The organism is Sphingobium subterraneum (assembly GCF_014199435.1).
In the GTDB taxonomy this organism is placed as follows: domain Bacteria; phylum Pseudomonadota; class Alphaproteobacteria; order Sphingomonadales; family Sphingomonadaceae; genus Sphingobium; species Sphingobium subterraneum.
The window spans coordinates 169,734-225,595 of the sequence record NZ_JACIJP010000004.1; the positions used below are offsets into that span (position 1 = coordinate 169,734).

At 62.6% G+C, this 55,862-nt stretch carries 56 protein-coding genes (2 of these 56 cut by a window edge); 36 read left to right on the forward strand and 20 right to left on the reverse strand.

Features of this window, described 5'->3' with window-relative positions; genetic code table 11:
* Window positions 1–280, forward strand: partial view of an Hpt domain-containing protein gene (locus FHS92_RS12830; RefSeq protein WP_184081122.1) — the 3' portion only. The gene continues 140 nt to the left of window position 1, outside the view; 280 of the gene's 420 nt are visible here — the last part of the coding sequence; its start codon lies beyond the left edge, outside the window; its stop codon occupies window positions 278–280.
* On the opposite strand, the gene FHS92_RS12835 is transcribed toward FHS92_RS12830, so the two are convergent.
* Window positions 277–1,530 carry a DUF418 domain-containing protein gene (locus FHS92_RS12835; protein WP_184081123.1) on the reverse strand — a complete coding sequence of 418 codons (1,254 nt, stop codon included), beginning with the start codon at window positions 1,528–1,530 and terminating at the stop codon, window positions 277–279. The two genes, FHS92_RS12830 and FHS92_RS12835, sit on opposite strands and share 4 nt — an antisense overlap.
* Window positions 1,531–1,575: 45 nt before the next feature.
* On the opposite strand from FHS92_RS12835, the gene FHS92_RS12840 reads away from it, so the two are divergent.
* Window positions 1,576–2,343, forward strand: coding sequence for a malonyl-ACP O-methyltransferase (locus tag FHS92_RS12840; RefSeq protein WP_184081124.1), 768 nt, complete (start codon window positions 1,576–1,578; stop codon window positions 2,341–2,343).
* An 8-nt stretch (window positions 2,344–2,351) separates the two neighbouring features.
* On the forward strand, window positions 2,352–2,882 hold the full coding sequence (locus FHS92_RS12845) for a GNAT family N-acetyltransferase (RefSeq protein ID WP_184081125.1): 531 nt from the start codon (window positions 2,352–2,354) through the stop codon (window positions 2,880–2,882).
* Window positions 2,883–2,948: 66 nt separating this feature from the next.
* On the opposite strand, the gene purL is transcribed toward FHS92_RS12845, so the two are convergent.
* The gene (purL, locus tag FHS92_RS12850) at window positions 2,949–5,138 is read right to left on the reverse strand and encodes a phosphoribosylformylglycinamidine synthase subunit PurL (protein WP_184081126.1); all 2,190 of its coding nucleotides are present in this window, start codon (window positions 5,136–5,138) and stop codon (window positions 2,949–2,951) included.
* Between the two features lie 249 nt (window positions 5,139–5,387).
* Window positions 5,388–5,765: a hypothetical protein gene (locus FHS92_RS12855; protein WP_184081127.1), complete on the reverse strand. Its 378-nt coding sequence runs from the start codon at window positions 5,763–5,765 to the stop codon at window positions 5,388–5,390.
* Between the two features lie 200 nt (window positions 5,766–5,965).
* Here FHS92_RS12855 and FHS92_RS12860 point away from each other — a divergent pair, with 200 nt between their 5' ends.
* The 5 genes from FHS92_RS12860 to queA all read left to right on the forward strand — a co-directional run bounded on the left by FHS92_RS12860 (window position 5,966) and on the right by queA (window position 9,486).
* Window positions 5,966–6,208: an exodeoxyribonuclease VII small subunit gene (locus tag FHS92_RS12860; protein ID WP_184081128.1), complete on the forward strand. Its 243-nt coding sequence runs from the start codon at window positions 5,966–5,968 to the stop codon at window positions 6,206–6,208.
* Between the two features lie 55 nt (window positions 6,209–6,263).
* Window positions 6,264–7,121 carry a polyprenyl synthetase family protein gene (locus tag FHS92_RS12865; RefSeq protein ID WP_246351995.1) on the forward strand — a complete coding sequence of 286 codons (858 nt, stop codon included), beginning with the start codon at window positions 6,264–6,266 and terminating at the stop codon, window positions 7,119–7,121.
* Between the two features lie 5 nt (window positions 7,122–7,126).
* Window positions 7,127–7,636: a pantetheine-phosphate adenylyltransferase gene (gene coaD, locus FHS92_RS12870; protein ID WP_425506252.1), complete on the forward strand. Its 510-nt coding sequence runs from the start codon at window positions 7,127–7,129 to the stop codon at window positions 7,634–7,636.
* 106 nt (window positions 7,637–7,742) lie between these two features.
* A complete protein-coding gene (locus FHS92_RS12875) occupies window positions 7,743–8,420 on the forward strand; it encodes a peptidylprolyl isomerase (RefSeq protein ID WP_184081130.1) in 678 nt (225 codons plus the stop codon).
* Between the two features lie 34 nt (window positions 8,421–8,454).
* On the forward strand, window positions 8,455–9,486 hold the full coding sequence (gene queA, locus FHS92_RS12880) for a tRNA preQ1(34) S-adenosylmethionine ribosyltransferase-isomerase QueA (protein WP_184081131.1): 1,032 nt from the start codon (window positions 8,455–8,457) through the stop codon (window positions 9,484–9,486).
* 48 nt (window positions 9,487–9,534) lie between these two features.
* Here queA and FHS92_RS12885 read toward each other — a convergent pair whose 3' ends face one another.
* On the reverse strand, window positions 9,535–10,161 hold the full coding sequence (locus FHS92_RS12885; RefSeq protein ID WP_184081132.1) for a DUF3617 domain-containing protein: 627 nt from the start codon (window positions 10,159–10,161) through the stop codon (window positions 9,535–9,537).
* A gap of 110 nt (window positions 10,162–10,271) precedes the next feature.
* Between FHS92_RS12885 and uvrB the strand changes: the two genes are divergently transcribed.
* Complete coding sequence (gene uvrB / locus FHS92_RS12890; protein ID WP_184081277.1) at window positions 10,272–12,464, forward strand: excinuclease ABC subunit UvrB; 2,193 nt, start codon at window positions 10,272–10,274, stop codon at window positions 12,462–12,464.
* Window positions 12,465–12,605: 141 nt separating this feature from the next.
* Complete coding sequence (locus tag FHS92_RS12895; RefSeq protein WP_246351984.1) at window positions 12,606–13,151, forward strand: hypothetical protein; 546 nt, start codon at window positions 12,606–12,608, stop codon at window positions 13,149–13,151.
* Between the two features lie 394 nt (window positions 13,152–13,545).
* On the opposite strand, the gene FHS92_RS12900 is transcribed toward FHS92_RS12895, so the two are convergent.
* The 4 genes from FHS92_RS12900 to FHS92_RS12915 all read right to left on the reverse strand — a co-directional run bounded on the left by FHS92_RS12900 (window position 13,546) and on the right by FHS92_RS12915 (window position 16,600).
* Window positions 13,546–13,953, reverse strand: coding sequence for a BLUF domain-containing protein (locus tag FHS92_RS12900; RefSeq protein WP_184081134.1), 408 nt, complete (start codon window positions 13,951–13,953; stop codon window positions 13,546–13,548).
* A 166-nt stretch (window positions 13,954–14,119) separates the two neighbouring features.
* The gene (locus FHS92_RS12905; protein ID WP_184081135.1) at window positions 14,120–14,641 is read right to left on the reverse strand and encodes a thioredoxin family protein; all 522 of its coding nucleotides are present in this window, start codon (window positions 14,639–14,641) and stop codon (window positions 14,120–14,122) included.
* 138 nt (window positions 14,642–14,779) lie between these two features.
* Window positions 14,780–14,932, reverse strand: a complete 153-nt coding sequence (locus tag FHS92_RS12910) for a hypothetical protein (protein ID WP_184081136.1) — start codon at window positions 14,930–14,932, stop codon at window positions 14,780–14,782.
* 72 nt (window positions 14,933–15,004) lie between these two features.
* Window positions 15,005–16,600, reverse strand: coding sequence for an isocitrate lyase (locus FHS92_RS12915; protein WP_184081137.1), 1,596 nt, complete (start codon window positions 16,598–16,600; stop codon window positions 15,005–15,007).
* Between the two features lie 138 nt (window positions 16,601–16,738).
* On the opposite strand from FHS92_RS12915, the gene FHS92_RS12920 reads away from it, so the two are divergent.
* Both FHS92_RS12920 and FHS92_RS12925 read left to right on the forward strand, forming a co-directional pair.
* Window positions 16,739–18,154 (forward strand): helix-turn-helix domain-containing protein, encoded by a 1,416-nt coding sequence (locus FHS92_RS12920; RefSeq protein WP_184081138.1) that lies wholly within the window; start codon window positions 16,739–16,741, stop codon window positions 18,152–18,154.
* 186 nt (window positions 18,155–18,340) lie between these two features.
* The gene (locus FHS92_RS12925) at window positions 18,341–19,357 is read left to right on the forward strand and encodes a LacI family DNA-binding transcriptional regulator (RefSeq protein WP_184081139.1); all 1,017 of its coding nucleotides are present in this window, start codon (window positions 18,341–18,343) and stop codon (window positions 19,355–19,357) included.
* A 7-nt stretch (window positions 19,358–19,364) separates the two neighbouring features.
* Here FHS92_RS12925 and FHS92_RS12930 read toward each other — a convergent pair whose 3' ends face one another.
* The gene (locus tag FHS92_RS12930) at window positions 19,365–19,973 is read right to left on the reverse strand and encodes a TlpA family protein disulfide reductase (RefSeq protein WP_184081140.1); all 609 of its coding nucleotides are present in this window, start codon (window positions 19,971–19,973) and stop codon (window positions 19,365–19,367) included.
* A gap of 43 nt (window positions 19,974–20,016) precedes the next feature.
* Here FHS92_RS12930 and argH point away from each other — a divergent pair, with 43 nt between their 5' ends.
* Genes argH through FHS92_RS12955 form a run of 5 tightly spaced genes read left to right on the forward strand, consistent with a single transcriptional unit; the run spans window position 20,017 to window position 24,663 of the window.
* Complete coding sequence (argH, locus tag FHS92_RS12935) at window positions 20,017–21,390, forward strand: argininosuccinate lyase (RefSeq protein WP_184081141.1); 1,374 nt, start codon at window positions 20,017–20,019, stop codon at window positions 21,388–21,390.
* Window positions 21,390–21,650, forward strand: a complete 261-nt coding sequence (locus FHS92_RS12940) for a hypothetical protein (RefSeq protein ID WP_184081142.1) — start codon at window positions 21,390–21,392, stop codon at window positions 21,648–21,650. Before argH ends, FHS92_RS12940 begins: the two co-directional genes overlap by 1 nt.
* 9 nt (window positions 21,651–21,659) lie before the next feature.
* Window positions 21,660–22,925 (forward strand): diaminopimelate decarboxylase, encoded by a 1,266-nt coding sequence (gene lysA, locus FHS92_RS12945; RefSeq protein WP_184081143.1) that lies wholly within the window; start codon window positions 21,660–21,662, stop codon window positions 22,923–22,925.
* 3 nt (window positions 22,926–22,928) lie between these two features.
* A complete protein-coding gene (locus FHS92_RS12950; RefSeq protein WP_184081144.1) occupies window positions 22,929–23,705 on the forward strand; it encodes an NAD(P)-dependent oxidoreductase in 777 nt (258 codons plus the stop codon).
* Window position 23,706: 1 nt separating this feature from the next.
* Window positions 23,707–24,663, forward strand: coding sequence for a zinc transporter ZntB (locus FHS92_RS12955; RefSeq protein WP_184081145.1), 957 nt, complete (start codon window positions 23,707–23,709; stop codon window positions 24,661–24,663).
* 20 nt (window positions 24,664–24,683) lie between these two features.
* Here the strand turns inward: FHS92_RS12955 and FHS92_RS12960 are convergent, their stop codons facing one another.
* Both FHS92_RS12960 and FHS92_RS12965 read right to left on the reverse strand, forming a co-directional pair.
* Window positions 24,684–26,324 (reverse strand): ATP-binding protein, encoded by a 1,641-nt coding sequence (locus FHS92_RS12960; protein ID WP_184081146.1) that lies wholly within the window; start codon window positions 26,322–26,324, stop codon window positions 24,684–24,686.
* Window positions 26,325–26,329: 5 nt separating this feature from the next.
* Window positions 26,330–27,829, reverse strand: a complete 1,500-nt coding sequence (locus FHS92_RS12965) for an ATPase domain-containing protein (RefSeq protein WP_184081147.1) — start codon at window positions 27,827–27,829, stop codon at window positions 26,330–26,332.
* 217 nt (window positions 27,830–28,046) lie between these two features.
* Here FHS92_RS12965 and FHS92_RS12970 point away from each other — a divergent pair, with 217 nt between their 5' ends.
* The gene (locus tag FHS92_RS12970) at window positions 28,047–28,739 is read left to right on the forward strand and encodes a helix-turn-helix domain-containing protein (RefSeq protein WP_184081148.1); all 693 of its coding nucleotides are present in this window, start codon (window positions 28,047–28,049) and stop codon (window positions 28,737–28,739) included.
* Window positions 28,740–28,793: 54 nt separating this feature from the next.
* Here the strand turns inward: FHS92_RS12970 and FHS92_RS12975 are convergent, their stop codons facing one another.
* Window positions 28,794–29,465: an OmpW/AlkL family protein gene (locus FHS92_RS12975; protein ID WP_184081149.1), complete on the reverse strand. Its 672-nt coding sequence runs from the start codon at window positions 29,463–29,465 to the stop codon at window positions 28,794–28,796.
* 175 nt (window positions 29,466–29,640) lie between these two features.
* Between FHS92_RS12975 and ccoN the strand changes: the two genes are divergently transcribed.
* The 11 genes from ccoN to phoA all read left to right on the forward strand — a co-directional run bounded on the left by ccoN (window position 29,641) and on the right by phoA (window position 40,498).
* Window positions 29,641–31,293 (forward strand): cytochrome-c oxidase, cbb3-type subunit I, encoded by a 1,653-nt coding sequence (gene ccoN / locus FHS92_RS12980; protein WP_184081150.1) that lies wholly within the window; start codon window positions 29,641–29,643, stop codon window positions 31,291–31,293.
* 13 nt (window positions 31,294–31,306) lie between these two features.
* The gene (gene ccoO, locus FHS92_RS12985; RefSeq protein WP_184081151.1) at window positions 31,307–32,083 is read left to right on the forward strand and encodes a cytochrome-c oxidase, cbb3-type subunit II; all 777 of its coding nucleotides are present in this window, start codon (window positions 31,307–31,309) and stop codon (window positions 32,081–32,083) included.
* Window positions 32,080–32,238, forward strand: coding sequence for a cbb3-type cytochrome oxidase subunit 3 (locus FHS92_RS12990; protein WP_184081152.1), 159 nt, complete (start codon window positions 32,080–32,082; stop codon window positions 32,236–32,238). The genes ccoO and FHS92_RS12990 overlap by 4 nt, the downstream gene beginning before the upstream one ends.
* Window positions 32,231–33,187, forward strand: a complete 957-nt coding sequence (ccoP, locus tag FHS92_RS12995) for a cytochrome-c oxidase, cbb3-type subunit III (protein ID WP_184081153.1) — start codon at window positions 32,231–32,233, stop codon at window positions 33,185–33,187. The genes FHS92_RS12990 and ccoP overlap by 8 nt, the downstream gene beginning before the upstream one ends.
* Window positions 33,174–34,631, forward strand: coding sequence for a cytochrome c oxidase accessory protein CcoG (gene ccoG, locus FHS92_RS13000; protein ID WP_184081154.1), 1,458 nt, complete (start codon window positions 33,174–33,176; stop codon window positions 34,629–34,631). The genes ccoP and ccoG overlap by 14 nt, the downstream gene beginning before the upstream one ends.
* Complete coding sequence (locus tag FHS92_RS13005) at window positions 34,628–35,098, forward strand: FixH family protein (protein WP_184081155.1); 471 nt, start codon at window positions 34,628–34,630, stop codon at window positions 35,096–35,098. Before ccoG ends, FHS92_RS13005 begins: the two co-directional genes overlap by 4 nt.
* A complete protein-coding gene (locus FHS92_RS13010) occupies window positions 35,095–37,218 on the forward strand; it encodes a heavy metal translocating P-type ATPase (protein WP_184081156.1) in 2,124 nt (707 codons plus the stop codon). Before FHS92_RS13005 ends, FHS92_RS13010 begins: the two co-directional genes overlap by 4 nt.
* Window positions 37,215–37,370, forward strand: a complete 156-nt coding sequence (gene ccoS / locus FHS92_RS13015; protein WP_184081157.1) for a cbb3-type cytochrome oxidase assembly protein CcoS — start codon at window positions 37,215–37,217, stop codon at window positions 37,368–37,370. The genes FHS92_RS13010 and ccoS overlap by 4 nt, the downstream gene beginning before the upstream one ends.
* The gene (locus FHS92_RS13020) at window positions 37,367–37,603 is read left to right on the forward strand and encodes a hypothetical protein (protein ID WP_184081158.1); all 237 of its coding nucleotides are present in this window, start codon (window positions 37,367–37,369) and stop codon (window positions 37,601–37,603) included. Before ccoS ends, FHS92_RS13020 begins: the two co-directional genes overlap by 4 nt.
* 59 nt (window positions 37,604–37,662) lie before the next feature.
* Window positions 37,663–38,991, forward strand: a complete 1,329-nt coding sequence (locus FHS92_RS13025; RefSeq protein ID WP_184081159.1) for a radical SAM protein — start codon at window positions 37,663–37,665, stop codon at window positions 38,989–38,991.
* Window positions 38,992–39,097: 106 nt separating this feature from the next.
* Window positions 39,098–40,498: an alkaline phosphatase gene (phoA, locus tag FHS92_RS13030; RefSeq protein WP_184081160.1), complete on the forward strand. Its 1,401-nt coding sequence runs from the start codon at window positions 39,098–39,100 to the stop codon at window positions 40,496–40,498.
* Between the two features lie 40 nt (window positions 40,499–40,538).
* Here phoA and FHS92_RS13035 read toward each other — a convergent pair whose 3' ends face one another.
* Window positions 40,539–41,609: a glycosyltransferase gene (locus FHS92_RS13035; protein WP_184081161.1), complete on the reverse strand. Its 1,071-nt coding sequence runs from the start codon at window positions 41,607–41,609 to the stop codon at window positions 40,539–40,541.
* Window positions 41,606–42,457, reverse strand: a complete 852-nt coding sequence (locus tag FHS92_RS13040; protein WP_184081278.1) for a UDP-2,3-diacylglucosamine diphosphatase — start codon at window positions 42,455–42,457, stop codon at window positions 41,606–41,608. The genes FHS92_RS13035 and FHS92_RS13040 overlap by 4 nt, the downstream gene beginning before the upstream one ends.
* Before the next feature lie 250 nt (window positions 42,458–42,707).
* On the opposite strand from FHS92_RS13040, the gene FHS92_RS13045 reads away from it, so the two are divergent.
* Window positions 42,708–43,043, forward strand: coding sequence for a DUF2322 family protein (locus tag FHS92_RS13045; protein ID WP_343056738.1), 336 nt, complete (start codon window positions 42,708–42,710; stop codon window positions 43,041–43,043).
* 120 nt (window positions 43,044–43,163) lie between these two features.
* Entirely contained in the window at window positions 43,164–43,367 is a 204-nt protein-coding gene (locus tag FHS92_RS13050) for a DUF5818 domain-containing protein (RefSeq protein WP_184081163.1), read from the forward strand.
* Between the two features lie 55 nt (window positions 43,368–43,422).
* Here the strand turns inward: FHS92_RS13050 and FHS92_RS13055 are convergent, their stop codons facing one another.
* Window positions 43,423–43,959 (reverse strand): hypothetical protein, encoded by a 537-nt coding sequence (locus FHS92_RS13055; protein WP_184081164.1) that lies wholly within the window; start codon window positions 43,957–43,959, stop codon window positions 43,423–43,425.
* A 91-nt stretch (window positions 43,960–44,050) separates the two neighbouring features.
* Between FHS92_RS13055 and FHS92_RS13060 the strand changes: the two genes are divergently transcribed.
* Window positions 44,051–45,808, forward strand: a complete 1,758-nt coding sequence (locus FHS92_RS13060; RefSeq protein ID WP_184081165.1) for an FAD/NAD(P)-binding protein — start codon at window positions 44,051–44,053, stop codon at window positions 45,806–45,808.
* 98 nt (window positions 45,809–45,906) lie between these two features.
* Here FHS92_RS13060 and FHS92_RS13065 read toward each other — a convergent pair whose 3' ends face one another.
* On the reverse strand, window positions 45,907–46,680 hold the full coding sequence (locus tag FHS92_RS13065; protein ID WP_184081166.1) for an alpha/beta fold hydrolase: 774 nt from the start codon (window positions 46,678–46,680) through the stop codon (window positions 45,907–45,909).
* A gap of 663 nt (window positions 46,681–47,343) precedes the next feature.
* Between FHS92_RS13065 and FHS92_RS13070 the strand changes: the two genes are divergently transcribed.
* The 4 genes from FHS92_RS13070 to FHS92_RS13085 all read left to right on the forward strand — a co-directional run bounded on the left by FHS92_RS13070 (window position 47,344) and on the right by FHS92_RS13085 (window position 48,701).
* Entirely contained in the window at window positions 47,344–47,607 is a 264-nt protein-coding gene (locus tag FHS92_RS13070) for a DksA/TraR family C4-type zinc finger protein (protein WP_184081167.1), read from the forward strand.
* An 11-nt stretch (window positions 47,608–47,618) separates the two neighbouring features.
* Window positions 47,619–48,074 (forward strand): thioredoxin TrxC, encoded by a 456-nt coding sequence (trxC, locus tag FHS92_RS13075; protein ID WP_184081168.1) that lies wholly within the window; start codon window positions 47,619–47,621, stop codon window positions 48,072–48,074.
* Window positions 48,071–48,400 (forward strand): hypothetical protein, encoded by a 330-nt coding sequence (locus tag FHS92_RS13080; RefSeq protein WP_184081169.1) that lies wholly within the window; start codon window positions 48,071–48,073, stop codon window positions 48,398–48,400. The genes trxC and FHS92_RS13080 overlap by 4 nt, the downstream gene beginning before the upstream one ends.
* A gap of 73 nt (window positions 48,401–48,473) precedes the next feature.
* On the forward strand, window positions 48,474–48,701 hold the full coding sequence (locus tag FHS92_RS13085; RefSeq protein WP_184081170.1) for a DUF3072 domain-containing protein: 228 nt from the start codon (window positions 48,474–48,476) through the stop codon (window positions 48,699–48,701).
* 30 nt (window positions 48,702–48,731) lie between these two features.
* Here FHS92_RS13085 and FHS92_RS13090 read toward each other — a convergent pair whose 3' ends face one another.
* From FHS92_RS13090 to FHS92_RS13105, 4 genes are all read right to left on the reverse strand, one after another.
* Window positions 48,732–48,974 (reverse strand): cupin domain-containing protein, encoded by a 243-nt coding sequence (locus tag FHS92_RS13090; protein WP_184081171.1) that lies wholly within the window; start codon window positions 48,972–48,974, stop codon window positions 48,732–48,734.
* 83 nt (window positions 48,975–49,057) lie between these two features.
* Window positions 49,058–51,217 (reverse strand): PQQ-dependent dehydrogenase, methanol/ethanol family, encoded by a 2,160-nt coding sequence (locus FHS92_RS13095; RefSeq protein WP_221231044.1) that lies wholly within the window; start codon window positions 51,215–51,217, stop codon window positions 49,058–49,060.
* A gap of 515 nt (window positions 51,218–51,732) precedes the next feature.
* Complete coding sequence (locus FHS92_RS13100; RefSeq protein WP_184081172.1) at window positions 51,733–54,306, reverse strand: TonB-dependent receptor; 2,574 nt, start codon at window positions 54,304–54,306, stop codon at window positions 51,733–51,735.
* 766 nt (window positions 54,307–55,072) lie between these two features.
* Window positions 55,073–55,862, reverse strand: partial view of a YegS/Rv2252/BmrU family lipid kinase gene (locus FHS92_RS13105; protein ID WP_281377818.1) — the 3' portion only. Its footprint extends 122 nt past the window's final position; 790 of the gene's 912 nt are visible here — the last part of the coding sequence; its start codon lies beyond the right edge, outside the window; it ends in the stop codon at window positions 55,073–55,075.

A 55,862-nucleotide genomic window follows, 5' to 3' on the forward strand; every position in this document is an offset into this window, starting at 1 on the left:
CAACGCCGCCGCGCTGGTCATCCCGGCCCATACGCTGAAGGGGGAAGCGCGCCAGTTCGGGGCGCAGCGCCTTGCCGACATGGCCGAGCATATCGAGATGGTCGCGCGTCGCTGCGTCGAATATCATGAAGACCCCGAAGAACTGATCGAGTTCGTCGCGGAACTGCGCGACTGCTTCATGGCGACCGTGACAGCGCTGGAAGAGGACGCCAGCCCGCTCGTCACCCGCAAGGCGGGTGGAGCGCGCCGGGGATCGTCCATCAACTTCGGACGCGGCTAAGCGGCTTCGGCCGTCCGCCGCATCGGCAGCATCCGGCGCTGCGCCACGCTGCGCCACACCCACTCGACCGGTCCGAAGTGGAACGCGCGCAGCCACAGCGGCGACCACAGCAGCATCAGCGCCCATACGGCCCCAACCACCGCGTATAGCTCCGCGCGCCCGACCATTCCGAACAGCCCCAGGCCCCATCCGTAGAACAGGGCCGTCATCAGCAGGCTTGTGCCGAGATAGTTGCTGAGCGCGAGCCGCCCGACCGCGCCGATGCGCGCCAGTCCTGCCGAGGCGGAGTAGCGCACGGCGATCCACAGGATCAGCGCCGCCCACCCGACTGTCAGCGGAATGCGAAACGGGAACGACCAGGCGAACACCGCGCCGAAGGTCGTCACGGTATCGAATCCACTGGCAATCGCCCAGATCGCCAGGCCGATCATCGGCGGCAGTCCGATCAGGAAACAGTGGCGCGCCGTCTGCCAATATTGCTGCGCGGGCCATCCTCCCGTCAGAAAGCCGCCTTTCAGCATCGCCATTCCCAGCAGCATAAACCCGAACGTGTCGAGCATCAGATACTGGAAGCCCCCCAGCGCCCAGCCGACGATATGCTCCAACTTGTAGCCGGCAATCCCTGCGAAGCTTCCCCGCATCCGGGTGACCTCCTCAGCGATGGAGGGGCTGCCCGGTGCGCTCAGGCCTTCCAGCAGGGCGCTGTAATGGGTGATGCTGGCATGCGTCGCGCCGGGATGGCTGGCGGCATAATGCCCATGATGTGCGGCGATGGCTGGGATCATGACGATGACGAAATGGACGGCGAACGCCAGAAAGGCGAGCTTCACAAGCTCGATCGGCTGCTTGCCCGCGCACAGCATCGCGATCATCCCGACGACCGCGTACAGCGCCAATATGTCACCCCACCACAGCAACAGATAATGTGCGATCCCGATGAGGAACAACACGGTGGCCCGTGCCGCCTGCGCCTTGCGTCCGTCCCCACCAGTCATCTCCGCCCGGTCCATCACGATCAGCATGCTCGCACCGAACAGCATCGAAAACAGCCCGCGCATCTTGCCGTCGAACAACACGAAGCTCACCGCCCACGCCACGATATCGGCGACACTCGTTCCGCCCCAGGCGCGCGGATTGCCATAGGCCGCTTCGGGCAAGGCAAAGGCGATGATGTTCATCGTCAAGATGCCCATGACGGCAAAACCACGGGCAATATCGATGGCGGGCGTGCGGGCGGAGGCGGGGATCATCGGGAAAGGGTTCACCTGAGAAGAAAATGCGGTACGGGGCATGTCATGACCCCGCCGCGTATGCAACGGATTCGCGACGCCTTTGGTGCCGCCGCCGACCGATATGACCGCCACGCCGATGTGCAGCGGACCGTGGCCGACGTGCTCGCCGATCTCGCGCGCAACCAGCCGCTGCCCCCTGCGCCGCGCGTGCTCGAAATCGGTTGTGGCACGGGGCTGCTCACCCGGCGCATCCGCGACCTGTTTCCTGATGCGGACCTGACCGTGACCGACCTGTCGCCTGCTATGCTGGCGGTGACGGCCGCCGATCCCACTCTGGCCGCCCGATTCGAGGCGATGGATGGCGAAGCGCCAGGTTTCGAAGGGCCGTGGTTCGATCTCATCGTTTCCAGCCTCGCCTTCCAGTGGTTCTCCAACCTGCCTACCGCGCTCGCCCGGCTCTATGCGCTGCTTCGTCCCGGCGGCACGTTGCTGTTTTCCACCATGGCCCAGCGCAGCTTCGCCGAATGGCGCGCCGCCCACGAAGCCTGCGGCGTTCGCGCCGGGACGCCGGAATACCCGTCTATCGAGACCCTGCGCGCGATGCTGGACGCCCATGCCGATGCGTTCCTGTTCGAGGAAGACTATGTCCACGACTTCGGCGGCGCGCGGGGATTGCTCGCGCATCTGAAGGGCATCGGCGCGACCGTGCCGGTGGAGGGGCGCGCGCCGCTTGGTCCTGCAGCGCTGCGTCAGGTCATGCGCGCCTATGATGCCGCGGGCGGGCGCTGTACATATCATGTGGCCTATTGTCGGGTGACCAGGGTGGGGTAAGCACAGATATGCCATGTTTGATCCGCCGTGCCGGACCCGAAGACACCGTTGCGCTCGCCGCGCTGAAGCTCCGTACCTTTCGCGAGACCTTTGTCGAAGGCGATATGGATATGGGCTATGACCCGGACAATCTCGCGCATTTCGAGGCGGAATCTTATGGTGAGCCAGCGGTGGCCGCTCAGCTCGCGGATCCGCGTCGGGCGCAATGGGTGGCGGTTGCTGCGGACGGCACCTTGATGGGTTACGCTCACGCCGGCCCGTGCAAGCTTCCCCATCCGGACGCAGAACCCACGCACGGCGAGCTCTATCAGTTCTACGTCGCGCGAAAATGGCAGGGCGCGGGGGTGGGGCGCACGCTTCTCGATGCAGCGCTTGGCTGGCTGGCGGAAGAGATGCCGGGGCCGGTGTGGCTCGGGGTGTTCTCCGGCAATCATCGCGCACAAAAGGTCTATGCCGCGCGCGGTTTCGCCAAGGTGGGGGAATATGCGTTCAAGGTCGGCGAGCAATACGACCACGAATTCATTTTCAGGCGAGACTAGAGGCAGCATCCCGAAAAACACGCCGCTTCCATGACCGGGCGCATCCCTCGTCTTTGCGTTTCCGGATCAGCGATCCATCAGCGCCGGAAAAAAGCCCTCATGCGCCGACCGCAGATCGACAAGCGGCACGGATTTTCCGCCGCTGATGTCGATTGTCCCGCCGCGTGTCGTACCGATCCGCGTCATTGGGATACCCGCCGCCTGAATCTTTTCCGGTGTCGCGCTGGTGACGACATAACGCCCCTGATCCTCGCCGAACGCCGTGAAATGGTCGCCGATTTCTTCAAGGGTCGCGCCGATATTCCCGGCCAGCGCCATTTCCGCGACAGCGACCAGCAGGCCACCGTCGGACACGTCATGCACCGCGCTCACCAGACCCTTGGCGATCAGGTCGCGGACGAATTCCGCGTTGGCGCGCTCCTTCGTCAGATCGACCGGCGGGGGCGGGCCGTCCTCGCGGCCATGCACCACGCGCAGCCAGCTCGACTGGCCCAGATGTCCGTTGCTCTCACCGATGACGAAGATCGCCTCGCCTTCGGCCTTGAACGCGACGCTTGCGCTCTTCGACCAGTCGGCGAGCAGGCCGATCGCGCCGATGGCGGGCGTGGGCAAGATGGCCGATCCGCCCCCTGTTGCCTTACTCTCGTTGTAGAGCGACACATTGCCCGAGACGATCGGGAAGTCGAGCGCGATGCACGCCTCGCTCATCCCTTCGAGGCAGCCCACGAACTGCCCCATGATTTCGGGGCGCTGCGGATTGGCGAAGTTAAGGCAGTTGGTCACGGCGAGCGGCTTCGCTCCTACCGCCGACAGGTTGCGATAGGCCTCGGCAATCGCCTGCTTGCCGCCCTCATAGGGATCGGCATAGCAATAGCGCGGGTTGCAATCCGTGGTCATGGCCAGACCTTTCTGCGTGCCATGAACACGCACCACCGCTGCGTCGCCGCCGGGTGCCTGCACCGTGTCGGCGCCGACCTTGTGGTCATATTGTTCCCAGATCCAGCGGCGGCTGGCGATGTCGGGCGACCCCATCAGCGTCACCAGATCGGCGCCCAGATCGCTGGACGCGGGAACATCGGTCAGTGGAGCGCGCTTGGGAGTCGGTACATGCGGCCGATCATAAAGCGGCGCGTCGTCGGCCAGCGGGCCCAACGGAATGTCGCACACCGTCTCACCATGGTGGACAAGCACCATCCGCCCGGTGTCCGTCACTTCGCCGATCACCGCGAAATCCAGCTCCCACTTGTGGAAGATCGCCTCGGCAAAGGCCTCCTTGCCGGGCTTCAGGACCATCAGCATGCGTTCCTGCGATTCGGATAGCATCATTTCATAGGCGGTCATGCCCGTTTCGCGCTGCGGCACGGCATCCATGTTGAGCAGCAGGCCGACGCCGCCCTTGCTCGCCATTTCCACGCTGGAGGAAGTGAGGCCCGCCGCGCCCATATCCTGAATGGCGACGATCGCATCCGACGCCATCAGTTCGAGGCACGCCTCGATCAGCAGCTTCTCGGTAAAAGGATCGCCAACCTGCACGGTCGGGCGCTTTTCTTCGCTGTCCTCGCCGAAATCGGCGCTCGCCATGGTCGCGCCATGGATGCCGTCGCGCCCGGTCTTGGACCCGACATAGACGATCGGATTGCCAACGCCGCTCGCCGCCGAGTAGAAGATCTTGTCCGTTTCCGCGACGCCGACCGTCATCGCGTTGACGAGGATGTTGCCGTCATAGGCGGGGTGGAAGTTCACCTCGCCGCCTACTGTCGGCACGCCCACGCAATTGCCGTAGCCGCCGATGCCGCGCACCACGCCGCTGATCAGGTGGCGCATTTTCGGGTGGTCAGGCCGCCCGAAACGCAGCGCGTTGAGGTTCGCGATCGGTCGCGCGCCCATGGTGAACACGTCGCGCAGGATGCCGCCCACGCCCGTCGCCGCCCCCTGATAGGGTTCGATGTAGGATGGGTGGTTGTGGCTCTCCATCTTGAAGATTGCCGCCTGCCCGTCGCCGATGTCGACCACACCCGCATTTTCGCCCGGTCCGCAGATCACCTGCGGCCCGGTAGTGGGAAGCTTCTTCAAATGGATGCGCGAGGATTTGTAGCTGCAATGCTCGGACCACATGACCGAAAATATGCCCAGCTCCGTCAGGTTCGGCTCGCGCCCCAGCGCGGCGAGGATGCGGTCATATTCTTCCGGGGCGAGGCCATGTTCGGCAACGACCTGGGGCGTGATGGGGCTGGCGGCTGTAGCTGTGTCGGTCATGCGCCGACCCCTTAACGAATGCCGCGCGCGCTGAACAGGGTTGGGGTTACGAAAATGCGCAAATAAAATGGGCCGGACGATCGCGCGTCCGGCCCGTGTGGAGAGAAAAAAGACAGCGAGCGGTCAACATTCAGAAGATGATGAGCCGAAAATGGTGGTCTTTTGTGACCCGGAGCGCAGCGACCTTACAGGTCATGAGCACCGGAAGCGCAAAAGAGCGCCATTTGCAGGCCATCAGAGCTGAATGGTTCAGGCCTTGCAGGTTTGTGCGCTCTTGCCGGGCAACGTCGCGCTGATTTCCTTGCCGCTGCCCGATAGCGAATAGCCGCCTTCCGCCGTATAGGGCTTTCCGGCCTCTTCTGCGGTCAGCTTGGTCGGGGTGCCGTCCTTTTCGGTGCGCAGGTTGGCGGTCTTGTCGTCCGACATGAAGTCGACGAAAACCAGCGCGCCATCCTTGCAGCGATAGCTGTGGCTCTCCTTGACCATCGGCGGCAATTCGACCGGCGCGGCGTTGTTGAGTTCATCCGCCATCGGATCCGGGCGACCGCCGACGACTTCGGGTTCTTTCTGACCGCAAGCCGACAGGGCGAGCAATGCGGTGGCGAGCAGGGGAAGGGTGTGTTTCATAGCGGGCTTTCTATGTGCGGTTGCAGCATGAACCGTCAACGAAAAAGAGTGAAATCGCGACACTCTGCGAAGAACGCCGCAACGCCGAAGTCGGCTACAGGATAGCCGTTAATTTTAAACGAACCATGACTGTCGGTGACAGGGCATGCGATATCATGCGGGCTTGACCGCGGGGATCGCGAACGCCAAAGCTGTCGCCCATGTCGGAACCCGAACAGATGACGGCCCTGTCGTTCGAAGACGCCCTGCGCGAGCTGGAATCGATCGTGCACAGGCTGGAACGCGGTGATGTCGCGCTTGACGAATCCATCGCGCTCTATGCGCGGGGGGAGGCGCTGCGTGCCCAGTGCCAGAAGCGCCTTGCCGATGCCGAAGCGCGCATCCAGAAGCTCACGGTCGCGAACGGGGTGCCGACGGGCGCCGAACCTTTTGGTGCGGACTGACGCGCGGGTGGCTGCTGGCGGCGGTAAAGCGGTGCTGACGCAGGCAGCCAAGACGATGGCCGCGGCCATGGATGATGCGTTCGACGCGTTGCTCCCCGTCCCCGAAGATCCGCGTCGCAAGCTTTATGAAGCGATGCGCCATGCCGCGATTGGCGGCGGCAAGCGCCTGCGCCCTCTGCTCGTCCGTGCGACGGGCGATCTGTTTCATCTCGATGAGGACGCGCTGGTCCGCGTCGGCCTCGCTGTGGAATGCATCCATGTCTATTCGCTGATCCACGACGATCTGCCCGCGATGGACAACGACGATCTGCGGCGCGGCAAGCCGACCGTTCACCGCGCTTTTGATGAGGCGACGGCGATCCTCGCCGGGGACTGCCTGCACGATCTCGCGTTCGAGATCCTGGTCGACGAGCGCACGCACTCCGATCCCTTCGTCCGTTGTGAACTGGTACGCGCCTTGACCAAAGCGAGCGGGCCAGTCGGCATGGCGGGCGGCCAGATGATGGATCTGGAAGCGGAGCGCACCCCCTTCGACCTTCCGACTGTCACCCGGCTTCAGCAGCTCAAGACCGGGGCGATCATCGCCTTTTGCGTGGAGGCGCCCGCGATCATGGCGCATGTCCCGCTGGAAGCGCGCACGGGCCTCCACGGCTATGCCCGCGATATCGGCCTTGCGTTTCAGATTGCCGACGACCTGCTCGACGTAGAGGGCGACGAAGCGCTTGCGGGCAAGGCGCTCGGCAAGGACGCCGCCGCCGGGAAACAGACTTTCCTGTCGCTCCTCGGCGTCGCGCGCGCCAGGCATCAGGCGCAATTTCTGGTCGATCAGGCCAAGGCACATTTGCACGATTATGGCGACCGCGCGGCCCTGCTCCGCGCGATCGCCGATTTCGTGGTCGAAAGGGACCGATAACGCGCATGGCTATGACACGGACAGGGGTATATCCGGGCACCTTCGACCCGGTGACGCTGGGGCATATGGACATCATCCGCCGGGGCGCGAAGCTGGTCGACCGGCTGGTCATCGGGGTGACGACCAACCCCAGCAAGTCGCCGATGTTCACGCTCGACGAACGGCTGGCCATGGTGCGCCGCGAATGCGCCGGGATCGAGACGGACATCGAGGTGGTCGCCTTCGATTCGCTGCTGATGGACTTTGCCGACCGGCAGGGCGCGCAGATCATCATCCGCGGCCTGCGCGCGGTTGCCGATTTCGAATATGAATATCAGATGGCGGGCATGAACCAGCAGATCAACGCCAATGTCGAGACCGTCTTTCTGATGGCCGACGTGTCGCTGCAACCGATCGCCTCCCGCCTCGTCAAGGAAATCGCGCTGTTCGGTGGGCCGATTCAACGTTTCGTCAGCCCCACCGTCTGCGCGGAGGTTGTGGAGCGGGTGGAGAAGATCGGCCGCAAGGGATCATAAGCGCATGGCCGCGTCACGGCGGGCGGGGGTGCTCATCCCTCGTTCATTGACGCGGACCTAAAGCGCGCGCAAAGAGCAAGCTTTCTGCTGGGAGAACAGGATTATCATGGCTCCAAAATCGCTTATTGGCCGCATTCTTGTCGCGATCGGCGCGCTGTGCCTGTTTGTCGCCTTCACGCCGCTGCACGCGCAGGGCGGCAAGGCGCAGGAAGAAGAGTTCAAGAAAGCGGCGATGAGCGCACGCGCAGCCGAACAGGCCAAGGAACTGGCCAAGGCGCCCAAGGCCGCCACGCCGTCCGCCACCGTCCCGGTCGATCCCGCCAATGTGTGGGTTCTCACCCTGAGCAATGGCGGCACGGTGCGCATCCAGCTGCGCCCCGATGTCGCACCCGCCCATGTCGAGCGGATCAAGCTGCTCACCAGTCGCGGGTTTTACAATGGCCTGAAGTTCCATCGCGTGATCGAAGGTTTCATGGCGCAGGGCGGCGATCCCAAAAATGACGGTTCGGGCGGATCGACCGAGCCGGATCTGAAAGCCGAATTCAACGATCTGCCGCATGTGCGCGGCGTCGTGTCCATGGCCCGCGCGGCGGACGAGAACAGCGCCAACAGCCAGTTTTTCATCATGTTCCTGCCCCGGCTCCAGCTCGACCACAAATATACGGTGTTCGGCCGGGTGATCGAGGGCATGCCATATGTCGATGCGATCGAGCGGGGCGAGCCGCCCGCCAACCCGACCAGCATCGTGACCGCGCGGATGGAAGCGGCGACGCCCGCGTCCTGATCTGACTCACGGGCCGACGGTGGAAAATTAGCACGTGCGCGTCGACCTGTTCGATTTCGATCTGCCTTCTGAACGCATCGCCCTGCGTCCAGCCCAGCCGCGCGACGCTGCCCGGATGCTCGTCGTGCGTGGGCAGGCCATGGACGACCGCGTGGTGCGCGATCTTCCCGCCGACCTGCGCCCGGGCGACTGCCTCGTCTTCAACGACACCCGTGTTATCCCTGCCCAGCTCGAAGGGCGGCGCGGCGACGCGCGCATCGGGGCAACCCTGCACAAGCGCATCGACCTGCGCCGCTGGCAGGCGTTCGTCCGCAACGCCAAGCGGGTGCGCGACGGCGACCGGATCGATTTCGGCGCGGGCGTAACTGCGATCGCCGAGGGGCGGGACGACGACGGCGGCATGACCCTGTTCTTCGAAGGCGACGAGCCCGTCGAACTGCTGCTCGAACGCGCGGGCACCATGCCGCTGCCTCCTTATATCGCCGGAAAACGGCCGGCCGATGCGCAGGACCGCAGCGATTATCAGACGATGTTCGCGAAGCAGGATGGTGCCGTTGCGGCTCCCACGGCCGCGCTGCATTTTACGCCCGGCCTGATGGAGCGGCTGGCCTCTGCCGGTATCCTGACCGAGACGCTCACCCTCCATGTCGGCGCGGGCACCTTCTTGCCGGTCAAGGCCGACGACACCGGCGACCACCGCATGCACGCGGAATGGGGACAGATCAGCCCGGAAGCCGCCGCGCGTCTGAACGCTGTCAAAGCTGCTGGCGGCCGGATCATCGCGGTCGGCACCACCAGCCTGCGCCTGCTCGAAAGCGCGTGCGGAGAGGACGGCATCATCGAGCCCTTTGTAGATGAAACCCGCATTTTCATCACTCCGGGCTACCGCTTTCGCGCGATCGACGGGCTCATGACTAATTTCCACTTGCCCCGCTCGACGCTGTTCATGCTGGTCAGCGCGCTGATGGGGCTGGAAACGATGCAGGCAGCCTACGCCCACGCCATCGCGGAAGGCTACCGCTTCTACAGCTATGGCGACGCGAGTTTGCTACTGCCAGAGGGGTAGCGGCGAGACTCCGGCCTGTCCGCCGCCGTCAGCGCGTGATCCTATGCGTCAGGACGCATCGCCCTTGGCCGGGCATTCGCCGATGCGCTTGCCGGTGCCATGCGATTTCATGGCCATCTGCATGTCCTTGGCGGCGCCCATCATGCCGGATGTGCGCATCTCGGCGTTCATGTCATAGCTGGTCGAGCTATACGTTCCGTTGAGCGTCATGTTCATCGTGGCTGACCCGTCCTGGCCGCCGCTGCAGCTCATCTGTCCGCTGACCTTGCCGCCGCTCATCGAGAAATTGGCGTATTTGCACTTGTTGTCTTTCTGGCCCGCCATCATCTCTGCGGCCGGATTTTCCGCCTGTTGCGGCGTGATGCATTCCTTCACGACCGTCTTTTTGCCGACCATGCTCTGCATCGCACCGGCGGGCATGCCCTCGGGCGCGTTGGTGATCTGCACGTCGGTGATCTCGTGGGTCATCTCCCACTGTCCCGGTTGCAGCTTGACCTTGTTCATCTCGCCCGCGACCTGCGCCACGGACATGTTCGTGCTCCCCGCTGCAGCCTCGTTCCCCGACGGAGCGCCTACCTTGCCCGCATCGTCCGCCTTGCCGCAGGCGCCGAGCGCCAGCAGGGCGGCGGCGGACAAAAGCAGGGTCGTACCCCTGGCATGGCGGCGAGACATCATGGAAACCCCCTGAAACATTCGAACAAGGGCGCAAGGCTAACAGAAAACTTCGTCACCGATAATCGAAAAGTCGGTTGCTGGCGCGGCGGTGGCTCCCCATGTTGGGCAGCATGGCCATCCAGATCCGCACGAGTCTCGCCGAACCGGAAACGGACGAGCATTTCGTCCCCCACCGCCCCGCGCGCCCGGACAAGACCGAGGGCGGCAGGCCGTTTCGCATTGTATCGGATTATGAGCCAGCGGGTGACCAGCCCGCGGCCATTGCCGAACTGGTCGAGGCGACGCGCGGCAACGAGCGGGACCAGGTGCTGCTCGGCGTCACCGGATCGGGCAAGACTTTCACGATGGCGAAGGTGATTGAGGCGGTGCAGCGCCCAGCGCTCGTCCTCGCGCCCAACAAGATCCTCGCCGCGCAGCTCTATGGCGAGTTCAAGAGCTTCTTTCCGGACAACGCGGTCGAATATTTCGTCAGTTACTACGACTATTACCAGCCCGAAGCCTATGTCCCGCGCTCCGACACCTATATCGAGAAGGAGTCGAGCGTAAACGAGGCGATCGACCGGATGCGCCATTCCGCCACCCGCGCGCTTCTGGAGCGGGACGATGTGCTGATCGTCGCCTCGGTCTCCTGCCTCTACGGCATCGGCTCAGTTGAAACCTACTCCGCGATGACCTTTGCCCTCAAGAAAGGCGAGGTGCAGGACCAGCGCGAGATCATCCGTAAGCTCGTCGCGCTCCAGTACAAGCGCAACGACGCCGCCTTCGCGCGAGGCAATTTCCGCGTGAAGGGCGACAATCTCGAAATCTTCCCGAGCCATTATGAGGATACCGCCTGGCGCGTCTCCTTCTTCGGCGATGAAATCGAGGAGATCAGCGAGTTTGATCCGCTGACTGGCAAGAAGGTCGCCAGCCTCGATTATGTGAAAGTCTTTCCCAACAGCCACCACGTCACGCCCGGCCCGACCCTGAAGCAGGCGATGGAGGCGATCCGTTTTGAACTGGCGGAACGCCTCAAGGAATTGCAGGCAGAGGGCAAATTGCTTGAAGCGCAGCGGCTCGAACAGCGCACCCATTTCGATCTGGAGATGATCGCGGCCACCGGAAGCTGCGCGGGGATCGAGAATTACTCCCGCTTCCTCACCGGCCGCATGCCCGGCGAGCCGCCGCCGACGCTGTTCGAATATCTCCCGGAAAACGCGCTGCTGTTCGTGGACGAAAGCCACCAGACCGTGCCGCAGATCGGCGCGATGGCGCGCGGCGACCACCGGCGCAAGGTCACGCTCGCCGAATATGGCTTCCGCCTGCCCAGTTGCATCGACAACCGCCCACTGCGCTTCAACGAGTGGGATGCGATGCGCCCACAGACCGTCAGCGTCTCCGCCACTCCCGGCAAGTGGGAGCTGGAGCAGACCGGCGGCGTCTTTACCGAACAGGTCATCCGCCCGACGGGCCTCATCGATCCACCGGTCGAGATCAAACCGGTCGAGGATCAGGTCGACGACCTCATCAACGAGGCAAGGCTGACGGCCGCCGCCGGGTATCGCACGCTTGTGACGACCCTCACCAAGCGCATGGCCGAGGATCTGACCGAATTCATGCACGAAGCGGGCCTAAAGGTCCGCTACATGCACTCAGACGTGGAAACGCTGGAGCGCATTGAGCTGATCCGCGACCTGCGGCTGGGCGTCTATGATGTGCTCGTCGGCATCAACCTGCTGCGCGAGGGTCTGGATATTCCCGAATGTGGCCTTGTGGGCATATTGGACGCGGACAAGGAAGGTTTCCTGCGATCGGAAACTTCGCTCATCCAGACCATCGGCCGCGCCGCGCGCAACGTCGACGGGCGCGTGATCCTCTACGCCGATCGCATCACCGGCAGCATGGAGCGCGCGCTCGCGGAAACCGGACGCCGCCGCGAAAAGCAGGAGGAATATAACCGCGAGCACGGCATCACGCCCACCACGATCAAACGCAACATCGGCGACATCATCGCCCATGTGTCCAATCAGGACAGCGTGCTGGTCGAAATCGATGAGCACACGCCGCATCGCGTTGGCCACAATCTGCGCGCGCATATCGAGGATCTGGAAAAGAAAATGCGCACCTCCGCCGCTGACCTCGAATTCGAGGAAGCCGCCCGCCTGCGCGACGAGATCAAGGCGCTCGAAGCCGAAGAGCTGGGCCTGCCCACCGACGAGCGCCAGCGTTTGCGGGTAACCGCCCCGCGCGGCCGCGCGACCGAAGGCAAGCCAGGGACACGCAAGCTGCGCTTCGGCAAAGAGCAGCGGAAGTGGGGAAAGTAGAGGCGCGTAGGGAAGCGCTATTGTCATTCTCCAAATACTGCGTGGCCGCATAACGCCGCGCGCCGCCTGATTGGGGCGATCGGGCGGGTTGCCCTTGTTCCTAGCCGGTTGGCCGGTCATAAGTCGGCAATGACCCTGTCCTTGCACCGCACTGCCGCCACCATCCTCGTCACCACCGCGCTGGCGAGCTGCGTCGCGCCGCCTGTTGCTCCCCCCGCACCGCCACCGCCGGTTGCGCAGCCCGCTGCGCCGCCTCCGCCGCCGCCGCCGCGGAGCGCGGACTGGCGGGAATGGCCGGTGACGCCAGGCAACTGGACCTATAAAGCGGCGACAGGTGGAAGCATTGCGAGCTTCGGGCAGGAACCGGGGACGGCGTTGCTGTCCCTGCGCTGCGATCTCGCGACGCGGCGCGTGTTCGTGTCGCGCGCCGTTCCCGCACCCTCGGCGACGCCCGGCGGACCCATGGTCGTGCGCACCAGTTTCGGGACAGCGTCCTGGCCTACCGAAACGGCGGCGCAAGGGCAGGGGCCTGCCATGATCATCGCCGCGCGCGCCTCGTCCGACACGGTGCTCGATCAGATGATTTTCAGCCGGGGCCGTTTTGCGGTGGAGGTTTCCGGTGCGCAGCCGCTGGTGGTTCCCGCCTGGGCGGAAGCGGCGCGGGTGATCGAGGATTGCCGGAGCTGAACCGGACCGGCGCGCGGACGCAGAAGTATGATTCGAAAAAAGAAAAATACAAGTCTTGATTGAACGGCGCGTTTGACTCACAGTGCAGGTGTGGCCGGGTACAGGGCTCTCGCTCTCCCTCGGCGACGCAGGCTTCAACAGCGCGAAAGGAGGTGATCCGATGTCTCATGGTTCAGCAATGAGGTCGGTCAAGTCCGTTCGGGGAATGCGCCGCTAAACGACGCTCCGCGTCGTCTCCTACTGCGGTCGTTCAAGCCAGTGGCAGCGGGCCGCAATCCGGAAGAGCGCGAACATCATTTCCCGAAAGTGGGGCAGCCACTAGGCCGCTGACCATGTACGAAGGGCCGTCGGTGCGTCGCGATGCGCTGGCGGCCCCTCTCGTTGTCAGGTGTCTTCACGCCGCGCTGTGGCGGTGCGCAAAACCTGTGAAATAAGCGCGCAGGGTTGCATCCTCGATCGGGGCGACGATCGCTGCCACCTGATCTTCCAGCGAACGGGCCGCTCCCCCATCGCCACCGGACTCAAACCCCATTGACCATTGCGCGAAGGATCGGCTGGCAATCGGCGTATCGCCCAGCGTCACGATGCCCATGTGGCGAGGATCGCGCGCGATGCGATCGAACGTCATTTTTACGACGTCCCTTTCCCCTTCGAGCGCCTGGAGGAAGCGACGGCCGCCCACGACGAGCATCCCCGTTATGCCTTTGGCTGCGTTGCTCCTCTGCGCGGCGGCAAGAAGACGGCTCAATTCGTCGGCCGATAAAAGCGTTCGAGCAGTACTGATATAAAGTATGCGATGCATGGGCGTCTCCGAACAGCCCCCCGCTCCCGTAATAGGCAGAAAACCTTAAGCTACTGCTAATACTGCATAATTTTGGGGTTCAGACCTTTTCCGCCTTGCCCGCCAGGAACCCCTGCCGGTTCAAGCGCCACTGGTGACCTGTCCCACTGGCCGCAAATTTCCGCGGTCACACCCATTGCGCCAGCCAGTCGGCCAGCGCCTGCGGAGTCATGTGGCGGGCGTCGGACAGGGCGAAGATACGATCCTTGTTGATCAACCGGTCGGTACGCGGATCGATGACCAGCAGGGCAGGGACACCCGCGAGCTTCTCGATACCGTAACGGCGCGGGATCTGCTGGTTCTTGTCCATGCGTCCGACGTCGATCGTAACCACCTCATAATGCCGGGCGAGGAAGGCCTTGACCTCCGGCACATTCATGATCCCGGCGAGCACGCGGCAGTCGCCGCACCAGTTGCCGCCCAGGTCGACGAGCAGCGTCTTGCCGCGCGCCTTCGCGCGCCCCTTGGCCGCCGCGAACGCACGGTCGGCGTCGGCCTTTTCGTTATAGGGTAGGGGGAGGGGTTGCTGAAGCTGGTCGATCGACGAGATGCGTACGCGCGGCGCCGGTGCGGCCGGAGCGGCAGAGGACAGGATCAGCGCGGTCAGAGCGCCGGACAGGAAAAAGCTGCGAAACGGCGTGTGTGTCATGGCATTCGTCCTCGTCGTAGCCCACCCATGCTCCGCACATAAGAACGCTGCCCCCATGATAAAAGACCCGCCGCGATGCCGGAGCGCCGCGACGGGTCAGACTTTCCTCCCCAGGAAAGATCGGTATGTCCGGTTGCCTCAGCCGAGACGGCCCAGGCGGTGATAGAGGTTCACGAACTTCACCGATTCCGGCTTGTCCTCAATCACCTTGATGTAATGCTGGACCGCTTCCTTGAGCAGGGCGAAATCCTCCGTCGAAAAGATCGGGCGGGCACGTGCTGGTTCGGTCATTGCATGTCTCCAGACAGAAAAGGTCGAAGGGCGGTGGTCCGGAGCGTCTGCCCCGGACCGGCCCTGTCCGCGTTACGCCGCGAACTGGTTCATTGTGTTGTGAACGCCACCGGCTTTCAAGGCCGCTTCGCCCGCAAAATATTCCTTGTGGTCGTCGCCGATGTCGCTGCCCGACATGTTCTGGTGTTTGACGCAGGCGATACCCTGGCGGATTTCCTGACGCTGCACGCCCAGAACATAGCCCAGCATGCCCGCTTCGCCGAAATATTCCTTCGCCAGATTGTCGGTCGACAGCGCGGCGGTGTGGTACGTCGGCAGCGTGATGAGGTGATGGAAAATGCCTGCCCGCTTGGCCGCATCGCGCTGGAAGGTGCGAATGCGCTCATCGGCTTCGGCGCCCAGTTCGGTGCCGTCATAATCGACGCTCATCAGCTTGGCGCGGTCGTAGGCCGACACGTCCTTGCCTGCTTCGACCCAGGCGTCATAAACCTGCTGGCGGAAATTCAGCGTCCAGTTGAACGACGGCGAATTGTTATAGACCAGCTTCGCGTTGGGAACGACTTCGCGGATGCGATCGACCATGCCCGCGATCTGCTCGATATGCGGCTTCTCGGTCTCGATCCACAGCAGGTCTGCGCCGTTCTGGAGCGAGTTGATGCAATCGAGCACGCAGCGATCCTCGCCCGTTCCGGCGCGGAACTGGTACAGGTTGCTTGGCAGGCGCTTGGGCCGCATCAGCTTGCCGCCACGGTTGATGATGACGTCGCCATTGGCTTGCGCAATGTCCGAAATCTCTTCGCAATCGAGGAAGCTGTTGTACTGGTCGCCGATGTCGCCCGGTTCCTTGGAGAACGCGATCTGCTTGGTCAGGCCAGCGCCGAGCGAGTCGGTGCGCGTGACGATGATGCCATCCTCGACGCCCAGTTCCAGGAACGCATAGCGGCAGGCGCGAACCTTCGCGAGGAAGTCCTCGTGCGGGACGGTCACCTTGCCGTCCTGGTGGCCGCACTGCTTTTCGTCCGAAACCTGATTTTCGATCTGCAGTGCGCAGGCGCCCGCCTCGATCATCTTCTTGGCGAGGAGGTAGGTTGCTTCCGCATTGCCGAAGCCCGCGTCGATATCCGCGATGATCGGAACGACGTGCGTTTCGTAATTGTCGATGGCGTGCAGCAGGCGCTGTTCCTCGACCTGATTGCCCGCTTCGCGTGCCGCGTCGATTTCGCGGTACATCATGCCCAGTTCGCGGGCATCCGCCTGACGCAGGAAGGTGTAAAGTTCCTCGATCAGCGCGGGAACGCTGGTCTTCTCGTGCATCGACTGGTCGGGCAGGGGGCCGAACTCGCTGCGCAGCGCCGCGACCATCCAGCCGGACAGGTACAGATAGCGGCTCTTGGTCGTGCCGAAATGCTTCTTGATGGAGATCATCTTCTGCTGGCCGATAAAGCCGTGCCAGCAGCCCAGCGACTGCGTGTAGTTGGCCGGATCGGCGTCGTAGGCGGCCATGTCGGCGCGCATGATCTTCGCGGTGTAGCGCGCGATGTCGAGGCCGGTCTGGAAGCGGTTCTGCAAACGCATGCGCGCAACCGACTCGGCGCTGATGCCATCCCATGTGCCGTTCTGGGCGCTGATGAGCTGCTGCGTCTTGGTGATGTGATCCTGATAGGACATGGGAAACTCCGTTAGCCAGTGCGATTCTGTCGACCGGGGTACGGGATAATGGTGCGCTGCAAAATCATTTTGAAGTCGACTTGTCAGACTTTACAAGATATCATTGTAAAGTTGTAAAGAGCTAGACAGGGGCCAGTTATGGCGAACGAACGTCCGGTTTTCATGGGGCCACGCCTCAAGCGCCTGCGGCGGGAACTGGGTTTGACCCAGGCGAACATGGCCGCCGACCTCGATATTTCGTCGTCTTATGTTGCGCTGCTCGAACGCAATCAGCGGCCGCTCACGGCCGACATGCTCCTCCGGCTCGCGCGCGTCTACAAGATGGACATGTCCGATCTCGCGGGCGACGGGGGCGCGGATTACAGCGCGCGCCTGCAAGCCGTGCTCCGCGACTCGATGTTCGGCGACATCGATTTGCCCGCGCTGGAGGTTGCCGACGTAGCTACCAGCTATCCGGGCATTACCGAGGCGCTGCTGCGGCTCTATATCCTGTACCAGGAGGAGCTGCTGGCGCTGGCCGACCGCAGCGCGGATGGGGAAGGGGATATGGCCCCGGCGGACGACTCCGATCCGGTGGCGGAGGCGCGACGGTTTCTCGCCGCGCGGCGGAATTTTTTCGGAGGCCTTGATGAAGCGGCCGAGCGGCTTGCCGGGCTGGTAAGCGAACAGGGTGGGCTGGCCGGTCATCTGAAGGCGCGTCACAGCCTGCGCGTGCGCCGTATTCCGCCCGATGTAATGGCGGGGGCGCTGCGCCGCTACGACCGGCACCGCGACGAGATCCTCCTCGATGACACGCTCGACATGGCGAGCCAGACCTTCCAGATCGCGCTGCAGCTGGTCTACCTCGAAATGCAGGCGGAGGTCGATGCGGTGTTGCAGGAGGGCCATTTCGCCTCCGACACCGGCAGGCGCCTGACGCGCCGCGCGTTGGCGAGCTATGCGGCGGCCGCCATCCTGATGCCCTACACCGCCTTCGCCCGCGCCGCGGAAAAGCGGCATTACGATGTGGAGGCGCTGGGTCGCCAGTTCGGCACCAGCTTCGAGCAGACCGCCCACCGCCTTACGACCCTGCAAAAGCCGGGGCAGGAGCGCGTGCCGTTTTTCTTCATCCGGCTGGACGCGGCCGGGAACGTGTCGAAGCGCCTCGACGGGGCGGGCTTTCCGTTCGCGCGGCATGGCGGCGGCTGCCCCTTGTGGTCGGTGCATCATGTGTTCCGCACCCCGCGCGAGATTGTCACGCAATGGCTGGAGCTGCCTGACGGCAAACGCTTTTTCTCGATCGCGCGCACGGTAACGTCCGGCGGCGGGGCCTATGGCGCGCCGAAGGTCGAGCGTGCCATCGCGCTGGGTTGCGCGGCCGAACATGCCGATCGCCTGATTTATACCCGCACCCCTGTGGTTCAGAGGCCTGACGAGGCCACACCCATCGGCGTTACCTGTCGTTTGTGCCACCGGACGCAGTGCACGGCGCGCTCGGCTCCCCCGATCGGGCGACTCCTGCTGCCCGATGACTTCCGGCGAACCACCGCGCCTTTCGGTTTTGCGGACAGTTGACTGGCGGCAAGAGACGTTCCGGGCCGGAAACGGGGACGACCCAGCGCGGATGGCGCGATAGCAACGATTGTAACAAAAGCGCCGTTAACATTCTGGCAAGATCTCCCCGTCTACTTCGCTATCGCTCTTGATTTGCAATGATTTTACGCAGACATATGAGCTGTTGAGGGGGCATTGCACGCGGAAATGACGGATAAGCCGCACCACGTTCGTACGATTGCAGACATCGCGCGGCTCGCTGGCGTTTCGCCGGGCACGGTATCGCGCGCGCTGAGCGGGTCGACACTGGTGCGCGAAACCACCCGCAACCAGATCATCGAACTGGCGCACGAGCACGGTTTCACGCCCAATGCGACAGCCCGCAACCTGCGCATGCAGCGGACCGGGACCATCGGCGTGGTCGTTCCGCTCGGCCATGATGTCCGCCAGCATATTTCCGATCCCTTCTTCATGCAGATGATCGGCCAACTCGCCGACCGGCTGACCGAGCGCGGCTACGACCTGTTCCTCTCGCGCGTGGTCCCGAGTCATCCCAACTGGCTGTCGAAGATCGTCGATTCCGGCCGTGTCGACGGCGTCATCATTATTGGCCAGTCGGATCAGTTTGCGGTTCTCGACGAAGTCGCCGCCCGTTACCGCCCGATGGTCGTATGGGGCGCGAACAATATCGGCCGCACGCATTGCACGGTCGGGTCGGATAATTTTCTGGGTGGGCAGATCGCGACCCGCCATCTGATCGAGCGCGGGTGCCAGCGCATTGCATTCTTCGGTAACCCCGTTGGGCCGGAAATCGTCCACCGGCTGGACGGGTGCCGTGCCGCGCTCCAGGAAGCGGGTATAACGGAACCGTTGGAAATCGTACCGACGTTGATGGCCCCCGAAACAACGCATCCGATGATCCTCGACTGGCTGGACCGGCAGCAGACGCCACCCGACGGCATCGTCGCCGCTTCGGACGTGATCGCGATGTGCGCGTTGCGAGCCCTGTCGGATCGGGGTCTGCGCGTCCCGGCTGACGTCAAGCTGATGGGCTATGACGACCTCGCCCTTGCTGCGCAGACCATGCCGCCGCTGTCCACCATCCATCAGGATATTGGCGAAGGCGCGGGGCATCTCGTCGATCTGCTGTTCCGCAGGATCGCGGGAGAGGATGCGCCTTCGGTCGTACTGAACCCTTCGCTGGTGGTGCGCGCCTCCACTTGACCGCGGCTCAGCCGCCGTTGACCGCTTCCTCGATCAGGGCCTTCGCGTCGTCGCCCTCCCAGTCGAGCGCCCCCACGACGCGCGCGATTTCCTTGCCATCGGCCGTGTAGAGGACGCTGGTCGGCAGCATGCCGGTCGCATAATGGAAACCGAACTGGTTTTCCGGATCGAGCCACGGCTGGATGTGCTGGAAGCCTTTCTTCTGGAAGAATGGCACGACCTTGTCCGCGCCGAGGCTGTCCTGCGAGATGGTCAGCACCGCGAGCTTGTCCTTGGCGTAGGCACCGGCGATCGCATCCAGCTGCGGCATCTCGGCGACGCAGGGTGCGCACCATGTCGCCCACAGATTGACGAGGATCGGACGCCCGGCAAAGCGCGACAGCGTTACGTCCTTGCTCTTGGCGTCAGCGAACACGAAGTCGGGAAGGGGGCTGCCCGCCTTCGAACGGTCGATGACGAAGGACGCGCTCTTCGCGCCCGCCGTCTCCGGCGTCGATGGCACTTCGTCCGGGGTAACCGCATTCGACGGCGCGCTTTTTGACGCATCGTCTTGCCGCGCGGGCGCGGATTGCCTATCGCAGGCGCCGAGCGAAAGCCCGACAAGGAGCAGGGACATTAGCGAGCGCGACGAACAGGACACAGGATCAGGCTCCAACAGCATGTGGGGCGGCCGCTTTGCCCAGGGGCCTGCGTCCGTGATGCGCGAGATAAATGCGTCTATCCCGTTCGACAAGCGATTGTGGAAGCAGGACATCGCAGGATCGAAGGCGCATGTCACGATGCTCGCCATCCAGGGCATCGTCAGCGGCGAGGACGCGCAGGCGATTACGGAAGGGTTGAGCCGGATCGCGGCCGAATATGAGCGCGACGGCGTGCCGGTCAACATGGATCTGGAAGACATCCACATGGTCACCGAGTCGCGGCTGGCCGAGCTGATCGGCCCGGCGGCGGGACGGCTCCACACCGCGCGGTCCCGCAACGATCAGGTCGCGACCGATTTCCGCCTGTGGGTGCGTGACGCAATCGATGAAGTGGATGCGGGGTTGAAGGCCCTGCAGCAGGCTCTCATCGCGCGGGCAAGCGAGCATGTCGATGCGGTGATGCCCGGTTTCACCCATCTGCAATCCGCGCAGCCGGTAACGCTGGGCCATCACCTCATGGCCTATGTCGAAATGCTCAAGCGCGACCGCAGCCGCTTTGCCGATGCGCGCGCGCGGATGAACCGCAACCCGCTGGGCAGCGCGGCGCTTGCCGGAACGGGCTTCCCCATCGACCGGCATCATACGGCGCAGGCGCTCGGCTTCGACGGGCCGACTGACAACAGCCTCGACAGCGTATCGGATCGCGACTTCGCGCTCGATTATCTGATGGCGGCGACCCAGTGCAGCCTGCACCTGTCCCGTCTGGCGGAGGAGTTCGTGATTTGGGCGAGCCAGCCCTTCGGTTTCGTCAAGCTGCCCGACGCCTATTCGACAGGCAGCTCGATCATGCCGCAAAAGCGCAACCCGGACGCCGCCGAACTGGTGCGCGGCCATGCCGGGCGCATCATGGGGTGCATGACCGCGCTGTGCGTGACCATGAAGGGCCTGCCGCTCGCCTATTCCAAGGACATGCAGGACGACAAGCCGCCGGTGTTCGAGGCGCACGACCTGCTCGGCCTTTCCATCGCGGCGATGACCGGGATGGTGGAAACCGTGACGTTCCGCACCGACCGGATGCGCGCGCTTGCCGAAAGCGGTTACGCGACCGCGACCGATCTGGCCGACTGGCTGGTGCGCGAGGGCGACATTCCGTTCCGCGATGCGCATCACATCACCGGGCGCGCGGTCAAGCTGGCGGAGGAACGGGGGGTGCCCCTGTCGGACCTGCCGCTCACCGATTTGCAGGCGATTGACGCACGGATCACCAACGGGGTCTACGCCGTTCTTACTGTCGACGCATCGGTCGCCAGCCGCCGGAGCCATGGCGGCACGGCGCCCGATCAGGTGCGGGCGCGTATTGCGCAGGCGCAAGCAGAGCTGGAGGCGGAATAATGCAAAGCTTGATCCTGCGTGCGACATCGGGCGCGCTCATTGTTGCTCTGGCGGCGCTCGCCGGGTGTGGCGGCCGCCAGCCGCTGCAGCGAACGGAGGGGATGAAACCCGTGCCGGTCGCGGTGGGCGCAAACGAAAGCGCATCGGCCGACGCGCTGATGGCACTCACCCCGCAGGAACGCCCGAACCGCGATTTCGAGCCGCTGACCCGTTCCCAGCCCCGGCCCGAAGATCCTTTTGACCTGCCGCCCGGCCAGTAAGAGCAACACATGGACCATTTCGATTATCGCGCCGGTGTCCTCCATGCCGAAGACGTGCCCTTGGCCGAGATTGCGGCGCAGGTAGGTACGCCGGTCTATATCTATTCGACCGCAACGCTCGAACGCCATGTCGGGGTGTTCCGCGAAGCGCTTGCGCCGCTGGCCGATCCGCTGGTGGCGTTCGCGGTCAAGGCTAATCCCAACGCAGCGGTGCTGGCGACGCTGGCGAAGCTTGGGCTGGGGGCCGATGTTGTATCCGCGGGCGAATTGCTGCGCGCCATTGCGGCGGGCATCCCGGCCAGTCGCATCGTCTTTTCCGGCGTCGGCAAGACCGAAGAGGAAATGCGGCTCGCGCTGGAGCATGGCATTTTCCAGTTCAATCTGGAAAGCGAGCCGGAAGCGGAAATGCTGTCCGAAGTCGCCCTGTCGATGGGCAAGGTCGCGTCCGTTGCCTATCGCATCAACCCGGATGTCGACGCGGGCACCCACGCGAAGATTTCCACCGGCAAGTCGGAAAACAAGTTCGGCATCCCCTACGACCGGGCACTCGTCGCCTATGACCGCGCGGCGCAGCTCGCCGGACTCGACGTGCAGGGCGTGGCCGTGCACATCGGCAGCCAGCTCACCGATCTTGCTCCGCTCGAAAGCGCATTCACCAAGGTCGGTGCGCTGATCGAACGGCTGCGCGATGCCGGACACGCCATCCGCACCGCCGATCTGGGCGGGGGCCTTGGCGTGCCCTATGATCCCGCGCTTCCCGTGCCGCCCAGTCCCGCCGCCTATGGCGCGATGGTCGTGCGCGTGACGCAGGGCTGGAACGTCCGCCTGATGTTTGAGCCCGGCCGGGTGATCGTCGGCAATGCCGGGGTTCTCCTATCCCGCGTCATCCGCGTGAAGCAGGGGGCGAGCCAGCCTTTCGTCATCGTCGATGCGGCGATGAACGACCTGCTGCGCCCCAGTCTCTATGACGCATGGCATGATATCCGCGCCGTCCGCCCCCGCAACGCTCAGGTGCAGGCGACGGTCGTCGGCCCGGTGTGCGAGACCGGCGACACCTTCGCCACCGCGCGGGACATCGATGCCGTGGAAGCGGACGATCTCCTCGCCTTCATGACCGCCGGAGCCTATGGCGCGACCATGGCGAGCACCTACAACAGCCGCGCGTTGACGCCCGAAGTGCTGGTCACCGGCGATCAATGGGCGGTCGTTCGCGCCCGTCCTCCGGTCGAGGCGCTGATCGAAGGCGACAGCATTCCAGACTGGCTGCGGGGCTGATTCGTGCACAGCCTGCCCGTTTTCCTGCGGCTGACCGGGCGTCCGGTGATTCTGCTGGGAACGGGCGAGGCCGCAGAGGCCAAGCGCCGCCTGCTGGAGCGGGCAGGCGCCACAATTGTGGCGGAAGACGCGACGGCGTCGCTTGCCATCGTTGCCATCGAGGATGAGGAAGAGGCGGTAGCGGCGGTCGCGCGTCTGAAGCAGCGCGGCATTCTGGTGAACGCTGTTGATCGCGCAGCGCTATGCGATTTTACGCTCCCCGCTATCGTGGACCGTGACCCGGTCATCATTGCGATCGGCACGGGCGGCGCATCGGCGGGCCTTGCCAAGGCGTTGCGCCAGCGGATCGAGGCGCTGCTGCCTCCCACGGTGGGCATGCTTGCGCAGGCAATGGCCGATGCGCGGGGGGCCATGCGCGCGCGCTGGCACGATGCGGCGTCCCGCCGCCGCGCGATCGATGCGGCATTGGCGCGGGGCGGCGCGCTCGATCCTCTCGCTGGCGCCGATGCGTCCACGGTCGCAGCTTGGCTGGACAACGCTGGAGAGGACGCGGCGCCCGCCCGGCTGGAACGCATCCCGCTCGCGTCCGCCGATCCGGAAGATCTGACGCTGCGGGCGGCCCGCCTTCTGGGGGAAGCGGATGCGGTGTTTCATCATCCATCCGTGCCGGTGCCGATCCTGGAACGCGCCCGCGCCGATGCCCGGCGCATCGCAACCGCTACGCCGCCGGTCTGGTCTGACCCCGGCCTCGCGCTCTGGCTGACGATGGGAGAGGAATAGCATGGCCCGTTTCTTCATCCATGACGGAACGTCCGCCCGCGAGCTGGATGTGGAGGCCTTCTGTACGCTCTCGCCGCCGCCGCGGTTCAGCTGGGTTCACATGGACGGACGCACGGACGATGTGGCGAAGACCGAAGCCCGCATCGCGACGATTCCCGATGCCGCCCGCAGCGCGATGATGGCGAGCGAGACGCGCCCGCGCTGCACGATCTTCGCCGATGGCGCGCTCGTCAACCTGCGCGGCCTGGGCGAGCAACTGGCGAACGATGGCGACCCGCTCGTTTCCATCCGTCTCTGGGCGGAAAAGGGCCGGGTGGTCAGCCTTTCCTACCGCAGGCTCGATATTCTGAACGCGGTGATCGAAGAAATGCTGTCGGGTCGGCTGGCGGACCCCGGCGACCTCATCACCGCCGTGGCGATCCATATCACCGATGCGCTCGATCCGGTCATCGCCGATCTGGGTGACGCGCTCGACAATATCGAAAGCCATCTGGACGAGGAAGGTGCGGTCTCCACCCGCCGCCATGTCGCGAAGATCCGGGCTGCCGCCATCTCGTTCCGCCGGTTCATCGCGCCCCAGCGCGCGGCGATGGAGCGGTTGATGACTGCCCAGGTGAGCTGGCTGGAAGCGGACGACCGCCTGCATGTGCAGGAAGCCGCTGATCGCTGTGCCCGCATGGCCGAAGAGCTGGAGGCCGTGCGCGAACGCTCCGCCCTTGCCCATGAAGCGCTCACCGATCTGCGCGCCGAACATATGAACCGGCAGGCGCTGCTGCTAGCTATCGTCGCGCTCATCTTCCTGCCGCTGACGTTTCTCACCGGCCTGCTCGGCATGAACGTGAACGGCATTCCCTATGCGCACGAGCCTTGGGCCTTCTGGGGCGTGATCGCCGTGTGCACGATCATCGCCGGGGCCATCGGTGCGTGGTTTGCTGTGACCAACTGGCTGCAACGCTAACGGGGATAGCGTTTCGCTCGTCAGCGCCGGAGCGACACGAGACTGTCGTTCTCCACCGTCAAAGCCGCCAGCGCTGCGGCGATTTCCGACTGACCAAATGGCTTGGCCAGACGCGGCAGGTGCAACACGTCATCGGTCGTCCCGGTATAGCCGGTGATGATAAGCACGGGCAACTGAGGATACTGGTCCTTCAGGCGCCGGGACAGCTCCGCCCCATCCATCCGGGGCATTTTGTAATCCGTGATGACGACATCGACCTCGGCCGCATCCGCCAACAGGGTGAGTGCTTCCGCGCCTCCCCGCGCTTCGATCACATTATGCCCCAGATAGCGGATCATTTCCGCCGTGCCGGTCCGCACGATGTCCTCGTCATCGACAAGGATCACCGAAAGGGGGCGGTCCACGGGCAGTATCAGGTTGACGCGCTCCGGCCCGCGCAGCGCGTCGCTGGCCTTTGCCATCGGCAAATACAGATCGGCGCGTGTGCCGTGCCCCGGTCTGCTCGTCAGGACGAAACGGCCGCCGAGCTGTGCCGCCAGACCGTGCACCATGGACAGCCCCAGCCCGGTGCCCCGGCCGGTTTCCTTGGTCGAGTAAAAGGGCTCGACCGCGCGGGTCAGCGTCTCCGCATCCATGCCGACACCGGTATCGATGACCGATAGCCGGATATAGGTACCGACCGGAAGCCCGAACGCCGAACCCGGAGCGATATCCACTTTCTCCGACGAAATCGTGAGCGGTCCGCCGTTGGGCATGGCATCGCGGGCATTGATGCACAGGTTGAGGATCGCGAGTTCGAGCTGGTTGGGGTCGGCGAGGGCGGGCGGCAGATCGGGCGCGGGGTCAATGTGCAACTCGACAGTGGCGCCGACAGAACTGGCGATGAGATCATGCATGCCCGCGATCAGGTCCGCGACATCCAGCGCCACGCTCTGCAGCTCCTGTCGCCGTGCGAAGCCCAGCAGGCGCTGGACGAGAGTCTTTGCGCGGTCGGCCGCGAGCAGCGCGTTGGCGATCAGTTTCCCCGATCGGGGGTCCTGCTCGGCATATTTGCGCTGAAGCAGGTCAAGCGCGCCTGTGATGGGGGTGAGAAGATTGTTGAAATCATGGGCCACGCCGCCTGTCAGCTGCCCCAGGGTTTCCAGTTTCTGCGCCTCGTGAAGCTGGGCCACCGCGGCTTCGTGGGCAGCCGTCCTGTCCTCCACCCGACGTTCAAGCTCGGTGGTAAAGGCATGCAGTTCCTCCAACCGCGCCCGCGCGTCATATTGCCGACGCCGACCCCGAACCGCGGACTGCGCAAGGCTGATCAGCGTGGTGGGATGGAAGGGCCGTTCCAGAAAAGTGACGTTGCCCAATATCTCGAGATAGCGCCGCGCCGCCGGATTGCGTTCCAGACCGCCTTCGCGCCGGGTCAGAAGAACGAACGGGAAATCGGACCATTCGGGCTGGTCGGTAATCCACCGGGCCAGTGCGCTCAGGTCCGCGTCGCGCAGCGCCTCTTCCGTCACCAGCGCAAAGCCTGCTCCCACATCGAGTTCCAGCAGCAGCGCGCCAACATTGTCGCAGATTGCGGACGCGATCATCGCCTCGTTCAGCATGGCGCTTGCCACTATCGCATCGCGACCATGCGGCGCCAGCACGACCGCACGTTCGGAGTGCATCGGTGTCACTCCGCTTCGACCGCCAGCAACTGGGGCGCGTCGCCCATGAGTTCCGGCACACCGCGCAGGACCCCCTGAAAGGCGGTCAGCGGCTCTCCCAATGTGATGCCCGTATGGTCGATCCGATATTCACGGATGGTGTCTTCGTGCGAGCTTGTCCGTTTCTTGATGACCGAGATGGCCCGGCGAACACGGCCCCGCGCCTCGAAATAGCGCAACAGGATCACCGTGTCGGCCAGATAGGTCACATCGACCGGCGCCTTCATGTCACCCACGAGGCCGTGCTGGGCAACGGTCAAAAAGGTCGAGGCACCCCTGCGGTTCAGATATTGGAGCAATTCGTGCATATGCAGGATCAGTTCCTGCTCACCGGGCATGGCGGCCTGATAGCCGTTGAGGCTGTCGATCACGACCGTCCTCACGCCATTTTCCTCGATGCAGCAGCGCACCCGGTCCGACAGTTCACCGGGCGTCAGCTCCGCCGCGTCGACCTGTTCGATGATGAGCAGGTCAGCATCGACCATCGCCTGAATATCGATGCCAAGGCCCTTGGCGCGTTCGATCAGCAAGCCCAGCTCCTCGTCGAAGACGAACATGGCCGCGCGCTCGCCGCGACTGACCGCACCGGCAATGAACGTCAGGGCGTAGAGTGACTTTCCGGTCCCTGCCGGTCCCAGGATCAGGACGCTGGATCCCCGTTCGATGCCCCCGCCCAGCAGGGCGTTCAACTCGGACGAATCGGTACTCAGCACCTCGCGATCGAAGCTGATCCGGTGTTCCGCGGAGATCAGGCGTGGGAAAACACGCACTCCGCCGGTTGTGATGACGAAATCATGATGCCCACCGCGATAACGCTGGCCGCGATATTTCACGACCCGCATCCTCCGCCGTTCCGCGCCGTAATCGGGGGAGAGTTCTTCCAGACGGATCACGCCGTGGGCAACGCTGTGCATCGTGCGATCATTGGGCTCGCTGGACAGGTCGTCCAGCATCAGCACGGTTGCCTTGCTGCGCGAGAAGTAATGCTTGAGCGCGAGGATTTGACGCCGGTAGCGCAATGATGACTGGGCGAGCAGCCGGATTTCCGACAGGCTGTCGAGCACCACGCGTTCGGGTCTTACCGCCTCGAACGCCTGAAAGATGCGCCGGGTGGTCTCCCCCAGCTCCAGGTCGGAGGAATACAGCAGGCTTTGCTGCTGTTCCTCGTCCAGTAGGCTCTCCGGCGGTACCAGCTCGAAGATATCGATGCCGTCCAGCGACCAGCCGTGCGACGCCGCACCCGCGCGCAGTTCGTCGTCCGTTTCGGAAAGGGTGATATACAGCGACCGCTCGCCCGCTTCCGCGCCCGCGATCAAAAATTGCGTCGCGATCGTCGTCTTGCCTGTTCCGGGGCGGCCTTCCAGCAGGAACAGTCGTCCGCGCGCCAACCCTCCGGCGGTCACGTCGTCGAGCCCGGCAATCCCAAAATTTGCTTTCCCGTCGAACCGCGTTAGCCCTGCATGCATAGTCACCTCCTCGTCCCCTAACGCGAATCAGCCCGATAATGATCCCTCCGGAGGGACGACCGTCTGCAAACTTTTGTGAGGATCACGTGCCCGGATCGGCGGCTTCCCTCCGGTTTCGCCCTCTCCTGTACAAGCATGGACTTGTTTTCAAAGCAAAATATGCGGGTAGTCGCTTGGCATGCTTTCCATCCGGTGCGTGGTGGCGTAGGACGTGGGTGTGACCGACTGTTCGACCTGCGTGGTGCGCAACCGGGCGATCTGTGCCAGTCTCGATGCTGCGGAATTGGCGGCTCTCGGGAAGATGGGGCGGAAGCAAAAGGTGCGGCACGGACAAACCCTGCTGTGGGAGGGTGATGGCGCGCCTGTCGTCGCCAATGTGCTTTCCGGCGTGCTGAAGCTGGTGGTGTCCACCGCCGATGGGCGGGAGCAGATTGTCGGGATCGTTTTCCCCTCGGACTTCATTGGCCGTCCGTTCGGCAAGGAAAGCCCCTACAGCGTGACCGCCATGACGGATGCGGAAGTGTGCATCTTCAACCGGAACAGTTTCGACGATTTCGCTGGTAAGCACCCGGATCTCCAGCAGAAGCTGCTGCGCCGGACACTGGACGAGCTGGACCGCGCCCGGCACTGGATGATGCTGTTGGGGCGTAAATCGGCTTCGGAAAAAGTCGCCTCGTTCCTCCTGGAGATGTCGGAGCGTCTTTCGGGACAGGGTTGCGAGGCAGGCGCGCTCAACAACGGGTTCGAACTGCCGTTCGGGCGGCAACAGATCGCCGATATTCTCGGCCTCACGATCGAAACGACGAGCCGTCAGTTCACCCGCATGCGGGAAGACGGCCTCGTCGATTTGCCCTCGCGCCGCGAAGTCGTGATCAACGACCGCGCGGCGATGATGGCGATGGCCGGCTGATCGGAACCGGCCAGTCAATCAGAACCGGCCAGTCAATCAGAACCGGCCAGTCGATCAGAACCGGAACGCGGCGCCCGCGCTGATCACCCAGGGGTCGAGCTTGTGGCGTGTCGTCAGAACCTCGGTCGGTCCGGCATACCAGTGGGCGGTTGTGCGCAGGAAATAGCGTTTCACATCAACGCTCAGCGCCAGTCCCTTGTCATTGATTGGCACATCGATGCCGGCCTGCAGCGCCGCACCGACCTTGTCGTTCATCTTTTGCCGCGTGGCGCCGAGTGCTACGGCGGTGGCACCGGGCTTTTCATCAATGAAGATGTAATAGCTCGGACCCGCGCCGACATAGGGCTGGATGCCGCCGTCCTTGCCGAAATGATATTTCAGCGTCAGCGTCGCCGGAACGATCTTGGCGTTTGACACCAGTCCCGCCCCCGCAAGCGCACCGCGCCCGTCGACGTCATGCTGGGTCACCCCCGCGATCGTCTCCACCGAGATGGCGTCGGTCAGGAAATATTCGATCGCGACCGTCGGCACGACATTGTCGTCGGCCTTGGTCTGCGTGCCCGCAGGCAGGCCGATCAGATCCTTCTTGACCGATGTGATCTTGCCATCAGGCGCGACCAGAGTGCCGAGCAGCTTGAACTGGACATCGCCGCTCTTGGCAGCGGCATGGCCCGGCACCGCCAGCGCGATACCGAGTGCGGCGAGGGGGAGTATGGTCGTCTTCATGAGTATTCTGCTCCTCTGTTAGCGGGGCCGTATCTCGCCCGGCCGCGCCCGCAGCGCATTGATGGAACGCAAGTAATTCGTTGATCCCGGTCAATGTTTTCGCACCCGCACACGCCCATTAGCCACGTGGGATCGCGCGGCTCCGTCGTTGGCCGCGCCTAACGGGGAATGAACTATGGACGGTTTGGTAATGAAGGCCGGGGGGTGGCTGGTGCTGGCCCTGCTGGCGCTTGGCATGGCGGCTGTGGCTGTCGATACGCCCTTTGCGGTGCATATGTGTATCGTGGCGATCGCCTGCCTCGCGGCACTGTGGTTCACCATATCGCGCGCCAATTATGATGGCATCGCGCGCGGCATCCCCAAAACATCTGCCAATCCGAGCATGTACGACGATGACCCGGTGCGCTGGGGAGTTATTGCGACCCTCTTCTGGGGCGTGGCAGGGATGGCTGCTGGCCTGTACGTTGCATTGCAACTGGCGTTTCCGGCCCTGAATCTGGGGCTGGAATACACGACCTTCGGCCGCCTGCGCCCACTCCATACCTCCGCGGTTATCTTCGCATTCGGCGGTAACGCGCTGATCGCGACGAGTTTTTATGTCGTGCAGCGCACCTGCCGCGCCCGGCTCGCTTTCCCCGCGCTCGCCCGGTTCGTGTTTTGGGGCTACCAATTGTTCATCGTGCTCGCCGCCACCGGCTATCTGATGGGCGTGACCGAGGGCAAGGAATATGCCGAGCCCGAATGGTATGTCGACCTGTGGCTGACGATCGTCTGGGTGTCCTATCTCGCCGTGTTCGTCGGCACGATCGTCAAGCGGACCGAACCGCACATCTACGTCGCGAACTGGTTCTATCTCAGCTTCATCCTGACGGTGGCGATGCTGCATCTGGTGAACAACCTGTCGATGCCCGCGAGCCTGTTCGGATCGAAGAGCTACTCCGCCTTTGCTGGGGTGCAGGATGCGCTCACGCAATGGTGGTACGGGCATAACGCGGTCGGCTTCTTCCTGACCGCCGGTTTTCTCGCCATGATGTACTACTTCGTGCCGAAGCAGGCGGAACGGCCGGTTTACAGCTATCGCCTGTCGATCATCCACTTCTGGTCGCTGATCTTCCTCTACATCTGGGCGGGTCCGCACCATCTGCACTACACCGCGCTGCCCGACTGGGCGCAGACGCTGGGCATGGTCTTCTCGGTCATGCTGTGGATGCCGAGCTGGGGCGGCATGATCAACGGCCTGATGACCCTCAACGGCGCGTGGGACAAGATCCGCACCGACCCGATCATCCGCATGATGGTCATGGCGCTCGCCTTCTACGGCATGAGCACCTTCGAAGGACCGATGATGTCGATCAAGTGGGTCAATTCCATGTCGCATTACACCGACTGGACCATCGGCCACGTCCACAGCGGCGCGCTCGGGTGGAACGGCATGATTACCTTTGCGTGCGTCTATTACCTCGCGCCGCGCCTGTGGAGCCGTCCGCGCCTCTACAGCCTCCGCATGGTCAACTGGCACTTCTGGCTCGCGACCGTCGGGATCGTCTTCTACGCCGCGTCGATGTGGGTCGCGGGCATCATGCAGGGCCTGATGTGGCGCGAATATGGCTCGGACGGCTACCTTGTCTACAGCTTTGCCGAAAGCGTCGCGGCCATGCACCCGATGTACCTGATCCGCGCGACGGGCGGCCTGCTCTATCTCGCCGGGTTCATCATCATGATCGTCAATGTCTGGGCGACGCTCGCCAGGAAAGTCCGGGACGAACTGCCGATGACCGAAACCCCCTACAACGCCGCGGCGGACCGTCCGCTCGTTCCTGCTGAATAAAGGAGCCCGAACCATGGCCACTCAACCCGCTGAAAAGGGCTTCAGCCACAAGCGCCTGGAGCGCAATGTCAGCCTGCTCGGGCTGCTTGCCCTCGTGACGGTAACGATCGGCGGCATTGTCGAAATCGCGCCGCTCTTCTGGATCGACAACACGATCGAGAAAGTGGACGGGATGCGCCCCTACACCCCGCTCGAACTTGCCGGGCGCAACATCTACATCCGCGAAGGCTGCTACGTCTGCCACAGCCAGATGATCCGTCCGTTCCGGGATGAGGTCGAACGCTATGGCCATTACAGCCTGTCGGCAGAGAGCATGTACGATCACCCGTTCCAGTGGGGATCGAAGCGCACCGGGCCGGATCTCGCCCGCGTCGGCGGCCGCTATTCGGACGAATGGCACCGCGCGCACCTCGTCGATCCGCGCAGCGTGGTGCCCGAATCGATCATGCCGCCCTATGCCTTCCTCGCGCAGCATGATCTGCAACCGCGCGACATGCGCACCGACCTCACCGCCCTGTCGCGGGTCGGTGTGCCGTACAGCAAGGAAGAGATCGCCGCCGCCAATGATGACCTCAAGGCGCAGGCCGACCCCGCATCCGACGCGAGCGCGCTGCAGAAGCGCTATCCCAAGGCGCAGGCCCGCGATTACGACGGCGATCCGACCCGCATCACGGAGATGGATGCGCTGATCGCCTATCTTCAGATGCTGGGCACGCTGGTCGACGTCGACAAGGCGAACCCGCAGGAACAGGCGCACGCCGCCGCGACATCGGTGGAGAAGGCGCAATGACCTACGACACCGCCCGACACTTCGCCGACAGCCTGGGACTGGTCGTGATGGCGATCCTGTTCCTGGGGCTCGTGGCCTGGCCTTTCCGCAAGGGCGCACGCCGCCGCAACGAGGAAGCCGCTCACATGATCTTCAAGGAAGACGACCATGGTTGACCAGAAACGCATCGATGAAGCCACCGGCACGAGCACGGTCGGCCATGAATGGGACGGCATCGAGGAGCTGAACACGCCGCTGCCGCGCTGGTGGTTGTGGACATTCTACCTGACCATCGTCTGGGCGATCGGCTATGTCATCCTCTACCCCGCCTGGCCGATGATCCACAGCGCCACCAAAGGCGTGCTGGGGTGGAGCAGCCGGGGGCAACTGGAGCAGGAACTCGACGCGCAGACCGCGCGCCGCGCGCCCACGCTCAACGCCATCGCCGCGACGCCGATCGCTGATCTCCCGACCAAGCCACAGTTGATGCAGGCAGCGGTGCAGGGCGGCGGCGCGGCTTTCCGTGTCCACTGCGTCCAGTGCCATGGATCGGGAGGGGCAGGGGTGAAGAAGCTTTATCCGAATTTGACCGACGACGACTGGCTGTGGGGCGGCGATCTGGCGACGGTGCAGTACACAATCGCCAACGGTATCCGGAACCCGGATCACGCCGAAACACGGATGAGCCAGATGCCCGCTTTCGGCCATGACGGCATTCTCAATCCGGCACAGATCGCCGACGCGGTCAGCTTCGTGCGCACCCTCAGCAAACAGGAAAAGCCCAGCGCGTCCTCGGCGCGGGGCGGTGCGATCTTCGCCGCCAACTGTGCCGTTTGCCATGGTCCCAATGGCGACGGCGGGCGCACGGTGGGCGCGCCGAAGCTCAACGACGCCATCTGGCTTTATGGCGGCGACCGGGACAGCATCGCCGCGACGATCACCCAGCCCCGCAACGGCGTCATGCCGCGCTGGGGCAACCGGCTCGATCCGGTCACGATCAAGATGCTCGCTGCCTATGTGTATTCGCTCGGTGGCGGAGAAAAAGCGCCCGTTCTGGCTGCCACATCGGCCCCCGCGCCGACGGAAGCCCAACCCGAAGGACAGGGAAGCAATGGCAAGCCCTGACGATCTCACGCTTGCCTCTCCCTCGCTCTATGCCGCGCGGAAGGGCGTTTATCCCAAGCGGATAGACGGTCCCTTCCGCCGCTTCAAATGGCTGGTGATGCTGGTCACGCTGGCCATCTATTACGGAACGCCGTGGATCCGCTGGGATCGCGGCCCCTATGCGCCGGATCAGGCGGTGCTGGTCGATCTCGCGCACCGGCGTTTCTACATGTTCCAGATCGAAATCTGGCCGCATGAATTTTATTATGTCGCGGGCCTGCTCATCATGGCGGGCATCGGACTGTTTCTCGTCACCAGCGCGGTCGGTCGCGCATGGTGCGGCTATGCCTGCCCACAGACGGTGTGGACCGACCTGTTTCAGCATGTCGACCGGCTGATCGATGGCGAGCGCAACGCACAGATCCGGCTGGCGAATGCGCCGTGGACGCTGGGCAAGGTCGCCCGGCGCGCGCTCAAAGTCGCTATTTACCTGACCATCGCCTTCTGGACCGGCGGCGCGTGGATCATGTATTTTGCCGACGCCCCAACGCTGACCCATGATTTCTGGACGGGGCAGGCGGCCCCGGTCGCTTATGGCACCGTCGCAGTCCTCACCGCGACGACCTTCGTGCTCGGCGGCTTCATGCGGGAACAGGTCTGCATCTACATGTGCCCGTGGCCGCGCATCCAGACCGCGATGATGGACGAAAAGTCGCTGATGGTCACCTACAAGGACTGGCGCGGCGAACCGCGGGGCAGCACCAAGAAGGCGCTGGCGCAACCGGGCGCGTTCGGCGACTGCGTGGATTGCAACCAGTGTGTCGCTGTCTGCCCGACCGGCATCGACATCCGCGAAGGGCCGCAGATCGGCTGCATCACCTGCGCTTTGTGCATCGACGCCTGCGACCATGTGATGCAGCAGGTCGGTCGGCCGCGCGGCCTGATCGATTATTGCACGCTGGAGGATGTCGCCGCCGAAAAAGCCGGGGAGGCGCCGCGCCCCGTATGGAAAACGCTGCTCCATCCCCGCACGCTCATCTATTTCGGCGTGTGGAGCGCGATCGGTGCCGCGATGCTGTTCTCGCTGGGTCAGCGGACACGGCTCGACCTCGCCGTCCAGCATGAGCGCAGCCCGCTTTACGTCCAGCTTTCCGATGGCACGATCCGGAACAATTACACGCTCAAGGTGCGCAATATGGAAACCCGGCCCCGCCGGGTCGCGATCGGCGTCAGCGGCCTCGCCGGTGCGGAACTCTGGACCGAGACGGGGCGACGCGAAACCGCCACCCGGCGGGTCGAGCTGGCGCTTGCGCCCGACAGCGTGACCCGTGTCAGGCTGTTCGTCGCCGCACCGACCACGGGGCCGGAGCGTCAGGATTTCACCATCGCGGCCCGGGGTCTTGATGGCGACCCACGCGGGGACAGCGACATCATCCAGTTCGACCGTCCGGAGGAAGACGAATGACCCAGAAAACGACGCACCGGCCCTTCACCGGCTGGCACATGACCATCATTCTCGTCACCTTCTTCGCGATCGTGATGGCGGTCAATTTCACGATGGCGCGCATTGCCCTGTCGAGCTTTGGCGGCACGGTGGTCGATAACAGCTATGTGGCGAGCCAGCATTATAACGCATGGCTGGCGCAGGCCGACGCGCAGCAGCGGCTGGGCTGGGACAAGACGGTAACCCTCGATGACGCCCGTCACTTGGTGCTGACGGTCCGCAAGGACGGTGTGCCGCTCGACACTTTGCGCGCCACTGCGACTGTGTCCCATCCGCTGGGTCTTGCACCCGCGCGGGCCCTGCATTTCGCCACGGTCGAAACGGGCGGCCTTCGCTCCGTCGAGGCCCTGCCGCCGGGCCGTTGGCGCATTGATCTTGCGGTCAGCCATGGAGACAACTCCGCGCTGTATCAGGTGGACCTGCAATGAGCACCGATACCACAACCCCATTGATCGAGCGGGACTTTGCCGTTCCCGACATCCATTGCGCCGGGTGCATCTCCAAGCTTGAAAACGGCTTGGTGCGCGATCGTCGCATCACCGCCGCCCGCGTCAATTTCACGGAAAAGCGTGTTCATCTCTCGTGCTCGCCGGAAGCCGACATCCCGGACCTGATCGGCGCGTTTTCCAATCTGGGGTTCGAAGCCTTTCCGATCGGGGATGGGCTGGATGACGCCGATGCGGAAGCCGCCAACAGCCGCGAACTGCTCCGCGCCGTTGCCGTGTCGGGTTTCGCGATGATGAACATCATGCTGCTGTCGGTGTCGGTGTGGTCCGGCGCGATGGGCGCGACGCGCGACCTGTTTCACTGGCTCTCCGCGCTGATCGCCCTGCCGACCATCGCCTATGCCGGGCGCCCGTTCTTCCGGTCGGCGTGGCGCGCGCTCCGCCACCGCCAGACGAATATGGACGTGCCGATCAGCATCGGCGTCGTCCTCGTCAGCGCGATAAGCCTGTACGAGACAGCGACGCACGGCTCGCACGCCTATTTCGACGGCGCGGTCATGCTGCTGTTCTTCCTGCTGTGCGGGCGGTGGCTGGACAGCGTCATGCGCGATCGTGCGCGCGGCGGCGTCACCGCCTTGCTCCGTAATATGGGTACGGGGGCGATGGTACTGAACGAGACGGGCGTGAGCCGTTGGGTCGATGCCACCGCGCTCGACCGGGACATGGTCATGCTGGTCGCGGCGGGCGAGCGGCTCGCCGCCGACGGGATCGTCATCGGTGGGGCAAGCCGGATCGACCTGTCGCTGCTGACCGGGGAAAGCGCGCCGCAGGATGTGCATGCCGACGATCGCGTACACGCCGGGACGCTCAACCTCGACGGCCCGATCCGCGTGCGGGTGACCGCGGCGGGCGCGGATACCGCCATCGCCGACATCGCGCGCCTGATGGGCGAAGCGGCGCAGGGCAAGTCCCGCTATGTCCGCATCGCCGACCGCGCCGCGCGGCTGTATGCGCCCGCCGTGCACTGCCTCGCGCTGACGGCGTTCATCGGCTGGATCATCGCCGGGGCGGGGTGGCATCACAGCCTGCTGATCGCTGCATCGGTGCTGATTATAACCTGCCCCTGCGCGCTCGGGCTCGCGGTTCCAGCGGCGCAGATCGTCGCGGCAGGCGAACTCATGCGCACGGGCGTGCTGATCAAGGACGGGTCCGCACTGGAGCGCATGGCCGAAATCGACCGTGCCCTCGTCGACAAGACCGGCACGCTGACGCTGGGCCGCCCCGAAGCGATCGATCTGGACGCGATCGGCGCTGCGGTGCAGCCTGTGATCCTTGCCCTCGCGCAGGCCAGCCGCCATCCGTTGAGCGAGGCGCTCACCCGGGGCCTGCAGGCGCGCAATGTCCGTCCCGCTCCGGTCGAAGACGTGCGGGAAACCCCCGGCTTCGGCGTCGAGGCGCGCTGGAACGGCAAGGCCGTCACCCTTGGCCGTCCGCAGGAAAAGCTCGCGGGCGATGCACTCGCCACGCAGGTGACAATGGATGGCCACCCGCTCGCGACCATCCGTTTCGCCGATCAGCTCCGCCCGGACGCGCTGGGTGCCATCGCCGCACTGGAAGCGGCGGGGATCGGCGCGATGATCCTCTCGGGCGACCGCTCCGAAGCCGTCGCTCCGGTCGCGCGCGCACTCGGCCTGACCGCGCAAACCGGCATGAGCCCGCAGGACAAGCTCGCCGCCATCGCCCGCCAGACCCAGCAGGGCCACAAGGTCCTGATGATCGGGGATGGCCTGAACGATGGCCCTGCGCTCGCCGCCGGGTTCGCTTCCATGGCGCCCGGTTCGGCGAGCGACGTCGGCAAGAACGCGGCGGACTGCATTTTCCTGGGCGACCGGCTCATGCCGGTGGTGCAGACCATCCGGATGGCGCGGCGGACGCAGGCGATCGTGCGGCAGAACTTTGCGCTCGCCATCGGTTACAACGTCATTGCTGTTCCGCTCGCGTTTCTGGGGCTCGTGACGCCACTCGTCGCCGCCATCGCCATGTCCGGCTCCTCGCTCATCGTCGTGGGCAATGCGCTGCGTCTGAAAAGGGCTATCCGATGAACGGTCTCGTCTTCCTCATTCCCATTGCCCTCGGTCTGGGTCTTCTTGGCCTCGCGGCGTTCTTCTGGGCGCTGCGACAGGGACAGTTCGACGATCTCGACGGCGCGGCGCTGCGCATCCTGGTCGAGGACGAAGAGGAGCCGGCGTCATGATCGCCCGGAGCATCGCTTCTGTTCTGGCGGCGTTCGCGCTGGCCACGGCACCGTTGGCCGTTCATGCGCGCCTGCTCCTGGTCTCCAGCTGCACCGGCGCGGCGCATCTGCTCGTGATCCCGGTCGACCCCGCCGTCCCGCAAAAGGGGGATCGCGACGACTGCGCCAAGGCATGCCACGCCGTCCTTGATCGGCGCGACAAGGCGACGGAGAAAAAGGGATGCTGCGCATGACGTCCGGAGCGTTGATCTCCATCAATGCGCATGCCGGATCGACGCGATAGACCGGCATCATGTGGAGCTATTACCCCGAACTGCTTGCCCGTCCGGTGCCCCGCTATACCAGCTACCCCACGGCCGTCGAATTCACCGAGGCAATCGGCCCCGCGGAATATGCCCGCGCGCTGGATGAGGTGGAGTCGGCTACCCCGATCTCACTCTATATCCATATCCCCTTTTGCGAGCAGATCTGCTGGTATTGCGGCTGCAACACCGGAGCGGCCAACCGCAAGCAGCGCCTGTCGGACTATCTGGCCGCGCTGGGATCGGAACTTGCCCTCGTCGCGAAGCGGCTGGGCGGACGGGGCCGCATTCAGCGGATTGCCTTTGGTGGGGGCAGCCCCAACGCGATCGCGCCGATCGATTTCGTGCGCCTGCTCGACCGCACGATGACCGTGTTCGACGTGAGCCGCCCGGATATCTCGATCGAGATCGATCCGCGCGGCTTTTCTCCGGAATGGGCGCTGGTACTGGCCGCGTCCAATGTGACGCGCGTCAGCCTCGGCGTGCAGACCTTCGCGCCCCATATTCAGCAGGCAATCGGTCGGGTCCAGCCGCTTGCCGACATCGAAAGGGCGGTAGCGGGTTTGCGCCTGCGCGGCGTGGACGCGATCAACTTCGACCTCATGTTCGGCCTTCCGGGCCAGAGCTTCGACGATCTCGACGCGACGCTGGACGAGACGATCCGGCTTGCTCCCAGTCGTATCGCGCTGTTCGGCTATGCGCATCTGCCGGAAATGCTGCCCCGGCAACGGCGGATTGATGCCAGCAACTTGCCTGACATGCGCTTGCGGTTCGAGCAGGCGTGGCGGGGCTATGAGCGCCTGACCGAGGCGGGCTACATTCCCGTCGGGTTCGATCATTTTGCACGCCCCGGTGACCCGCTGGCGGACGCCGCCGCGCAGGGTCGGGTCAACCGCAATTTTCAGGGCTTCACCGAAGACGACGCGCCGATCTTGCTGGGTTTCGGCGCAAGCGCGATCAGCAAGTTTCCCGGTCTTATCGTCCAGAACGAGAAGCGCGCCGGGCTGTACCGCGATCTGGTGCGCGAAAACCGGCTGGCGGCAGCGCGTGGCGTGGAACTGGACGAGGAAGACCGCGAATGCGCGGTCATCATCCGCGATCTGCTGTGCCGGGGGCGGGCGACATTGGGCCCGCGATGGTTGAAACCGGCACGGCGCGAAATGGCGCCCTTTGTCGAGCGTGCTCTTGTCACCTGGGACGGCGACGATCTCGTCCTGTTGGACGACGCGCGCCCCTATTCCCGCCTGATTGCCGAGCGGTTCGACCGGCGCCGGGGGAGCATCTCGCCCGTCGAACGGGCACCCGCTCTTACAGCCTGACGGCTTCTCATCGGTTGCGACCGAAGGCCCGTCATCTCCTTGTCATCGGCGCGGGCGATATTCTATCCCGGAAAGCGCCCGGGCGGCGGATGGAGGACAAGCGGCGATGACCCTGACAATGCGATCTCTGGCCGGTGCCTTGCTCCTCCTCACAGCTACGCAGGGCCATCCCGCCATGGCTCAGGGAAACGGCGTTGCCGATCTCAGTCAGCCCGGCGGCGCGCGCAGGAATGGCGGCGACCGGAGCAACACCACACGCGCGATGATGGCACGCGGCGATGTGCACAACGTCATCCTGATGATCGGCGACGGTATGGGCGATTCGGAAATCACCATCGCGCGCAACTATGCGGAAGGCGCGGGCGGTTCGTTCAAGGGTATCGATGCCCTGCCGGTAACGGGGCAATACACGCACTATTCACTGAACAAGGCCACTGGGAAACCAGATTATGTAACCGATTCCGCTGCTTCCGGTACGGCCTGGGCAACAGGTGTGAAGACCTATGACGGGGCAATCGGGGTCGACATACGGGAGATGCCGCACCCGTCGCTGCTCGCGCTGGCAATCCGGGCTGGGCTGGGTACCGGCAACATCACCACCGCCGAAGTCGAAGATGCCACACCGGCGGTCCAGCTTGCTCATGTCACCATGCGCCACTGCTATGGCCCGGAAGAGACCAGCAAGGCCTGTCCCACCAACGCTTTGGAACAGGGCGGGGCCGGGTCGATCGCCGAGCAGTTGCTCGACACCCGCGCGGACATCGTGATGGGCGGCGGTGCTTCCACCTTTGATCAAGTTGCCAGGGCAGGGCGTTGGAAAGGCAAGACTCTTGCCGTCCAAGCGAGGGAGCGCGGATATCGCGTCGTCACGACACAGGCGGAGCTGGACAGCGTGACGGTGGCGGAGCGGAAGCAGCCGCTGCTCGGTCTTTTCACGCCCGGAAATATGCCGGTGCACTGGAAAGGCCCGCTCGCCGTGTATCATGGCAACATCGATCTTCCCCCTGTGATATGTCAGCCCAATGAGGCGCGGACCGCCGCCATGCCGACACTCGCCGCCATGACGCGCAAGGCGATCGCGTTGCTGAAAGGCAAGCCGAAGGGCTTCTTCCTTCAGGTCGAGGGCGCCTCGATCGACAAGGAGGACCACAGGGCCAATCCGTGCGGCCAGATTGGTGAGACGGTCGCTTTCGACGAAGCCGTGCAGGCCGCGCTGGAGTTCGCGCGTAAGGACGGGCACACGCTCGTGATCGTCACCGCCGACCATGCGCAAAGCAGCCAGATCATCGAGCCGGACAGCAAGGTGCCTGGTCTCGCGCTCAGCCTGATGACCAAGGATGGCGCGCTAATGGGCGTCAGCTATGCGACGGCGGAAAAGGGATCGCAGGGGCACACCGGCACGCAGGTGCGCGTGGCGGCGTTCGGCCCCGGCGCGTTCCGCTTTCTGGGCCTGACCGACCAGACCGACATGTTCTATTCCATCAAGCAAGCCCTGAGACTGCCTTGATCCTGCGTTTCTCTGAGGATCAGTGCCAGCTGTTTCCGGGCTATCGCGCGGTGGCGGCGCGTGGCTCGCCCGGCTGCAGCGCGTGTTCTAGCCCGGCCACGAACTGATCGGTGCACCGCTCCCAGTCGAAGCTTCGCCCATAGGGCGCGGCCGCTCGCTTGCGCAGACCGAGCGCACGGCCGATGGCCTGCGCCAGATCGTCGTCTAAGGCGCCGACGGCCTCGTTCAGCCGATCCTCCGGCCCATGCCCGGCCGCCCCGATGACGTCGAGCGGACCCGGCACAGGAAAACCGGCTACCGGGATGCCGCAGGCGAGCGCCTCGATCATCACAAGGCCAAATGTGTCCGTCAGGCTGGGGAAGACAAAGACATCCGCCGCGCGGTACGCGCTTGCCAGCGCCTCCCCGCTGAGCGAACCGAGAAACAGCGCGGCCGGATAGCGTTTCTGCAGGCCTGCCCGGGCCGGTCCGTCGCCGACGACGATTTTCGTCCCCGGCATATCCAGCTCCAGAAATGCGTCCAGATTCTTTTCCGATGCCACCCGACCCACTGAGAGCATCAGCGGGCGCGGCAGGTCCGCCAGCGCAGGATGATGCGCGCCGTCCGGGTGAAACAGGCTCGCGTCGATGCCCCGCGACCAGAGGTGCGCGCCTGCGATCCCCCGATAGCCCAGTTCATCCTTCAGCCGTTGGGTCGACACGAACACCGTCGCGGAGGGGCGATGAAAGCGGCGCATCACGGGCCAGAAATATTCGGCGGAAATTCCGGTCCGGACCGCCGCATAGTCGGGAAAGCGGGTATGGAATGCCGTGGTAAACGGCACGCCACGATCGATACACCAGCGCCGCGCGCTCCACCCGATCGGTCCCTCGGTCACGATGTGAACAACCTCGGGCGCAAGCGCGTCCAGCCGCCGTCGGCACCCGGCACGCGGCGCCACGGCAAGACGGATCTGGCTGTACCCCGGCATCGGCATCGTCAGGAACTGGTCGGGTGTGATAAGGCCGATGGCATGGCCCCGCGCTTTTAGCATTTCAACCGTCCGCAACAGCGTACGCACCACGCCGTTGACTTGCGGTGTCCACGCGTCGGTGGCGATTGCGATCCTCACGCCGTCGCTGTCTCCGCACGCTCGGCGCGGACATGCGCCGCCCAGTCGACAATCGACATCGCGCCGTCGGCCGCCTCGACCAGCGCGGTGCAGCTTTCCACCCAGTCGCCATCATTATAATAGATGACATCGCCGATCCGGCGGATTTCGGCGCTGTGAATATGGCCGCACACCACGCCATCGAGCTGCTGCAAGACGGCCTGATGTGCGACGGCTTCCTCGAACTTGCAGACATATTGCACGGCATTCTTGACGCGCTTTTTCAAATAGGCCGACAGCGACCAATAGGGCATGCCGAGCTGCTTGCGCACGCGGTTGAAGATGCCGTTGGCCTTCAGCAGCAGTTCGTAGGCCTTGTCCCCCAGGAACGCGAGCCAGCGGGCATAGAGCACCACGCCGTCGAACATGTCGCCATGAGTCACGAGCAGCCGTCGCCCATCGGCGGTGACGTGGATCGCGTCATTCACCAGATCGATACCGCCAAAATGCATGCCCGCATAATCGCGGAACATCTCGTCATGATTACCCGCAATGTAGATGACCCGCGTGCCGCGATGCGCCATTTTCAGAATGCGCCGAACGACTTCATTGTGGCTGTCCGGCCAGTACCAGCCCTTGCGCAGCCGCCAGCCGTCGACGATGTCCCCGACCAGGTAGAGGGTCTCGCACTCGATTGACCGCAGGAAGTCGAGCAGCATCACCGCGTTGCAGCCGGCCGTGCCGAGATGGAGGTCCGAAACCCAGACCGTGCGGTATTTATGCTTGGGCCGGTAGCTTTTCGGCTCCGGCACGTTGAGCCAGCCGGGAAGGCCGGATTTCGCCAATTCGGCCAGCGAGCCAGCTCGCATCCCGTCGCTTAGTGGCGCATGTTTGCCCATGATGCTCTCCCTCGCATGAGGAAGCGCCTAGCCGTTTATGGTGACGCTCGCGTTGCGTGCGTGGGACAGATTTGTTGCAGCGCTGGCGGACGGACAGATGGCCGGTCGCGGCGATTTTGGGAAGGGAAGGGCGTATCCCTGCTGACCGCCGTTGCCCGGTAGCGGAGGTCCCAGGAAGCTGTTACAGCGCGCCGCCAGAGGCAACCGGGGCAAGCAAATGATCATTTCGTCGACCGCGACATTCAGGGATAATCTTCAACAGCTGCCACCGATCGACGACGTGCAGCGTATCGATCTTTTCGATCCAAGCGGGGCGGTGGTCGCCAGTATCGAAAATCAGCCGGGCAAGCAGGGTTCGCTAGCCGTCTACCAGTATTTGAAGCTGTGCTTCGGCATTCTGGACGCGCGAGCGGCCGAGCATGGCTTGCTTGTATTCGCGGAGCATACGGCCGACGCACGCAGCCGTCCGGGCGCGCATCCCAATATCGATCGCCTTCTGGCGATTGCCGCGGGGGGAGCAACCCTGTCCATCGAGGTCCATACCGTCCCCGGCTGATCGACCCGTTTCGCGTCCCGTGCGGGGTTGCTCCGTCCTCCTCCTCCTCCTCCTCCTCCTCCCGCGTCCGCCCTTTTCCGAACCGTTGACGTTGCCGCAACGGATAGGCTCAACAAGCTCATGACCCAAGGCCCACAGACAGAACAACGATCAGGCCTTCTCGTGCGCGATGCCGGGGGCTTCGCCCTCCGCTGCGACAGCGGCGCCATCATCCGGCTCCTCTTGCACCGGGTACCGGTCGATCTTGTCGAAAAGCGCGTCAAGGTGACCGGTGTTTGGATCAGTGACGATCTTATAGAGGTTGAAGGCGTCATGTCGGACTAGCAAGGGTCGGGTACGGAAATGCGGCGCTCCCTCACTTTCCTTGTCGCGATAGCGCCTATATTTTCTCCGCGTCCTGCAGCGCAGGTGGTCTCTCCACGTCGGTTTCCTGTGAACGCGCAGCCAACGTCTTACTGGAAAGGCGAAGGTAGCGTGACTGGTAGTCGGGAACGGGCCGCTCGCCGTCCGCACTGCGTTGCAGAGCAACGCCCATTGCGAGCGCCAGTTCGTCCAGGTCTACCACAGCGTCGATGTGCCAGCCCTTGGCTTGCGTTCGGGCGGAGCGCGCCGCATCCTTGCCGCTTGTCGCCGTGATCAGGTGATAGTCGTGGCGTTCCCGCACATGGTCCGGCGCGTTCTGGCCGAGCTCGACGAGGAAAAGGCGCTCCTGTCGTGCAGCGTCAAGGGCGGGGCGAGGGTGCACCGCAAAGCTCGTCCAGCCATCGATATGGGCAGCGTGCATGATATCTGCAAAGCGGGCGTTGCACAGCGCGACGAGCGCGCTTTCCGTTTCCGCGACAAGGGCGTGCACTTCATGGCTTTCGAACAGGCTGCCGTCTCGCATCCCGCCGATCTCAACCAGATATAGTTTCATGAGCACCCCCACTGAAGGCATGGAGCGGAGGCCTACTCCGTTCACCGCATTGCAATGAACCGAAAGCGGTCCGGGATGTTCCAGCAGCATCATGTTCGCTGGAAATGAAAAGTCGTCATCATCCAATGCTTCATCGCTTTCGCCCGGCGTTCGTCCGGCAGGACAGCGCGTCGCGATCGTCGGGTGCGGCGCATCGGGCGTCTATGCTTTGCATGCGATACTCCGTGTTCCGCACGTCAGCGAAGTCGTCATATTTGAAAGCGATGACCTGCCCGGTCCGGGGCTGCCCTATCATCCCCGCTATAACGATCGGCAGGCGCTGGCAAACATCGCGGGGTTCGAGATACCGCCGCTTGTTGAAAGCCTGAATGCTTGGGCGATGCGGCAACCCGTGTCGCGTTTGCGGGACTGGGGCATAGAGGACAGCGCGGCCGACGACCGAGCGTTCTTCCCACGGATTGTGCTGGGCGCCTGGTTCGCCGACCAATTCGCACTGATCCGATCCGATCCAGGATCCGGCAAGTTCGTTATTACGCACCCTTCAACCGAAGTAACGGACATCATCGCACTGCCCGGCGGATGCCATGTCAGCTATCGCTGTGCTGACGGATCGCTGGCGGACGAGCCATTTGACCGGGTCATCGTGGCAACGGGCTATGGCAGCAACGGCAGCCAGCATCCAAAGATGGATCATGACCCTGAATTGCTGACCGGCAAAGCTGCCGCGAGCGCGGTGCAGGCAAGGAGCATCGCGATATTGGGCACATCGCTGAGCGGGATCGACGCAGCGGTCAGCGTAGCGATGGCCCGGGGCCATTTCCAAGAGGAGAACGGCCGGCTTCGGTATAGTACCGACGATAGTTGGCGCATGGTGATGATGTCGCGACGGGGGATCCTGCCGGAGGCGGATTTCTGGTTTCCCTATCCGCCGCCCCAGCCACACATCTTTACGCACGAAGCCGTTGATTCGCATGTGGATGGCAGAGACGGCGATCTGGATCGCCTGTTCGAACTGTTTGTCGCCGAACTCACTTTGCGTGATCCTGATCATGCGCGCCGAATAGATCTTTCCAGCGCAAATGCCGACAATTTTGCGGACCGCTACTTTGCTCCGCGAGCGTCGGGCGACCCGATTGCCTATGCAAGAGCCAATCTTGCCGAAGCTATCGGCACGCATGCCTCGCAGCAGACAAGCGCATGGCGCCATACGATCCTTCAGGCGCATGAGATATTCGGTGCTGTCCTACCGCGCTTTTCCGAAGCAGACTTCGGGCGCTTCCAGCGTGGCCTTAAACAGGTCTTCACGGACAATTACGCAGCCGTTCCCCATCTGTCGATCGAACGTGTTCTGGCGCTCGCCGATGCGGGCGTGCTGCAGTTCGAGCGGTTGGGACCGCGTTACCGGATCGATCCGACACAAGACGGCCAGTGGTGCATTTCCGCCGCGCCGTTCAGACAGACATTCGATGCGCTGATCGATGCCCGCGGCCAGCAAACGGCGGCCATCGACACGCTGCCCTTTCCAACGCTCCGCCTGCAATTGTGCGCCGCTGCCAATGCCGAGGGTGAGCATTGGGGCAACGGCCTCAGCCCGGACAGCGACTTTACCATGGCACCCCGGGATCCGACATGGGGCAGGGTGCACCTGTGCGCGCTTCCCTATTTGCTTACGGACAGGCCCTTTGTGCAGGGGCTGATCGAATGCGCGCAGATGGCAAACGCGGTGGCTCGGGCGATCTCCGCCGATGTGCCTGCCGACCAGGACGACATCGATCTTAAGGGTATGCTGCAGCATCTCGAGAATGGGCCAACCATTGTTCTGGGTAACGGCGCGGTCGTATCGTTGTAAGGAGGATCGTGCGGTCGCACCCATTCTCCAGCGTAACGTGCGCCGTCGACGGCTCGACGCAATCGGCCATGCCGTAACAGTGGCTGCATATTCGAGGGTTATTGTGTCGCGGCAAGAATGACCGAGACCGTCTCGTCGGGCTGGTCCCATGCGGGGAAATGTCCGCTGCGCGCGAACCAATGCAACTGTGCGGACGGGAAAGCGGCTTTGGCGCGCGCCGCCTGACGCGGCAGGCAAAGGCGATCCTGCCTGCCCCATCCGATCACGATGCGACCGGTCGATTGCGCGGCTGGCCCGGTCTGCTCAGGCCCTCCGCCAAGATCGTCAACCAGCGCATCGAATGTCGGTGTGGTGCTGAGGCTCGTCAATTCGGTCGCCACGACCTGTGCGTCCAGCGCCCATGGCCGGACCGAGAGTTGGGCCAGCAACGCGGAACGCGCCGCCGCATTTCGGCTGAGCTTGGGTAGCAGAGGCCTGATCGCGCGCAGTAACCGCCCCGACAGTCCGATGGTGACCTTGAAAAAGGTTCGTTCCCAGCCACGCCAGAAGCCGCCCGGATCGAGTGCCACAACATTGCCGACACCGCCGCGCCGCGCCAATTCAAGAACGATGCGCGCGCCCATCGAACTGCCGACGATGTCGACACCCCTCAGCCCGTTGTCCGTAATGTAGCGTTCGACGCTCCCGACCAGACCGATAAAGGTTCCGCTATCCGCTTCAGCCGGCGTGGCCCCGTGTCCGGGGAGATCGACGGCAATGACGGTGCGATGCGTGCTCAGCGCATCGAGAATGGTGCTCCACGATTGCCAACTGCCGCCCAAGCCGTGAATGAGCAAGAGCTTCGGGCCTGTGCCGCGCTGAACGTGATGCATCTTGCGTCCTTCTGATTGTTATAAGCACTAACGAACAAGACCAGCTAATGGGACCATCGCCTACATCCACTCCAGAAAGGCGGGAAGCCTGCCGCCGCCGCATCCCTGCGGTTCATCTGACTGGATGTGTACTGAGTACGTCTGCCTAAACGGATCGACCCGTCGAACTAGCGTCGACCACGCCCTGCCATAAAGCGAGTGGGAATGCGCCGTCGCAACGACATCGAAACACAAGGATCGCGATATCGGGCTGTCTATGCTGCACCCGCAGTTATGTGACAGCCTGAATGTCGCAGCACTGCGCCGTTCCGCGAGTTAGCCGCGCGCCGACAAGATTTCCCATTTAGATAGGACTTTAATGGGAAAATTTCGAACAAATTTATCGATCGTCGGCTGTAGAAGACGCAAACACTCCCAGAAGCTCGTTATTTCTCAACCGCCCGCGCTACAAAATGGGAAAGTGGATAGGAATGACACCCGCTCTGCGACTTGAGGGTGCGGCTGATCTTTGGCATAAGGCGCCAGCGTCTTAAGCTACGGAACCGATGACCATTTTGCGTGAGGACTGGGAGGGCTGCATGTCAACGCCAGTCCGATCATTGGAATCCATCGCCGAAACCCCATATTTGTCTGAACGTTTCTCCCCGGAACAGGAGCGGCAACATGGCCAATGGCTGGGCACCCGATGGCGCGGTGCAGGATCAGATTGAAGACAGCATCAAGGATGCGGTCGCCGCGGCGCGCGCAGGCATGCCGGTCGGAGAGGCGCTGGAAGAGTGCGAGAATTGCGGTGAACCCATCCCGGAGCGCCGCCGCGCCGCGCTACCGGGTGTGCATACCTGTGTTGCCTGCCAGTCCGAGCGTGACAAACTGCCCAAGACGAGCGGCATCAACCGGCGCGGCAGCAAGGACAGCCAGCTGCGCTAAGGGTAGGATTTATGGCTACAACACAGACCGACGCGCTCATTATTGTCTGCCCCAATTGCGCAGCCTCCAACCGCGTGCCGCGCGACAAGCTTGGTGCGGGCGGCAAATGTGGCAAATGCCATAATCCGTTGTTCGGCGGCGGCGTTGCTACGCTCACCAACGCCAATTTCGATGCGCATGCCGGGCGTTCGGACATCCCGCTGCTGGTCGACTTTTGGGCAAGCTGGTGCGGCCCCTGCCGCCAGATGGCGCCCACCTTTGCCGCTGCCGCGCGCCAGCTTGAACCTTACCTGCGCCTGGGCAAGCTCGATACCGAGGCCGAGCAGGCGATCGCCGCGCGCTATGGTATCCGGTCGATCCCGACGATGATCCTGTTCCGCCATGGCCGCGAGATCGCGCGCCAGTCCGGCGCAATGCCGGAGAGCGCGATTGTAAACTGGGCACGCAATGCGGCCAGCGGCGCTTGAGCGAGGATAATCGCTACCCGGTGACGCCGGATGGCCGCTACTTCGTCGTGCGCGGGAGGCTATGGCGCAAAAGCAACCCGGCGCTTGCACCCGATCTCTGCGAGCAGCTGGTGAAAGAGTTGATGCACGCCCGACGCGCGGTAGGCGCGGCGCGGCGCGTCAAAGACGCCCAAAAGGAAGACGAAGCCCATGCCGCCGTCGATTGCGCTAAGCGAGCACTTGGCGAACGCGGCCCGGTGTGGTGGGACGATGGCGCGCCGGACTATAATCGCCACATGGCCCGCAACACCCCCTATGCCAAGTGGTTTGCGAAGTTCGAGGAATAACCTCAAGTGCCGGAACCTGGTCCGCCGCCCGTCGTTATTGCTGAGAACAAACAACGAACGATCGGAGCCAGTCATGACCGAACAATTGCATAATCCCAAGCTTGACGAGCATCCCGGTTCGAACACGGAAAAAGATCCCGACAACTGGGTTTCGGGAGACGATCCGATGACCGGCGCGCAGGCATCCTATCTCTCCACTCTGTGCGAGGAAGCGAGTGTCGAACTGCCCGAGGGCGACCTTACCAAGGCCGATGCCTCTCGCCATATCGATGAACTCAAGGCCAGGCTCGGACGGGAATGACGCTGCCGCGCTGACGCCACCCTTCGGACATCACCACGAACCGGTATTCCCGATTACCGGATCGTGGGCGGGAATGGGCAGGTTCGCAATCCGCTTGCGGGTGGACTCACTCGGCGCTTCCTGGCAGATATCCCAATCCTGTCCCGCAGAATACGCGCCGACCACCAGAAAATCCCGCGCCGCTGTGATCCGGCAATGGCCGGTCCCAGCAGGCAGGATCAATGCGTCGCCCGGAACCACATCGACCACTGACCCATCCGGACCGCCAAGCATCAGCGTTGCCGAAGTCTCGATGCAATGTCCATAATGGGCTCCAGAAATGGATAGTTCAGTCGGCTAGGCGCAACGGCACTCACCTATTTGGGATTTTGTGCAGCTTGCTGCTGGATGCTGCGCAAATCGGCATTGCGCTGGGCCAGATAGTGCAGGATCTGATCCATCTGCTCATCGCTCAATCTCTTTGAAAAATTCGGCATGCCCACTGATGCATAAGCGCCCTTCAGGATCGTATGAAAATTTTGCACCGTGCTGGCGTCCATTTTGCGTAGATCGGGCACGATACCGCCGCTGACGGCTTCCAGTCCGTGGCACGCAGAGCAGTTGATAGCGAACTGCAGATATCCGGCCTTGACCTTTTCCGGATCGATGCTCGCAAGCAATGGTGTAACCGCCTTATTGCTCATCACCTTCTTCGGTGGAAGCTTCGCGGTGCCACCAAGTTTATAGACCAGTATGCGAGCGTCCGGCTGAGAACCAGATAGGTTGGAAAGTACTCCCGAAAAGAGCGGGAAAGCTCCTCCCCAACCGGCGGCCACCGCGACATATTGTTCGCCCTTGACGCGGTAACTGATCGGACCGGCCATTACGCCCGTGTTGGCTTCCGTCTGCCAAAGCTTCTTGCCATCCGTGGCACGATAGGCAACGAAGCGTCCATCGGCCGTCCCCTGAAAGACAAGGTCACCCCCAGTAGCCAGGGTGCCCCCATTGCTGATGGTAATGTAATCCTGTGTCCACACGGCTTTCTGCTTGATCGGATCCCATGCGATCAGCTTACCTGTCCAGCTTTCACGAAGCTTCTTCTCGTCCGCGGCCAAAGCCAAATTCGGAATATCGGTCGCCTTCGGCGCCGAATCGCCTGGTTTTGGTGGGACGCCGGCCGCACCGATATACCCGAATTTATAGGCCCCAAACACGCCAGCTTTTGGATAGTCCTCTTCATTGACCTGCTGGAAATACCAGGCCGTAATAATCGCTGGAATATAAACCAGACCCGTTTTGGGACTATAAGACATGGGCTGCCAACTATGCCCACCGTAAATGCTTGGCGTTACCAGTTTGAGCTTGCCATCCTCGTACCGTGCAGCTTCGTCGTCAACGATAGGCCGACCATTTTTATCGAGCCCTTTGGACCAATTGACCGGCACAAAATTATTACCGGAGATGAATTGGCCGGTCACTCGGTCAAGCGTGAAAAAATAGCCATTCTTCGGGGCCTGCATAATGACCTTGCGGTCTTTGCCGTCGATCTTCATGTCGGCGAGGATCATATTCTGCGTTGCGGTGAAATCCCACTCGTCGCCCGGCGTCGTCTGAAAGTGCCACACATATTTGCCGGTTTTGGCGTTGACTGCGACGATCGAAGACAGAAACAGATTGTCGCCCTTGCCCTCTGATCTCAGCTTGCGGCTGTGGATCGAGCCGTTCCCGACGCCGATATACAAAAGCCCGAGATCCGGGTCATAAGCGAGGCTGTCCCAAACCGTACCTCCACCGCCGAATTTCGGATAGCGATCACCAAACCATGTCGGCTTGGCCAATTGCATTGCCTTGTCATCTGGGGCGGGCGCATCGGCCCCGGGCACAGAATAAAAACGCCAACTGAGCTTGCCCGTGTCTTCGTCAAATGCGGAAGTGTAGCCGCGCACACCAAATTCGGAACCACCGTTGCCGATGACGACATTACCCGCTGCCAGACGGGGAGCGCCGGTGATGGCGTAGCTACGACCGTGATCTATGATCGTGTCGGTCGACCAGATTTCCCGCCCGGTCTTAGCGTCAAGCGCAATAAGCCTGCCGTCCAGTGTGCCTACAAAAACCTTGCCATTGGAAACGGCGACACCGCGATTGACGACATCGCAACAGGTCCGGTTTGCGTTCCCGCGATCAACGCCCGGATCATATTTCCACAGTTCCTTGCCGCTGGTTGCGTCAAGTGCATAGACTTTGCTCCATGGCCCGGTCACATACATGACCCCGTCGATAACAATCGGCGTGGCTTCCATGCCGCGATCGTCTTCTATCTTGTACGCCCACGCGAGACCCAGCTGATCGACATTGTCTTCGTTAATCTCGTTGAGCGGACTAAAGCGTTGCTCGCTCAGTGTTCGTCCTGTGTGGGCCCAGTCATCAGCTTCAGGGCCTACGCTGGGATACTTACTATTCATCCCACAGGCAGAGAACAGCAGCAAAATCGAGCCTGCCCCGGCAAGAGAAAATGCGACTTTTGATCGAAACACTTATTATTCCTCTCCAGAAGAACAAATCGTAGCGCTGCGCCCATTGATATACGCGCTAGCCCGGACAGCGAGCATATTGCGCCATTTCGCGTTGGTAAGGCAAAGGCTTGAAGTAACCCACCTCTGCACAATATAGGTTTACCCTATGCCCTTTGTGCAATGGCCCTTTTGACCGGAAATCCGGCACAGAAGCCGCAATCAAAGAACCGAATAAAGCGCCCTACGTGAATGCGTAGCCTGCTGTGCGTTCCTGGGATTGGACACAAAAATCTTAAAGGCAATGGCAGCATGTATCTGCGGGATTTTGTGCTCATCGGTCTGGAAGAGGTCGGAGGTAGAACGACAACTCGTCGTGAACATGATCGAGATGCGACGTGCGCAATTTCGGCGCAGGACAAATAGGCCGCGTTTTTAGAGATGCAAAACGCAGCCGGTAAAAACCGACTGCGTTTGCTTGGGAGAATGATTTTGATGTGGTTATCAGCTGGCGGCAGTGCAGTGCCGCCAGCTGATTCTCAAAATTTGAAGCTCGCCTCAACTCCGTAACGGCGCAATGGGCTGGGAGCGACAAAGTCGCCACCAAATTCAGGTGCTACCACGGCTTCCTCGATAGAGCGCTGGTTGAAAAGGTTAGTGGCATACGCACTGAGCGACCAGTGATCTGTTTCAATCCCTGCACGGACATTGACGGTTGTGTAGGTGGCGCGCGTCGAGTTTTTGTAGTTGGCCGGGAGTGCAAAGATCGTGGGAACGGTGTTGTCCTGAACGGTGTGAAATGGCGTTGGTCCCACCATCCGCGCATCAGCCCGGAAGTTGAACGTCAGTGCGTCGTTCAACGGCATGCTTACCTGAGTACCAAAATTCAGCGTGAAATCAGGTGTAGCGGGAGACTTGTTGCCGACCGTATAAGGCCGTGAACTGTTCTTTTTGATCTTGCTATCCGTGTAGTTCGCCGTTCCAAATACCGACAGACCTTTCATCAGGCGAACATTGAGGCTGCTCTCAAGGCCCCAAATGCGGACCTTGTCGATGTTCGAAATGACGCGAAGCTGACCGAAATCACCCACGAAGAATTCGAAGAACTGCATATTCTTCACGTTCGTGTAATAACCGACCAGTTCATAGTCGATCATGTTCATGGCGCGCCCCTTGATGCCGAGTTCGAACGCGCTGGTCGTTTCTTTCTTGTAATCGTCATTCACCGTTACGCCAGCACTGATTCCGGTCGGCGGAGCCGGATTGAAGAATCCGTCAACAATTGCCTTACTCCCGCCGCTGTTGAAACCGCCAGCCTTGAACCCGATCCCCCAATCGCCGAAGATAGTCGCGGTCGGCGACAGCTTGTAAGAAGCCGTTAGCTTCGGTTCCCACTGCTTGAAGGTCTTACTCCGCGGAGCAAGCACTCCGCTGGGATTATAAGCCGGATCGAGACCAGGGTTGAGGAAGTAATTGGCAGGAGTAGCGGGCGTGCCGACTGGAAAGCCGGTCCTGGGATTGCCTTGGTACAAGGTTCGTGCCGCCACCGGAACATTGTTAGATGTCTTGCGCGCCTCGATGTCGTAACGAAGGGCAGCGCCCAATTTCAGCTGGCTGTTGACTTCATATTCGAGTGAACCAAAGGCCGCATAGACATTTGTGCGATAATTATCGTCCTGCAGCGACTCCGTGTGATGCACAGGGTCGGTAACATAGCAGCTGCGTACGCCACCTGTTCCAGGATCGATTTGCAGCGAAATGCAGGTGCGGCGATCAATGAAAATATAGCTACCGCCGAGCTGCCAACTCAATGCGCCGGCATCTCCAACCAGACGCAGTTCGGAGACAACATCGTTCTGCGTCCGCTTCTGATACTGGATGCCGTCGCAAGTGCTGGGCGAATAAGGTTGAGCGAAACCGAACGCGCCATAATATGTGTTGAACGGTTCCTGATTGATCACGCCCGGAGGAGCAGTTGCGGCACGACTGCTCTGGCAAGTCGGTTCGTTGGCAAAAAAGCCAAATGCGCCGCTGGTACCACCAGCATAAAAATCATTCTGGATATGGCTGTAACCAATGGTCGCAATTAGTTTAGCAAAATCAAGGTCTTGGCTTAAGCGAAAGGAAGCATCCCACGTCTTCTGCCAACTGTGCGCTGCCGTGTTATTGGTGAAGATAAATTTGTGGTCACTCGCCTTGATATTAAAGACCTGATCATTGAACGCGGTTGCAAGCGTAGGGAGCTGGAAAACCGCGTTAAACGTAATTGCGCCGCCCTTGTTGTAGCCCGCATGCGCTTTAATATCGATCTCCGTCGCATCCGACGGTCTCAGCACCAAGCGGCCGTAAACATTGCCCATCTTGTAATTGTCGATCGAAGCGCGCTGATTGACGTCCTTGTAGGTAGGATAAACTGACCGAGCCAGCGCCGTACCGAGAAATTCATTGCGAAAATACCCGTCGGACTGATCATAGTCGCCAGATAACACAAAGCCTACATTCTCAGTAATCGGTCCGGCGATCAGCAAGGAGCCGCCGTAAGTATTGTCGGTAGCCGCATGGGCCTTGCCTTCAATTTCCAGCTTGTCCGTTGGCTTCCGTGTGGTGATGACGATGGCGCCAGCCGAAGCATTGCGTCCATAGATAGCGCCCTGCGGCCCCTTCAGTATTTCGACTTGCGATAGCGCCCCCTGCGGCTGATTCAGCGCAGAAGCGTTGGTTTTCAAAACACCGTCAATCACGAGCGCCACGTTGTTTTCGGCGTCACGCGCACCATTCAGGCCGCGTATTTGAATAGATGTATCTCCGGGTTCCGTTGTTCCGGTGGCGATTGAGACGCCCGAAGTCAGCTTCACGAAGTCAACAGCTACCTTCGCGCCGGTCTGCTCTAGGGTTCTCGCTGTCAGCACGGCGACCGTCGCAGGCGTATCGCGCAAGTTTTCGTTTTCTCGACGGGCAGTCACCAGAATTTCGCCCCCGTCATCGCTAGAAACGGAAGTGCTATCGGCATTTTGCGGGGCAGTGGGCGCGCTTGTCTGGGCATTGGCTTCAAACGACAATAGAGCAAGGCACGAAGTCGCAGTCATAAGAAGCATATTTTTGTGAATATTCATAGATTCCTCCCCAATTAATTGGATTATTAAATACAATAAATGAAACTAAATCAATTATACGCGTATTTATTATGTTTTACGTTGTTATCTGAAAAATACTAAGTCATTTTATTATTGCAAGGCGCGTACAATCCGTAACCCTAGATTTATACTTGGATTACTAGCGGATAGCGGCTGGGGTAAAGAGGGGCGTACAAGCACCCTTCAGAGCGTATAGGTCTTACCTATATTCGAACACTGATGTCGGATGCGTTAGATTAGGATTGCATCAGCAACCTCGCTTCAAGATGGTGCCATCCGATTATTTCGCCAGTGAAAATCATAAATGGGCGTTTGACTGCAATATTTTCACTAGATATCGAACGAGAGTGCTTCATAATTACATAAGTTTTTCTCGGATCCTTGTCGTTACGGTCTACGATAAAGTCCGCGTTTCTTTTTAGCTTCGTTATTTACAGCCGCATGCAGCAAGATGTATAGGTGCTAGCACGACCAGCCATCGCGATCAGCGGGGAAAGAGAATACATCTCCGTGATCACATAAAATTGAACACCGTTACTCTTGCAAGACGCCGGATTACTTCACGTGCGCTATGCTGACGGCTCAGAAGGACAAGCGGGAGTGAGTATGCAGCCCGCTGCCAGATCGACGCGAGATAACGGAATGGCGCCACGACAGTGGAGTGTGCCACGGCCCTCTCCTGTGAGACAATTCCGTCCTCGTTGTCACGAGCTGTGTCCACCCAGACTTGCTGTGCGGCAGCTGCTTACGGTTCGATAGGAGCTGCAACCTCAATGATGTGGCGTGCCACCCTGACGGTTACCGGGGTTTTGGCCGCAACCTCACCATCGATCGAGATTTTAAGATGCGGTCGCGTGTCGAGTTCCATCTGTGTACCGCGAAATTCCCGGATCGTGCCATGGCGTGAGCGAAGCTTGAGTACGGTCGCCAGCCAACTCCAGGCCAGTCCCCACAGGCTTCTGCCTGTGACCACCTGAATGACGATCTCGCCGCTGTCGACTGTCTGGCTCTCGATCAGTTCGAATCCACCGTGATGCGTACCATTGGCTATCCGTACCTCGGTGGCCCAAAGCTTGTGCGTCCGCTTGTCTTCATCTTGGACGATCGCTTTGAATGGCCGAAATCGGATGGCGCACCACAATCCCCAGATCAGATAGCCGACCACGCCCAGATAGCGCTTGAGCTTGTGTGGTACCGTCTGTGCAATCATGGGCGAAAGCCCGATCGCTGCCGCATTGACAAAATAGTCCGCGTCAATCTGACCAAGATCCACCCATTTCCGCGTGCCATTGGCGATTACATCGATCGCGCCGTCGATATTTTTGGGAATGCCGAGCGTGCCGGCAAAACTGTTGGCGGTCCCGAGCGGAACGAAGGCAAATATCGTGTCCTTCCCCACGAAGAAATCGACATTGGAGGACAGGGACCCATCTCCACCCCCGACGATAACCATGGGTGCCTTGGCGATCGCGTCACGAATGGCCGGTTCCATTTCGCTTGGATCGGTAATGGCATGGGCTTCAATGAGGTCGATC

What these genes read in the sequence shown, in the direction of transcription:
- FHS92_RS12835 (WP_184081123.1), bottom strand. Translation starts at nt 1,530, where the DNA reads ATGATCCCCGCCTCCGCCCGCACGCCCGCCATCGATATTGCCCGTGGT.
- FHS92_RS12955 (WP_184081145.1), top strand. Translation starts at nt 23,707, where the DNA reads ATGGCCCGTTTCTTCATCCATGACGGAACGTCCGCCCGCGAGCTGGAT.
- FHS92_RS12865 (WP_246351995.1), top strand. Translation starts at nt 6,264, where the DNA reads ATGGCCGCGGCCATGGATGATGCGTTCGACGCGTTGCTCCCCGTCCCC.
- FHS92_RS12930 (WP_184081140.1), bottom strand. Translation starts at nt 19,973, where the DNA reads ATGTCCCTGCTCCTTGTCGGGCTTTCGCTCGGCGCCTGCGATAGGCAA.
- FHS92_RS13020 (WP_184081158.1), top strand. Translation starts at nt 37,367, where the DNA reads ATGATCGCCCGGAGCATCGCTTCTGTTCTGGCGGCGTTCGCGCTGGCC.
- lysA (WP_184081143.1), top strand. Translation starts at nt 21,660, where the DNA reads ATGGACCATTTCGATTATCGCGCCGGTGTCCTCCATGCCGAAGACGTG.
- ccoS (WP_184081157.1), top strand. Translation starts at nt 37,215, where the DNA reads ATGAACGGTCTCGTCTTCCTCATTCCCATTGCCCTCGGTCTGGGTCTT.
- FHS92_RS13055 (WP_184081164.1), bottom strand. Translation starts at nt 43,959, where the DNA reads ATGAAACTATATCTGGTTGAGATCGGCGGGATGCGAGACGGCAGCCTG.
- FHS92_RS12910 (WP_184081136.1), bottom strand. Translation starts at nt 14,932, where the DNA reads ATGACCGAACCAGCACGTGCCCGCCCGATCTTTTCGACGGAGGATTTC.
- FHS92_RS13040 (WP_184081278.1), bottom strand. Translation starts at nt 42,457, where the DNA reads ATGCGAGCTGGCTCGCTGGCCGAATTGGCGAAATCCGGCCTTCCCGGC.
- FHS92_RS13050 (WP_184081163.1), top strand. Translation starts at nt 43,164, where the DNA reads ATGACCCAAGGCCCACAGACAGAACAACGATCAGGCCTTCTCGTGCGC.
- ccoP (WP_184081153.1), top strand. Translation starts at nt 32,231, where the DNA reads ATGGTTGACCAGAAACGCATCGATGAAGCCACCGGCACGAGCACGGTC.
- uvrB (WP_184081277.1), top strand. Translation starts at nt 10,272, where the DNA reads ATGGCCATCCAGATCCGCACGAGTCTCGCCGAACCGGAAACGGACGAG.
- coaD (WP_425506252.1), top strand. Translation starts at nt 7,127, where the DNA reads ATGGCTATGACACGGACAGGGGTATATCCGGGCACCTTCGACCCGGTG.
- FHS92_RS13090 (WP_184081171.1), bottom strand. Translation starts at nt 48,974, where the DNA reads ATGCTTGGCGGTCCGGATGGGTCAGTGGTCGATGTGGTTCCGGGCGAC.
- FHS92_RS12855 (WP_184081127.1), bottom strand. Translation starts at nt 5,765, where the DNA reads ATGAAACACACCCTTCCCCTGCTCGCCACCGCATTGCTCGCCCTGTCG.
- FHS92_RS12940 (WP_184081142.1), top strand. Translation starts at nt 21,390, where the DNA reads ATGCAAAGCTTGATCCTGCGTGCGACATCGGGCGCGCTCATTGTTGCT.
- phoA (WP_184081160.1), top strand. Translation starts at nt 39,098, where the DNA reads ATGACCCTGACAATGCGATCTCTGGCCGGTGCCTTGCTCCTCCTCACA.
- ccoO (WP_184081151.1), top strand. Translation starts at nt 31,307, where the DNA reads ATGGCCACTCAACCCGCTGAAAAGGGCTTCAGCCACAAGCGCCTGGAG.
- purL (WP_184081126.1), bottom strand. Translation starts at nt 5,138, where the DNA reads ATGACCGACACAGCTACAGCCGCCAGCCCCATCACGCCCCAGGTCGTT.
- FHS92_RS12960 (WP_184081146.1), bottom strand. Translation starts at nt 26,324, where the DNA reads ATGCACTCCGAACGTGCGGTCGTGCTGGCGCCGCATGGTCGCGATGCG.
- FHS92_RS13005 (WP_184081155.1), top strand. Translation starts at nt 34,628, where the DNA reads ATGACCCAGAAAACGACGCACCGGCCCTTCACCGGCTGGCACATGACC.
- FHS92_RS12840 (WP_184081124.1), top strand. Translation starts at nt 1,576, where the DNA reads ATGACCCCGCCGCGTATGCAACGGATTCGCGACGCCTTTGGTGCCGCC.
- FHS92_RS12885 (WP_184081132.1), bottom strand. Translation starts at nt 10,161, where the DNA reads ATGATGTCTCGCCGCCATGCCAGGGGTACGACCCTGCTTTTGTCCGCC.
- FHS92_RS12975 (WP_184081149.1), bottom strand. Translation starts at nt 29,465, where the DNA reads ATGAAGACGACCATACTCCCCCTCGCCGCACTCGGTATCGCGCTGGCG.
- ccoG (WP_184081154.1), top strand. Translation starts at nt 33,174, where the DNA reads ATGGCAAGCCCTGACGATCTCACGCTTGCCTCTCCCTCGCTCTATGCC.
- FHS92_RS12920 (WP_184081138.1), top strand. Translation starts at nt 16,739, where the DNA reads ATGGCGAACGAACGTCCGGTTTTCATGGGGCCACGCCTCAAGCGCCTG.
- FHS92_RS12915 (WP_184081137.1), bottom strand. Translation starts at nt 16,600, where the DNA reads ATGTCCTATCAGGATCACATCACCAAGACGCAGCAGCTCATCAGCGCC.
- FHS92_RS12860 (WP_184081128.1), top strand. Translation starts at nt 5,966, where the DNA reads ATGTCGGAACCCGAACAGATGACGGCCCTGTCGTTCGAAGACGCCCTG.
- FHS92_RS13010 (WP_184081156.1), top strand. Translation starts at nt 35,095, where the DNA reads ATGAGCACCGATACCACAACCCCATTGATCGAGCGGGACTTTGCCGTT.
- FHS92_RS12965 (WP_184081147.1), bottom strand. Translation starts at nt 27,829, where the DNA reads ATGCATGCAGGGCTAACGCGGTTCGACGGGAAAGCAAATTTTGGGATT.
- argH (WP_184081141.1), top strand. Translation starts at nt 20,017, where the DNA reads ATGTGGGGCGGCCGCTTTGCCCAGGGGCCTGCGTCCGTGATGCGCGAG.
- FHS92_RS13025 (WP_184081159.1), top strand. Translation starts at nt 37,663, where the DNA reads ATGTGGAGCTATTACCCCGAACTGCTTGCCCGTCCGGTGCCCCGCTAT.
- ccoN (WP_184081150.1), top strand. Translation starts at nt 29,641, where the DNA reads ATGGACGGTTTGGTAATGAAGGCCGGGGGGTGGCTGGTGCTGGCCCTG.
- FHS92_RS13070 (WP_184081167.1), top strand. Translation starts at nt 47,344, where the DNA reads ATGGCCAATGGCTGGGCACCCGATGGCGCGGTGCAGGATCAGATTGAA.
- FHS92_RS13100 (WP_184081172.1), bottom strand. Translation starts at nt 54,306, where the DNA reads ATGAATATTCACAAAAATATGCTTCTTATGACTGCGACTTCGTGCCTT.
- FHS92_RS13060 (WP_184081165.1), top strand. Translation starts at nt 44,051, where the DNA reads ATGTTCGCTGGAAATGAAAAGTCGTCATCATCCAATGCTTCATCGCTT.
- FHS92_RS12900 (WP_184081134.1), bottom strand. Translation starts at nt 13,953, where the DNA reads ATGCATCGCATACTTTATATCAGTACTGCTCGAACGCTTTTATCGGCC.
- FHS92_RS12905 (WP_184081135.1), bottom strand. Translation starts at nt 14,641, where the DNA reads ATGACACACACGCCGTTTCGCAGCTTTTTCCTGTCCGGCGCTCTGACC.
- FHS92_RS13065 (WP_184081166.1), bottom strand. Translation starts at nt 46,680, where the DNA reads ATGCATCACGTTCAGCGCGGCACAGGCCCGAAGCTCTTGCTCATTCAC.
- trxC (WP_184081168.1), top strand. Translation starts at nt 47,619, where the DNA reads ATGGCTACAACACAGACCGACGCGCTCATTATTGTCTGCCCCAATTGC.
- FHS92_RS13085 (WP_184081170.1), top strand. Translation starts at nt 48,474, where the DNA reads ATGACCGAACAATTGCATAATCCCAAGCTTGACGAGCATCCCGGTTCG.
- FHS92_RS12990 (WP_184081152.1), top strand. Translation starts at nt 32,080, where the DNA reads ATGACCTACGACACCGCCCGACACTTCGCCGACAGCCTGGGACTGGTC.
- FHS92_RS12875 (WP_184081130.1), top strand. Translation starts at nt 7,743, where the DNA reads ATGGCTCCAAAATCGCTTATTGGCCGCATTCTTGTCGCGATCGGCGCG.
- FHS92_RS12925 (WP_184081139.1), top strand. Translation starts at nt 18,341, where the DNA reads ATGACGGATAAGCCGCACCACGTTCGTACGATTGCAGACATCGCGCGG.
- FHS92_RS12845 (WP_184081125.1), top strand. Translation starts at nt 2,352, where the DNA reads ATGCCATGTTTGATCCGCCGTGCCGGACCCGAAGACACCGTTGCGCTC.